Source organism: Rossellomorea aquimaris (genome assembly GCF_020172085.1).
Classification (GTDB): domain Bacteria; phylum Bacillota; class Bacilli; order Bacillales; family Bacillaceae_B; genus Rossellomorea; species Rossellomorea aquimaris_E.
This window is the reverse complement of the sequence record NZ_JAIVAT010000003.1, coordinates 286890-344560: the sequence shown is the minus strand read 5'-3', so window position 1 is coordinate 344560 and position 57671 is coordinate 286890. Positions and strand designations below refer to the sequence as shown.

Sequence of the window (57671 nt, the reverse complement as noted above, 5' to 3'; positions counted from 1 at the left end):
CGAGTGATTTTTTTTGAGGTAATGATGAAACTAGCCAAATGTAAAAGCGCATAGGGCACTGGAATCGAGAATCGTTTATCCTTAAGTTTCAGCTTAATTTTTAACATAAATTACTCAATTACCACGAACACTTTATCACCATTGGCCGAAGTAATGTCGACAATCTGACCATCCAATTCATTTTCGATCGCTTCGATAAGGAGATCAACGTTAATATCTTTCACGTATTTTTCCGCCTCAGGTATTTTTTCAGCAATATTTGTACCTACTTTTAAAACGGCCTTTACCAAATTAATCGGCACATTTACATTCACATTATCTCCTTCTTCGGAGTTCACGCGGATTTTCAACATTTTACTTCCATATGGAACTTCTTTTTTTGTCACGAGTTCCTGCTGATCTTTACCTTGTAGAACAGTGATCAGTTCACTTGCTTTTTCCTTATCAATCTTTCCTTCTTCTACAAGCGTCAAAACCCTTGAAATTTCATCCTTCATTATACTTCCCCCTCTTTTAGTAACTGAATGGCTTCCTCTGCAGTAATTTCGCCTTTCTCTAATAACGATACAATTTTCTTCTTATCCACATCCGGTTTCTTTTGACTGGAATACCCCATTGCAGAGATAATTTCATCTAATTTACCTCTGACAGTCGGATAAGAAATCCCAAGCTCCTTCTCAACCTCTTTAATATTTCCACGGCATTTAAGAAAAACCTCAATAAAATGCAGCTGCTCCTGGCGAAGGGCCGCGAGTCTTGATACTTCAAATTCATTTTCGACCGTAGTCTGGCAGTGGTTACAGTGCAGCTTGGTAATTTTAAGTGCGTTGCTGCAAACAGGACAATTCGTAAGTAATGGATATGCCATACTAAACTCCTTTCAATATTTTATTCATATCATACACTAATAAATTCTGATTTTGAATATAAATTTAAAAATAATTTATAAATTTATTTAATTTTATTAAATAGTTTAATATTTTTATTAAAAAAATCAATATAACTTTTATCCAATAAGAAACAGACTCACAAAAGAGCCTGTTGAATTTTGCCGTATTGAAGAATTGAAAAAACCGGCCTCCATTACGGAAGCCGGTTTCCTATGAAATAAATCAAGCCAATGAAGACATCACGTTTTTGACTGCATCTGCTGAATTGGAAAGTGCAGCTTTTTCATCATCCGTTAATTCAAGTTCGATGATTTGCTCCAAGCCGTTGCCACCAAGGATCGTCGGAACACCAAGGTATATACCATCGAAACCGTATTCCCCTTCCAGGTAGGCGATAGCCGGTATGACACGGCGCTGATCCTTCAGGATGGCTTCCACCATTTGTACGAGTGAAGCCGCCGGTGCGTAATAAGCACTTCCGTTACCCAGAAGGCCGACTATCTCACCCCCACCTTTACGGGTGCGCTCAACGATGGCATCTAAACGGTCTTTCGGGATTAGTGTCTCGAGCGGGATCCCTCCTGCGTATGAATAACGAATAAGAGGAACCATGTCATCGCCGTGACCACCAAGAACGAATCCAGTAATATCCTTTACAGACAGATTAAGTTCCTGGGCGACAAACGTACGGAATCGGGCCGTATCCAATACGCCGGATTGTCCGATTACGCGCTCCTTAGGGAAACCAGATTCTTTGAAAACCGTATAGGTCATGGCATCCACAGGGTTCGTCAATACGATGATATAGCAATCGGGTGAATGCTTGACGATTTGCTGCGTCACAGATTTCATGACCTTTTGATTGGTTTGAACCAGATCATCTCGGCTCATCCCCGGTTTACGGGCAATCCCCGCCGTAATGACAACGATATCCGAATCCTTCGTATCCTCGTAATTGGACGTCCCGATAATGTTTGCATCAAATCCCTGAACAGGACTCGCCTCAAGCATATCAAGCGCTTTCCCTTTCGTCGGATCCTCGTTTTGCGGAATATCGACCAATACCACATCTCCAAGCTCTTTCTGGGCGAGCATCAGTGCCGTTGTCGCCCCTGTGAAACCTCCACCGATAACAGATACTTTTCTACGTTTAATGGCCATCATGATTCCTCCTATTCTTCTCTTTATGTAAAGGAAGGAGTGCCCCGTTACGAAGCACCCCATCCTTTGTTTATATATTACTCCATGTTTTCGATTAATGCAGTACCGAATTCAGAGCATTTTACTTCTGTTGCTCCATCCATCAGACGGGCAAAGTCATACGTTACGACTTTAGAAGCGATTGTTTTTTCCATTGATTTTGTGATCAGGTTAGCAGCTTCTGTCCAACCAAGGTGCTCAAGCATAAGCACACCGGAAAGGATGACAGATGAAGGATTCACTTTATCCATACCAGCATATTTAGGAGCTGTTCCGTGAGTTGCTTCAAAGATTGCATGTCCTGATTCGTAGTTGATGTTTGCTCCAGGAGCAATACCGATTCCGCCAACTTGAGCTGCAAGTGCATCAGAGATGTAATCTCCGTTAAGGTTCATTGTAGCCACTACATCAAACTCAGCCGGACGAGTAAGGATTTGTTGTAAGAAGATGTCAGCGATAGAATCTTTTACGATGATCTTACCAGCAGCTTCAGCTTCTGATTGAGCTTTGTTCGCAGCATCCATTCCGTCCGCTTCTTTGATCTTGTCATATTGAGCCCATGTGAATACTTTATCGCCGAATTCTTTCTCAGCAATCTCGTAACCCCAGTTTTTGAAAGCTCCTTCAGTGAACTTCATGATGTTCCCTTTGTGAACAAGCGTTACTGATTTACGACCTTCAGTGATCGCGTAGTTGATCGCTGCACGTACAAGGCGGCTTGTCCCTTCTTCAGAAACAGGCTTGATTCCGATACCTGATGTTTCAGGGAAACGGATCTTGTTTACACCCATTTCATCTTGAAGGAAGCTGATTAACTTCTTCACTTCATCAGAACCTTTAGCATACTCGATACCAGCATAGATATCTTCAGTGTTTTCACGGAAGATAACCATGTCTGTATCTTCAGGACGCTTAACCGGTGAAGGAACACCTTCGAAGTAACGTACTGGACGCAGGCAAGTGAATAGATCCAATTCCTGGCGAAGCGCAACGTTCAATGAACGGATTCCGCCGCCGACAGGAGTCGTAAGTGGACCTTTGATGGCGATGAAGTATTCACGGATCGCATCAAGCGTATCGTTTGGCAGCCATTCGCCTGTTTTGTTGAATGCCTTTTCCCCTGCATATACTTCTTTCCATGAAATCTTGCGTTCACCTTTATATGCTTTCTCTACAGAAGCATCTAGGACGCGTTGAGCTGCTGCCCAAATATCTGGACCCGTACCGTCACCTTCAATGAATGGAACGATTGGATTGTTTGGCACATTAAGTTGGCCGTTCTGGTTTGTAATTTTTTCACCTTGTGTCATTATGTAACCTCCATTTTTTCATTATCAAAGGGGATGACCCATACCTTACCCATGTTGAGTCATTCCCCTTCTCTTATTATTACACCAATATTTTTACTATTTGTAAATATCGATGATCAACCTCTTTGATCAACCGGAACATATTCCTGCTTGCCAGGCCCTACATAATCAGCACGAGGACGGATCAGGCGATTGTTTGAATATTGTTCCAGGATGTGAGCCAACCAGCCGGATACACGACTTACAGCAAAGATCGGAGTGAATAGGTCATGATCGATGCCTAAGCTGTGGTATACAGATGCTGAATAGAAATCAACATTTGGCGGCAAGCCTTTGTTAGACGTAAATACGTCTTCTACTTTGACGGACATTTCGTAGTATTTGCTTTGTCCTGTTAATTCAGTTAATTTTTTAGACATTTCTTTCAGGTGCTTCGCACGTGGATCCCCTTGGCGGTAAACGCGGTGACCGAAGCCCATGATTTTTTCTTTCTTGTTTAACTTGTCCAGGATATATTCTTCTGCTTTATCCACAGAACCGATTTCAGTAAGCATCTTCATAACCTGCTCATTCGCACCACCGTGAAGAGGCCCTTTTAAAGCTCCGATTGCTGCAGTAACACCTGAATACACATCGGAAAGAGTCGCTACACAAACACGAGCTGTGAATGTGGAAGCGTTTAACTCGTGATCCGCATGAAGAACAAGTGCTTTATTGAACGCTTCAACTTCAACAGGCTCAGGATCTTTTCCAGTCAGCATGTACAAGAAGTTAGCGGCAAAGCCAAGATCCTTACGCGGTGCAATCGGTTCCTGACCGTTGCGGATACGTGCAAAGCTTGTAACGATCGTAGGGATCTTCGCTTGCAGGCGGACAGCTTTCAAATAGTTTTCCTTATCTTCCATCACATCTGCTTTGTCATCATATAATCCCAGTAAAGATACAGCAGAACGTAAAGCGGCCATCGGGTGAACCTTTTTGATGTCATACATTTTGAAATGTTCGATGACTTCTTTTGGAAGTTCAGCGTTTGCAGCCAATAGTTCTGTAAATTCTTGAAGTTCGGAGGCAGTAGGAAGCTTCAGGTGCCACAATAAGTAGATAACCTCTTCGAAGCTTGCATTGTTTGCTAAATCGTCAATGTTGTAGCCAACATATGTAAGAGTATCGTCAATGATGGAGCTGATGGACGATGTCGTTGCTACAACTCCTTCTAATCCGCGAGTTGCTGTCATAATAAACCTCTCCTTTTGTTAATCTTTTACCCATTTTCATATGAGCATAAAACCCTACAAAACGATCTATTAAATCTAGTAGGCTTGTTTAAATAGAACGTAAAGAAACACGTTGAGCGATTGCTCAATTCCTATACAAAAAATGATTCCCGGCTCTTCTATGATAACACGAGAGCTTGGGATGCGCTTACATTTCCTATTATAAACAATTATCTGACTTTTGTGAATGAAAACGCACCAATTTCTATAAAAATTATTTTTCTAGAAAAATAAACCAGCCGAAAAAAGAACTCCCCCGGGATGATCCCGAGCAACTCTTCAAAGAAAAAACTCATAGCATTTCATCGCAAGATAAGCAATGCCTGCCCCGATAAGCGGACCTACAGCAACGCCTTTAAAGACCGCCACGGCTAAGACGGTTCCAAGGACCAATGCCGTCGTAAGGTGGGGATCATCTTCCAATAAAATCAATCCGTTTTTCGCAATCAAAGCAACAGCCATCCCAGAGGCAAGGGCAATCCATGCATAGGGGGACTTCAACGAATCAAAGAGATCCTTAAATCCGATTTCTCCCGTTGCAATCGGTGCCAGTACCGCAATTGTAATGATAGTAACACCCCAATTGATCCCTTTCGACTGAATAGACGCAAATACTTTCTCGTCAAGGCCCAGCAATTTTAGTACGATCAAACATGCTACGGCTATAATAATCGATTGATTCTTTGCCATCAGACCGATTCCCAGTAAAAGCAGTAAAAATAGAAATGGCTGTGTCATATCCTTCACCCGTCTCCCTCATATGTAGTCCAATCATTATCCTACCATATCAACTATTTTAATCATTGATAAAATCATTGAACCTTCGCAAATAAATCTTCCTTTCATTTCCTGTCTCTTATAAAATAGAATTACTAGACTCGGTAGGAGGGAAGCTCTTGAATTTAGATTATGTTTATCGAACGATCCGCTTTCTGGTCGTTGTAGCGATCATCATTCTTTCATTGATTTCACTCTATTACATATGGAAACTTGCTTATCCATTTATCATTGCCGTCGCCATCGCATTACTCATCAATCCGATGGTGAATGGACTTGAAAAATGGCTGCCGCGGATTTGGGCCGTCACCCTATCTCTCATTATGATTGTTGCCATTTTTGCAGGTCTCATCACGTTATTGATCGCCGAAATCGTCTCCGGAGCCAATTATTTAGCAGAAGAACTGCCTAAGCACGTGCAAACACTCGTTACATACGCAGAAGATATCATTGTTGGACAGGTCATCCCGCTCTACAATCAGCTTGCCGGTATGTTCAAAAATCTTGAAGCCGGACAACAGGATACGATACTCGAGAATATCCAAACAGCCGGAACGAAAATTGCCACATCAGCAGGAGATTTTCTGCAGAACTTTTTCACGAAACTGCCACAGCTGATCTCGTGGATCCCGAATGCCGCATCCGTCCTGATATTCGCCGCGCTGGCTACGTTTTTCATCAGCAAGGACTGGTATACATTATCCGCTAAAGCGGAGAAAATCATTCCAGGGAAAGCGATGAGCAGCGGAAGAAAAGTGTTCATTGACTTAAAGCGCGCCCTGTTCGGATTCATCCGGGCTCAATTTACTCTCATCTCGATCACCGCCATTATCGTGCTGATTGGATTAATCATCCTCAGAGTAGATTACGCCATCACCATTGCACTCGTGACTGGCCTCGTTGATATCCTGCCTTATCTTGGGACGGGCGCTGTATTCGTTCCCTGGATTGCCTATGAGTTCATCACGGGCAATGTAGGCCTCGGAATCGGGCTGTCAGTCCTCTACATGGTCGTCGTCGTCCAACGGCAGATCATGGAGCCAAAGGTACTCTCTTCAAGCATCGGGCTCGATCCCCTTGCGACATTGATAGCCCTATTTGTCGGCTTCAAACTCATCGGATTTTTAGGACTGATCGTCGGTCCTGTAGTACTCGTAATTCTATCTACTTTGAAGCGGGCTGGTGTGTTCGAAGATACGTGGAAATTCATCATGGGGGTAAAATAGAAAAAAGCACTGCTCGCGAGCAGTGCTTTTTTTCTTTATCGGTAGATGATCACATTTCCATTGTTGATCCAGCGTTTGAATAATCGGTAGATGAATGGTTTGAACATTTTTCTCGTGGCCGGCAGCAACAGCAGGAAACCAATGGCATCTGTAATGAACCCCGGTGTCAATAGGACAACCCCACCGACAAGGATACATAAACCATCCATGATGGCATCACCCGGCAATTGACCGTACTGCATATCACGCTGCGCTTTTCTGATCGTCTCGATTCCCTGCTTCTTTGCCAGGTAGGCTCCCAGGATCCCTGTTGAAATGATCAGTAATACCGTCGGAATTAGACCAATGGCTTGTCCGGAAAGAACCAATAAGCCGATTTCTAGTGCGGGTATGATAATCAATAGTAAAAGCATATATCTCATGATGGATTCCTCCATTTGGTTTAGTACTTGCTTCCTTTTATTATAGCATATTAGATTGTTTGTGTATTATGAGAGGGATTTTGGGGTGTTTTAATGGTATTTGGGTGTTGTAGGGGATTTGGTTTTAGTTGTGGGAGTTTTGGCGTTTGTTGCGGCAGTTTCAAGGTTTGTTGCGGCACTTTCGGCGTTCGTTGCGGCAGTTTGAACGTTTGTTGCGGCACTCTCCCAAATCTATGCAGCTACTTTCCAACGGAATTGGGCCACTTTCACTGTTAATTGTGCCACTTCCCTCTCTAATTGGGCCAAAACCACTATTAATCGGGCCACTTCCAACAATAATTGTGCCAAATTGTGAACACCACGCCACATACCACACTCCAAACACAAACAAAAAAACCAGAGCCCATAAAGACTCTGGTTTCCCACATATATCTACTTACAATACACTGGCATACCCATTATAGATCACGCCATGTGTAGCATCCACTGTGATTTCCTGGCCATTCTTGAATAGTGAAGTGGCATGGTCAACACCAACCACAACAGGAATTCCCAAGTTAATTCCAACAACGGCTGCATGGCTTGTCAGTCCGCCTTCTTCAACGATCAAGGCAGAACATTTTTCTAATGCAGGCATCATTTCTTTATCTGTGCCGATGGTTACAAGGACTGAACCTTCAGTCGTGTTCTTCACAGCTTCTTCAGCAGTGGTTGCCACTACTGCTTTACCGTAAGCTGACTTGCGGCCAATTCCTTGACCTTTAGCCACGACGTCGCCCACTACGTGGATTTTCATCAGGTTAGTTGTTCCTGTTTCACCAATCGGAACACCTGCTGTGATGACGATGCGATCTCCGTGCTTCGTCATACCTGAGTTGACACTCTCTTCAACAGCCATATCAAGCATTTCATCTGTTGTTGTCACTTTACGTCCCAATGTAGGGTGTACGCCCCAGACAAGCGCCAGGCGGCGTGATACAGAATCCGTACCTGTCACCGCTACGATTGGTGCTTTCGGACGGTATTTCGAGATCATGCGTGCTGTGTGCCCACTCTCAGTCGGAGCCACAATTGCATTTACATCAAGATTAAGAGCCGTGTATGCGACGGATTGCCCGATGGCATTTGTCATATTGTGCTCGCTGTCTTTGCTGCGGGCAGCTAGGATTGTATCATAATCCAGCGCCGTTTCCGCTCTGGATGCGATGTTATGCATTGTTTGAACTGCTTCTACAGGGTATGAACCTGCAGCAGTTTCACCAGAAAGCATGATTGCGTCTGTACCATCAAAGATGGCGTTGGCAACGTCACTTGCTTCCGCTCTTGTCGGTCTTGGGTTGCGCTGCATGCTATCCAGCATTTGAGTCGCTGTGATGACAGGCTTACCTAAAGAGTTACATTTCTTGATCAATTGCTTTTGCACCAATGGTACTTCTTCCGCAGGGATTTCTACACCAAGATCTCCACGTGCAACCATCAAGCCATCAGAAACTTCAAGGATCTCATCGATATTGTCGACACCCTCTTGGTTTTCGATCTTAGGGATGATTTGGATATGAGACGCGTTGTGCTCTTCCAATAATTGACGGATTTCCAATACATCAGATGCACGACGGACGAATGATGCCGCGATGAAGTCAACGCCTTGTCCGATACCGAATACGATATCACTTGCATCTTTATCCGTGATTCCCGGAAGGTTCACAGATACGCCAGGTACGTTTACACCTTTTTTGTTTTTAAGTGTTCCACTGTTGGCAATATATGTGTGGATTTCACCGTTCGCTTTGTCGATTTCCGTAACTTCTAAACCGATTAAGCCGTCATCCAGAAGGATTTTAGAACCAACATGGACATCATCGATCAATCCTTCGTATGTAACGGAGAATTTTTCAGTTGTGCCCAGTACTTCTTTCATGGAAACGATGACGTTTGAACCTTGAGTTAATTCAATAGCTCCGCCTTCCATGTTGTTTGTACGGATTTCCGGACCTTTTGTATCAAGCAGGATACCGACTGTTTTGCCTGCTTTTTCAGCTGCTTCGCGGATATTGACGATACGTTGTCCGTGTTCTTCATGGTCACCGTGTGAAAAGTTCAAGCGGGAAACATTCATTCCTGCTTCGATCAGTTGTGATAACTTCTCTACGCTCTCACTGGCAGGACCGATCGTGCATACTATTTTCGTTTTTCTCATTTTCTTTACCTCCTGAAATCTTACAACAATTTAGATTGAAAGCTCTTTGGAAAGTCTGTACATGTTAAAGTCAATTTGATGTGGCTTGGCAAGTGCTTCAATAATATCGTAATCAACTAGTTGATTTTTCTCAATTCCTACTGCTCTTCCGCCTTTACCTTGAGAAAGCAGTTCAACGGCATGAGCACCTAAGCGGCTTGCAAGAACGCGGTCGGCAGCTGTCGGCGTTCCACCGCGCTGAATGTGACCAAGGACGGAGACACGTGTATCCATTCCCGTTGCTTCGGTAAAGCGGTTCGCGAATTCATTCCCGGACATGACGCCTTCCGCAACAATGATGACACTATGCTTCTTGCCGCGTTCCTGTCCTTTCTTCAAACGGTTCACGACGTCATCAAGATCGAACTTCTCTTCAGGGATCAGGATCGTTTCAGCTCCACCGGCAAGACCGGACCATAGAGCGATGTCCCCTGCATTTCGTCCCATTACTTCAATGATGAATGTTCTCTCATGTGAAGTCGCCGTATCACGGATTTTATCGATTGCATCGATAACCGTGTTAAGGGCTGTATCAAAGCCGATTGTATATTCAGTACCAGGGATGTCGTTATCGATTGTACCAGGTACACCGACACATGGGTAACCCCATTCCGTCAAGGCTTTTGCCCCTTGGTAAGATCCGTCTCCACCAATGACAACAAGTCCTTCGATGCCGTGTTTCTCTAACTGTTCAATCCCTTTTTTCTGACCTTCTTTTGTTTTGAATTCTTCACAGCGGGCTGTATAAAGCATCGTTCCCCCACGGTGAATGATATCACCGACAGAACCAAGCTCAAGCTTCCTGATGTTCCCGTTGATTAATCCATTATACCCTTGATAAATACCGTACACTTCCATGTCCATGAAGATTGCTTTACGCACAACTGCACGGACGGCTGCATTCATACCGGGTGAATCTCCACCACTCGTTAATACACCAATCTTTTTCATAGTATCACCTCATAAAGAAATATGCCTTTATATGTAAATGAATGGTACATCTTGTTAATCGTTTCACATAAATCAAAGAAAAGGAAATTTTCGTTCTACATTCATTACATTATTATGGACCAATAGACTTTGGATTATTTCTAAAATAACACGAAGGTTCAAGGTTCTCAACAAGTTACTAGATGGAAACTCAAAAGACGAAATAATCTATTAAATGGAAGCGTTTTAATTGTTAAAACCTTCAAAAAACCGACACAATCCTTCGAAATTGAATGAAAAAGACTGACAAAAGGTCATTCCTATTTGTCAGTCCATGGTTTGTTATGATTTTACCCCGATTAAATCATTTAAAACGGAATATTCGCCCATCGCTTTGAATTTTTCATAACGATGTTGAATCAATTCGTCCTTCTTCATTGGAACCAATTCTTTCAATGACTTCTTCAGAACGTCATTGATATAGTGAGCCTGTTCCTCAACATCTTTATGCGCTCCGCCTTTCACTTCCGTGATGATGTCATCGATGATACCAAGTTCCTTTAAGTCAGGGGCCGTAATCCTCATGGATTCAGCCGCCCGTTTCGCCTGGGTGGAATCCTTCCAAAGGATGGCTGCTGCCCCTTCAGGTGAAATAACGGAGTATGTGGAGTTTTCCAGCATATGAATATGGTTACCGACTCCAAGTGCCAGAGCACCGCCACTACCGCCTTCACCGATCACGATGCAGATGACGGGAACCGTCAGGGCAGCCATTTCAACAAGATTACGCGCAATGGCTTCACTCTGTCCGCGCTCTTCAGCTGCCTTACCTGGGTAAGCACCTTTCGTATCGATGAAGCAAATGATCGGACGGTTGAACTTGTCCGCCTGTTTCATCAAGCGCAAGGCTTTACGGTAGCCTTCAGGATGAGGCATCCCGAAGTTACGGCGAATGTTCTCCTTCGTATCTTTCCCTCGTTGGTGACCGATGATCGTGACAGGGACATCGTGAAACTTCCCGACTCCCGACACGATGGCTTCATCATCCCCATATAGTCGGTCTCCATGCATTTCAATGAAATCTGTAAAGAGGTACTTAATATAATCCAGCGTAGTAGGACGATTCGGATGGCGTGCCACCTGAACCCTTTCCCACGGCTTCATGTTTTCGTAGATATCATTTTCAAGCTTCGCGAGCCGGTTTTCAAGCTTCTCGATTTCCTTTGATAAATCGACATCTGAATTCTGAGTGAACTCCTTCAGCTCGGCAATTTTCTTCTTGAGCTCAAATACAGGCTTTTCAAATTCCATCTCATTTACCATGGCAGATCACCGTCCCACTGATGTATATCAAGTACTGTCCCGATTTTCTCTTTTAACTCGAGTCTCGAGATGACTCCGTCAAGTTGTCCATGTTTCAATAAAAATTCGGATGTCTGGAAGTCCTCCGGCAGATCTTCCCGGATCGTCTGCTCGATGATCCGTCTCCCTGCGAAGCCGATCAATGCTCCCGGTTCCGCGAAGTTATAATCCCCTACGGATGCGAAACTTGCGGAAACACCTCCCGTTGTCGGGTGAGTCATGATCGAAATGAAGAGCCCACCGTTTTCGCTCAAACGATTCAGTGCGACACTGGTCTTGGCCATCTGCATCAAGCTAAGGACACCTTCCTGCATTCTTGCCCCTCCTGAAGCAGTGAAGATAATGAACGGAACCTTCCGTTTATCGGCTTCTTCAATGGCTCTTGTGATTTTCTCTCCGACCACAGATCCCATGCTTCCCATACGGAAACGGGAATCCATAATGGCTGTCACCACTTCAATGCCGTTGACCTTTCCTGAACCGGTCAGGACGGCTTCATTCATACCCGTCTTCTTACGGTCCTTTTCCACTTTGCTCTCATAATCAGGGAAGTTCAGCGGGTTACCCGAAGTCAGGTCATGATCAAGCTCCTTGAACGTGCCTTCATCTATAAAACTATCTACTCTCTCAGGTGAACTCATACCATGATGGTATCCGCAATGAATGCACACCTTTAAGTTCTTTTGAAGTTCTTTCGTATACATGATTTTTTTGCAATCAGGACATTTTGTCATGATGCCTTCCGGAACGTCATGTTTGGCCGCTTCAGAAGGAATCGTTGCATATTTTTTCTTTTTCGATTTGTTAAAAAGTTCCTTTAGCAAGGTGAAACCTCCTTACCGAATGACAGGTTGCTACTTCAGTGGGAAGATATTCCCTTCCATGACAGCTGTCCATTCGCTTCTCTATAGTAAATGCATGATATAAAACTGCTTGACTATCAGTTTAATGGAAGTGTTTAAAAAAAGATGTTGGAAATTGTCGCGTCTTCATCGACAATTTTCCTAACCCTTTTATACGTCTCTTGCACAGTCTCTTTCTCTCCATGATCAATGCCATAAAGCATAGTGATCAACTCTTCCTTCATTGCTGCAGTGAGCTTTTTCTCACCACAGATCAACGTTTCGAAATCATTCAGTATATTCCAGATCCGTTGGGATAAGTAGTTTGAACTGATCATCACGATCTCCCTGAACGCGTCGTCCAGGTTCTCACATTCAGAAACCTTCTCCCGTAAGGAATCAGTCTTTTTTTCTTCTAAAAACATGGCTTTTAATGCTTCTTTTTCAATCATCATCTTTGTTTGAAGGATGTCTTCCTGGGCCATGTCGTCCTGCAGGATGAACATACCTAGAAGGTCGATCAAGTGATGATCCCTGAAATCCCTCAGAAAGGTACCTTCTCCCCTGCGTGTCTCGATCAGACCCAGTAATTCTAGTGCCCGGAGTGCTTCCCTGACAGAAGAGCGGCCGACATTCAATCGTTCGGACAGTTCCCTCTCGGATGGAATCTTATCTCCGGGCTTAAGGCAGTCCTTCGATATCATTTCTCTCAGCTGGTGAACAATTCCAATATATACCTTAGCGTGAGTATGGAGAGAGTTCACTTCTGTCATCATTCACTCTTCCCGATAACCGCTAAATCTTCTGTTTTCTTACGGATTTCTTCCGGGTCCACCTTTAAGCGGGCAACCCCTGTTTCCATAGCCGTCTTCGCTACGGCAGCCGCTACAGCTGGTGCTACACGCTTATCGAAAGGTGCAGGAATGACATAATCTGCGTTCAATTCGTCTTCTGTGATCAGCGCGGCGATCGCTTCAACGGCAGCCTGCTTCATTTTTTCATTGATGTGAGTGGCACGGACATCGAGTGCACCCCTGAAAATTCCCGGGAAGGCAAGGACATTATTTACCTGGTTAGGGAAATCGGAACGACCTGTTCCCACAACCTTGGCACCAGCTGCTTTCGCAAGCTCCGGCATGATTTCAGGAACCGGGTTTGCCATGGCAAAGATGATTGGATCCTGTTTCATCGAGGAAACCATTTCTTCCGTCAACGCACCTGCAACGGATACACCGATGAATACGTCGGCATCCTTCAATACTTCTGAAAGGCCGCCTTTGATATGGTCACGGTTCGTAAACTTCGCGACCTCGTCTTTCGTAGAGTTCATTCCCTCAGGACGACCTTCGTAAATCGCACCTTTGGAATCACACATGATGATGTCCCTTACACCGTAACGGTAAAGAAGCTTAATGATGGCCATACCGGCAGCACCTGCGCCGTTTGCCACGACTTTGATCTCGGACATCTTCTTCCCTACGATCTTGAGAGCATTCACAAGTCCCGCCACGGTAACGATCGCCGTACCATGCTGATCATCATGGAATATTGGGATATTGGTTTCTTTCTTTAAGCGTTCTTCAATTTCAAAACAGTTCGGTGCAGCGATATCTTCCAGGTTCACGCCACCAAATGTCGGTTCAAGAAGCTTGACCGTTTCAACGATCTTGTCCACTTCCGTTGTATTCAAGCAAATAGGGAATGCATCGACCCCTGCAAAGCTTTTGAATAGAACCGCTTTTCCTTCCATAACGGGAAGAGCCGCTTCCGGTCCAATATTTCCAAGGCCCAGTACAGCCGTACCATCGGACACGACAGCAACCATATTCCCTTTCATTGTGTAATCATAGACGGTTTCAGGCTTGTCATAAATCACCTTACAAGGTTCCGCCACACCAGGGGAGTAAGCTAGACTCAAGTCATCCGCGTTCCGGACTTCCACCTTGGATTTAGACTCTAATTTCCCTTTATTCACTCGATGCATATGCAGAGCTTCTTCACGTAATGACAAATTGACTCACTCCTTTTGATTCTTTTACATGCTATGGATCGAATCGCACTCACGCGAATCTTCTAAATGTAAAATGTATAAGTAAAATAATAAGTTCAGAGGTGGTCAGACCACCTTTTTCTATTAAACAATAATATAAATTATGGTTTTAGTAAAGTATGTTATTTTAATATGACATTTGTTCTGCCAAGAATACGGGATAATTCTTCAAGCGCCTCTTCTGACGGACGGATGCACTGATGGTCTGGTAACCTTACACTCTTTTTCTCCTGCTCATAGTAAACGATGACTGGATTCTTCCCTCTGAAATCTCTTATTACTTGTTGAATCCCTTCCATACATAACTCTTGATCCTGATCAACGGAAATTTTCAAGTAGAGCTTTTGACTGCTCTCCTTTACCCTTGCCTGCACATCCTCCAACGTTTCCAGCTGATTCACAATGAACTGGAGCTTGTCGTTCCGCTCTTCAACATTGCCGCCGAACAGGAGGATATTCCCTTCTTTCAGTTGAGGCATATGATTTCGATACACATTCGGAAACACCACTGCTTCCATTTCTCCGCTTTCATCACCGATCTCAAGGAAAGCCATCACTTCCCCTTTTTTTGTACGGATCGACTTTACCCCGGTAATATAGCCGCCAAGTCTGATTTTCGATGCTTTCTGAAGATCGGCTATCTGCTGCAATCCAAGCTCTTCAAAAAGAGCGCGATAAGAAGAAACGGGGTGATCCGACAAATACAGGCCAAGGACCTGCTTCTCAAACTGAAGCTTCGTATCAATCGTCATCTCTTCCACTTCCACATATTTAGGCTTCAGCATAAACGCCTCTTCTTCATCGAACAAGTCGGGATCGTCTTCGGGATTTACAAGCTCCGCGTGTTGAGCTGCAACGTCAAGACTCGCTAGCAAGGTTGCCCGGTCGATCCCAAATTCATCAAATGCCCCTGAGAGCACCAAATTCTCAAGAATCTTCCGATTGATCGTTTTCGAAGACACCCTCATGCAAAAATCAAACAGATCCTGAAACGGCTTTTCTTTTCTCGCACGGATGATCTCTTTCAAAGCAGCCGCCCCGATTCCTTTAATCGCACCTATGCTGTACCGGATCCGATTCTTCCCTTCAACGGTAAACACAAACTGACTGCTATTGATGGACGGAGGAAGGATCTCGATCCCATATTGTGTAGCTTCCCGAATGTACTGAGCCACCTTCGTTTCGTTCCCGACGACAGAGGTCAGTAGCGACGACAGGAAGAACGCCGGATAATGGGCTTTCAGATAAGCGAGCTGATAAGCGATCATACTATAGGCAACGGCATGGGAGCGGTTGAAACCATAATCGGCAAACCGGACAATCAAATCATAAATCGTATGGGCAACGTCCTCACGGTATCCTTTACGGATCGAGCCTGATACAAAATGCGCCCGCTCCTGATCAAGGACATCCTTTTTCTTCTTAGAAACGGCTCTACGAAGCAGATCCGCTTCCCCGAGGGAGAATCCCGCCATTTTCGAAGCGATCTGCATGATCTGCTCCTGATACACAATGACGCCATACGTCATTTCAAGAATAGGTTTCAAATCAGGATGGGGGTACTGCACCTGTTCTGCCCCATGCTTCCGCTTGATATACGTCGGGATATTCTCCATCGGACCCGGACGGTACAAGGCATTTACCGCCACGATGTCTTCAAAGGAATTCGGCTTCAGCCTTTTTAACACATTCCGCATCCCATCTGATTCAAGCTGAAAAATCCCGTTTGTCTGTCCCTTACTCAAAAGTTCGAAGGTTTTGGCATCATCCATGGGGATGGAATCGATGGAGAACGATTTACCCGTCCCCATCTGCACGTTCTTCACAATTCGTTCTAATATACTTAAATTTCGAAGTCCGAGGAAATCCATTTTTAATAGACCGATTTCCTCTAATATATCCATAGAGTATTGGGTCAAATGAATACCTGATGCACTGCCCTGGATCGGTACCCACTGCACGAGAGGCGCTTCACTCATTACTACTCCTGCAGCATGGGTGGACGTATGTCTTGGAAGTCCTTCAAGTTTAAGAGCCGTCTGAAACAACTTTTGATAATGATCAGAACTCGTCACAAAGTCGCGGAATCCCTTTGACTTTTCATAGGCTTCCTTCAAGGTGATTCCCAGCTGATTCGGCACAAGCTTCGAAACCTGCTCCTGCTCCTTCATATTCAGGCCGAAAACCCGACCCGTATCACGAAGTGCCGCTTTGGCTGCAAACGTCCCGAACGTAATGATTTGGGCAACATGGAGACTGCCGTACTTTCCTTCCACATATTCAATCACTTCGTCGCGCCGGTGATCAGGGAAATCGATATCGATATCGGGCATGGATACCCGTTCTGGATTCAGGAACCGCTCAAACAGCAAATGATGCTCGATTGGGTCCACATCCGTTATATTCAATGCGTAGGAGACGAGGGAACCTGCTGCCGATCCACGTCCCGGTCCTGTCAGGATCTTTCTTTCCTTTGCGTACTTCATAAAATCCCAGACAATCAGGAAGTAATCACTGAACCCCATCCGTCCAATGACCTCAAGCTCATAATCCAGTCGCTCGATGTACTCATCGGATACCGGTTGGACACGCTCACTTAATCCTTTTTCACAAAGATGTGTCAGTTCCTGGAGGGCAGACACTCCCTCAGGCAGAGGATATTTAGGAAGGAGCTGCTGATGGAACGGAATGGTCAGGTGGCAGCAGTCCGCAATCTTCATCGTATTCTCAAGAGCCGAAACATGGTCAGAGAATAACTCCACCATCTGCTCTTTACTTTTAAAGTAAAACTCCTGTGATTCCAGTACGTCCCGGTCATCTTCCGACAGCTTCACTCCATCGCGAATCGCCGCCATGCACTCATGGGCAAAATGATCCTCCTGGTCGAGGTACTGCACGTCATTGGTAGCGACGAGTTCTGCTCCCGTCTCATCCGATAACTGCTGGAGTAATGGAATAAGAGAATCCTCAGAAGACAAGCCATGGTTCTGCATACTCAAATAAAAAGAGTCCCGGCCGAACATCTGCTGATAAGTACGGATGCATTCTTTTGCTGTTTCTGTTTCACCATTTAACAACAGACTCTCAATCTCACCATTGATTCCCGGGGTGATCGCAATCAACCCTTCACTATAAGAAGAAAGCCACTTTAAGGGAAGGCCATCCTTCGACTTTGCCCCGATGGCACTCGAGATTTTCAATAGATTCTGATAGCCCGTTTGATTTTTCACAAGGAGAACAAGTGGATGGGAACGTTCCTCAGAGGCAATATCCGCGGTCAATCCGATGATCGGCTTGATGCCTTCTTTGACACACGCCTTATAAAAAGGGATGGCGGCATACATCATATTTTTATCGGTCAAGGCAAGCGCCTTAAACCCGTATTCTTTCGCTCTATGTACAAGTCCATTTATCGAAATCGTGCTAGACAAGAGACTATAGGCACTCGCTATTTGTAAATGAACAAATGACATGTTATGCACAACCTTTTTCTCAATATACTTTTATTATAGGAAAGAAACCTCAAAAAAGAAAATATGTTCTCCCTCATATCTTGTCCCCCAATCCCATATAGTTATCGTAAAGACACGTAATAGATGGAGATGATGAAATGGCAGAAGCTTTCTTTCCGGAATTATTCAAAAGCTTCTTTATTGCTATGGGGGTACTTCTAGGTGGATCACTGCTCGGCGGATTGGCCTCTTTCGCCATGGGGCAGCCCTTATTCATTGAAATGAGACGACTATCCGATTTCCTGCGCATCTGGGCCATCATCGCAGCAATCGGCGGCACATTCGATACGGTGTACAGCTTTGAAAAAGGCTTTCTGAACGGGGAGACAAAAGAACTCTTTAAACAATTCCTGTGGATCCTGTCTGCCCTCGGAGGAGCCAACACAGCCGCCATGATCATCACCTGGCTCACCCAGGAACATATGCCGTCATGAGGATCCCCCCATTCTACCGCCTTCCCTCCTGGCAGCGGTTCTTCGCCGGAATGGTCGTAGGAGGCATCATCAGCTGGATGATCTTCCTCTTCATGTTCGGCACCATGCATGAAAAACAGGCCCTAAAAATAGAAGAACAAAAAAATGAAATCAGCAAACTGAAAAACACCCTGTCCTATCTGCAGGAAGAATACAAACAATTAAACAAAGAAAATGAAAACGAACTGACCATTCAGGAAGTTAAAGTGAAGATCATCAATACGACCAAAACAAAAGTGGAACTGCTCAGTATTCATGAAACCGAAGATCGGCTGAGCGAAGATTTGCGGAGCCTTTTGACCAAAGATTTAGAAACAGTATATGGGAATAAAGAGCTTATCAAGAAGATTATTGAGAATAAAACCGTTAAGCTGAATGATAAAAACTTTCGGTTGAAAGTCAGGGAGATGTACTTCTATACGACGACTCAGATTACGCTGGAGTTGAAGTACGATGATGATTAGTTGGGTTGGGTGAACCTGTCGGTGGCAGGTTCTTTTTTCGTTTTTGAGAGAAGTAATGTGTTGAAATTTGAATGTAGAGGGAACCCTCGTCCGAATCCTTACTTGAGCGGGCATGATGGGTTACTTCTTCTGCCCTTTCATGGTATTTGCGTCATTTCCGAGCACATTTGCGTCAAAACTGAATTTTTTGCGTCATTATTTTGATATTTGCGTCAAATGGATCTGTAATTGCGCCAAATACCAAAATTAACCATATACGAATAACTCGATAATGCCCGGAACAACCTCAATTGTATAAAAAATACATATATACTAGTTTTAACCGACTTTCATGAGAATAACTTCTAAGTCCATTCGTTGTACTTTATGAAAAGGCCTTTCAACCATATAAGGAGCGAATTCAATGAAAAGTTCACCGACCAACTTCATCACCAGGTTAAAAAAGAAAAAAGAAGATGCATTGGAGTATATTATCGATGTCTATATGCCACTTGTAAAAACCATCGCCACAAAGGTTTTACACAATGGAAATCGTCTTGATATCGATGAATGTATCAATGATGTGTTCCTCACTGTCTGGCAAAATGATCATCAATTTCAAGGCGACGCAGAGGATTTCAAAAAGTGGATCGGGATGATCACCAAATATAAGGCCATCGACCGGTACCGTCAGGCTGAAAAACGGAACGCCCGTGAACAGTCCGACGAATCCCTTCAGCAAAAATCAAGTCCTCTCCAAACCGACACTTCCGTACTGCGACGGGAAGAGAAAAACGAATTATTAGCAGCGATCAGTCAGCTCGATGAAATGGACCGGGATATTTTCATGATGAAATATTATTTGGATTTGACCAATATCGAAATCGCGGAGCAATTAAACCTTTCTAAAGCAGCTGTGGATAACCGATTATACCGTGGGAAGAAAAAATTAGCCTCGAATGTGACATTAAAGGAGCGACTGGTATGAGCATGAAGGAATGGATAGATATAGATATCGATACACTTGAATTGGAAGAAGTGACGGACTTGGAAAAAAAGCGAGTTAAACAACACGTCCTAAAAAAACGTAAAAAGACACATGTATGGAGGAATATAGCGGTTGCATCTGTCATGCTGATCGGTGTCTCTACCGCAGCAGGCTTTGCCTATCCCTCTTTCGCTACTCAGATTCCGTTCATGGATGATGTTATAGACTATTTCAGTGTTGACGACACATACAAAGAGTTTGACGAGTATTCAACGGATATCGGACTTTCAGAGAGTAGCAACGGAGTGACCGTCCTGATTGATAATGCCGTGTACGACGGCACGAATATTACGGTCTCATATGCCATGGAAACGGATAAAGACTTTGGGGAAGGCCCGACTAGAGGGGCCAATTGGTTTGACATAAAAGGGGCCATCGGTAACGGTGGGAGCAGTAAAATCACGAAGATCAGCGATAACCGCTATGTCGGGTTATCCACCATCACCCCAAGCTTTAAAGGCGGCGACACTCCGGATAAGGTAGAGATTACTTGGGAACCACAGACGCTTTACAGTACTTCCAATGATGTAGAGGTGGATGGAGATTGGTCCTTCGCCTTTTCATTGAAACGGCTGGATGGAGACGTCAGGCTTGTAAACGAAACCGTTAAGACGAACGATATTCACTTCATGTTAAAATCCGTTGAGCTTACAGATGTATCAACGGTGATTGCATATGAGCAGGTGGTGACGGACTCACTTCTCGAGGAATGGCCAGAGGTAACGCCTACATTCACCGTGAAAGACGATCTTGGTCATGTCTACATCGATGGAACAGGTGGAGGCGGCTTTTCTGAGGACAACGGCAAAACACTTGAAGGTACCACTTCATTCGGAACCATTCAGGATGGTGCCAGTCAACTCATCATTGAGCCCGTTGAAATTGCCAGTCTCATGTTTGGAAAAGGCCATACCGAAATCAAGCTTGAACCCATTATCATTAACCTAAATAACTAAATTCGTCACCCCCTATATATGCCTTCAATAGGGGGGTATTTTTTATTCCAATCTCGGATTTCCTTCCCCACTAACTCAGGGCAATCCCAATGCACATTATGTTTCGAATTCTCGAACCCGACTACTTTCACTTCTTTCAACGCACTCTTCAGTTTTTCGATTCCATGCTGACGTGAACGGTCTGAGTCCGAAATAGTAGCATGAAAGAATAAAACAGGGCACTCAATGAATGGATACGTTGTCGAACATGGTTCAAGATAAAAGGCTTTAATCGTTGCCAAAAGACTGTCCCTGTCAGCTCTCAATTGATAATGGCCATCCTCTTTTACAAAGTTTGAAGAAATGATTCCCTCGAGCTGCTGATCCCAAGGCCGTGTCGTGTACTCCTTGTATGTGTTTACTATATCTTCCCAAGACCGATATCGGCTCGAATCAATATACTCTGCCCAATCGGAATGAGCCTTCTCCCTTGTATATCCCACAACCATTTCAGGGAAAACATACCCTCCATCAATTAATATTAGCCCCTTTATTTTATCAGGGAATTTCGCCGCGAGATGTAATGACAGGTCAGCTCCCCAGGAGTGCCCCAACACATATGCTGGTTCAGACGTCATCTTGTTGATGACTCCCATGATCCGATTCGCTAATGAGGAAAAAAGGTAGTCTTCTTCACCGTCAAGAGGGGCGGTTTCTCCGTGTCCGGGAAGGTCTAATAGGATGATATGAAAATCGTTACGGAGATGCCCGGCAAGTTCAATGAAGCTGTTGGAATCGGCTGTCATCCCGTGCAGGCATAAGAGAGGTGGAAGCTGTCGGTCTCCGATTTCATAGACAATAAAGGGATGGTTGTCCACCATTATGGTCCGTTGTTTCATGTTCATTCCTCCATACTTAATCGACATTTAAACCGCTTCACCCCCGGATACTTCTCACCCAAACTCCTAACCTCAAACCCTATTTTCTTATAAAACATCACTGCTTCTTCATCCGTCTCAGCAGTAATACCCGAGAAAGAACCATGTCTCCTGATAAAATCAATCATCTGTTTCCCAATCCCCTCACCACGGTGTTGTGGCATCACGGCTATATGCTTGACCTCGCACCAATCATGATCCAGTAACTCAATCCCGATACACCCAAGCAGAGCGTTGTTCTTCACAAACCCAAATAGCTTTCTCTGGGAGGAATGAATGTACAAATCATATTCCACTTTGACTTTCTCATGGGCCGTCGCAAAAGATAGTAATGTTCTGACATCAGGATCGATGGGTGTTGATTTCAATTCTTCCATAGAAGACTCCCTTCCATTTGCGAACGTAATCATCTATATCTCTTCATCCCATTCTCAAATGCTTCCCGGTCGTGGTTCTCAAAGCCGTGGAGCGCTTCCTGCAACGCGAATGTCCCTCTATAGAAAGCCATCCTGTCCAAAATGTGCTCCCCATTCGGATACATGTCCAGGCAGGTGCGGACGAAGTGTTCCCCGTAACTGGATAATAGCCCTGCAAAGTCGTAAGCAGGATCTCCCACTTCAGTTTCACCAAAATCGATTATTCCGGAGATCTCCTGGCTCTTCGCATCCCATAGAATATTCGAAGCCCCAAAGTCTCCATGAATGAGGACCGGTTGGAAATCCAGTAGTTCACTTTTGGATAAAAATGAATCGAAATGGTGGCTTACTTCGCATTTTGCGTTTTCATTCATATGTGGAAAAAGCTTCTCCTTGATCCGATTGTATAAATCGACGATTGAACTTCGTATATCATCAATGCTTTTCTTCTCGATTTCTAAATCATCGATAGACTGGGAGTGCAATTCAGTCAAAAACCCCGTCAATTGTGAAGCGATTTTTTGACTATGTTCTTCATGATCCTTAAAAACTCCTGGCCAGAATGGTTCACCATCAATCATCTTGTATCCCGTGAACACCTTCCCCACTTCCTCAGGTTCCATGGATTGATAAAGAGGGTATGGAACCGGTAATGAAATGGTACCCTTTACCGCTTCCAACACCTTCGTTTCTTTCTTTAATTTCCTGATTCCTTCCAGATACTTCGGAAACCTGAACACAAGTGAACCGTTGACGATGAGAACATCATTGTTCTGTCCGATTATGTTCATTTCGCTGTGAGTGATCGTGAACTCAGGGTACATTTCTCTTATTCGATTTTCATATTGTGACTCCACGTGTGTACCTCCTCTATTTCCTTTCCTCTAAAAACGCCTCATACTCCTCCGCAAATCGCTCTGCTTCTTCAAGGAACGGGTAATGGTTACTCCTCTCAAAGATGACCAATCTTGAATCTGATATACCCTCAGCCATTTCAATCGAATAGTTCAACGGACATTGCACATCATATCGGCCGCACATGATCAACGTCGGGACGTGAATCAATTCCAGTTTTCTCGTGACATCATAGACGTGTATTTCACGGATGAAAAAGTTCATCCGTGCAGCAGCCATTCCTTTATGAATATCCTTGGAAAAAAGATCACGATATTTCTCAGGTTTATGTAAGGATAATTTCGTCCTTTCAATTGACAATTCTTTTCTTTTTTTAAGTGATAAATCCGATTGCTTCAGTGTTTCAATCAGTTCCTGCATCCTTTCGTAATCAGGATGTGCCCGGTTGTAAATACAGTCTTCGGAAAAGGTCATATATTCTCTCGCTGCAGCTCCGACGATCACGGTAAAATCCAGACTTTTCGAGAAATGTATTCCGTAAAGAACTCCCAACATCCCGCCAGTGGAATGGCCGGCAAATCCCCAGCGTTGAAAACCTAATGTTTCCCTGACCGCTTCCAGATCAAATATCGTTTCCAACATACTGAGCTGATACGGTTCATATGCTTTGTCAGAACCCCCTGCTTCCCGTAAGTTAATCAAAAAGACTTGGTTCGTACGAGTGAAGGTCTCTGCGAAGTAGTCTCCTGTATGATTGAACTCGGAATAATGGTGGGTGACACATAACGGATCTCCCTGACCCTTCATGAATACTTCAAATACTCCGCGTGTTGTTTGGAGTAGCTTTCTTTCCCAACTGTTCATCCCTACACCCCACTTTATATGCTTGAAAAAAGGTCTCCCTAAAAAGGGAAACCTGTTGAATCACGATTCTTCAAAACGTACGCTTAACGGATTGTTTAGCTTTTTTAATTTTGGATGGAGCATGAAGTATACGGTAAAAACTAAATAACCGAGTGACGACAACTCCAATAGAAATTTTCCTGAAGTGAACTCCCCAATCACCCCGCCGAGCAGGTAGCCTAAAGGACTCAGGGATCCGAGAAGCGATGAAAGGAAGGCAAAGCCAATCCCTATATATCCCTTTGGAAGGTTGATCTGAATCAAGGTTTGCACATAAATCCCAATGATGCCGATCCCCATCCATGATAAAGCAAACAAGAGATAAGGCAGAAAGGGAACGTCAATCCATACAAATGCCAGCATCCAGCACACTCCGGACCATAATGACAGTAGTGGCAAAGTGCGATTAAGCGCAAACTTCTCAACCTGACTGGATAGGATGGTCCCTGATAAGGTGCCAAGAGATACGGCCGTCAGCCAGAATCCGTATTCCGAAGTTGATTCAGAAATAACCGGAAGCATGGACATCCCCATGGTTGCCATGACATTCATCCCGATAATGCCGAACACCAGGCTTAGAAGCGTATGACGTTTTTTCACGACTAGAAATCCTTCTTTGAAATCTTCCTTGTACTGCATGAGGAAGCGGCCGGTTCGTACGTCCGTTTCCTTTTTCGAGCGGGGGACGTTTAAATAAAATAGAAACAGGATGCCTGTCCCAACCAATAAAACACTATTCGTCACATAAATCAGCCCTATACCAATAAAGGCGATCAGTATTCCCGATACGGCATCACAAATGATATCGAGGGTTTGATAGGAAAAGGAAAAAATCGAATTCACCTTCGTCAACTGATCATGTGGAGTCAGACTTTCGATCAGGGCACTTTCAGTTGGATAGGTACATTCCGATAAGGAAAGAGCCAGAAACATCAATGTGAATAATAATGGCAGCCATAAGAGATGACCATAATACAAGACTGATATGACCCCAACAAGGACGCCCTGTCCAAGCATGGCTGTATAAAGAATCTTTCGTTTTGAAAAACGATCAATGATGGGACCATATAGAAATTGAATCGTAACGGGCAGGATGGCCACAGCACTGGTCAGTCCGATGAAAAAGGGTGAAGACGTAGCCGATTTCACGTACCAGATCGTGGCTATCATGTAGAAGCTGTCTGCAAAGTTCGTGATAATCCTGCCAGTCAACAAGATTAGTAGTTGTCTATTCATGTATCATAATCCTCCTTAAAATGAACAATTCACTCGTAGTAATTCGTTCATCTTAAGGCGGTTTCCACACGATGAATGAGGTCTAATGATCGAAGGGGTTTTGAAAAAGAATCGGGATCATAGCTCTATTCCTTTCTTATATTGGTACTGGTAATTATTTCATAAATATTTTGAATCTTCAACCTGGAAGTCAAGTAAGCCAATCACATTCAGTAGATCTGAAGTGTTAAGACTGACTATCATTACCGTAAAATTTATGTAAATAAGAAAATGAACGCACCTTTCTATGATAGGGTTTCTTTGTAGAGAATCGAAATAAAAAGGAGCTTAACATTTCATGAAACGTAGTGCTTTAGCATGCATAAGTATGGCCGGCATACTTATGACAGGACCCCTTAATGGACTAGCGATGACAAACAGTTCTACCCGCACGGATCATCTCCAACAGGAAATCTCGAACGCCAATGCGTACATATCAGATAACACAGTGAAAACGGAGAAATACCAGGCGATGGAAGATTCACCTTTTGCTTTTTACCGCGCAACGAACTTCCTTTATTACCAAGACCTCGATAATGGGACGATTCAGATTCCTAATGAATGGACCACAACCAACAATGTGGATACGTGGCTTTCTGGGGATTTCCATACTCAAAATGTAGGGTTCTTTGATAATGACGAAGGGGATATCGTATTTGACCTGAATGATTTCGATGATTCATACATAGGGCCTTTTTATTGGGATTTACTGCGTTATACGACCAGTATTTATCTATTGAAGGACCAATTAGATTGGAGTCTGTCTCAAGCAGAAGCCGATGACCTGGCTATGTCGTTTCTGACGGAGTATCAGGATACGCTAACAAGCGTGAACGGTAATGCAGGGGAAACGAGTGTGAAGATGGATAAAGCGACAGTGACAGGATTCATCGATGACGAAATGGATGATGTCATCAGCCGGGATGCATCACACGCTCTAGACAAATGGACGGTCATCAATAGCAGTGGGAATCGTCAATTCGATTGGTCCAATCCAGATTTATCTGTCGTTGACAGCAGTGATTTAGCAGATTTGGAAGGACATTGGTCTTCCTACCTTCAGGATATTTCAGATAAGGTTAGCAGCTGGGATACCCATTATTTTGATGTAAAGGATCGTGCCCGCCGCCTTCATTCAGGCTTGGGGAGCTTAGGAGTAGAGAAATATTATGTGTTAATTGAAGGACCAACAAGCGCAACAAACGATGATCAACTTCTGGAAGTCAAGGAACAGTTGAAACCGAATATGTTCGTCAATCCACTTACGGATGCTTCTACCTACAATAATCAACTAAATGGTACAGCAGATACTGCTCGGGTCGCTTATAAAGGACTTCAAGACCAGGTGGATGATCATATGGGCGTCTTAGCAGGAGGGAGTAAATCGTATCTTGTCCGCAGGATTTCCCCTTGGAAACATGGTTTAGATCCAGTTGATTTCAACAGCAAATCAGATCTCGACAGCTTTGTAAAATACTCGGCACAAGCCCTTGCCTATGCTCATGCACGTGCTGATCGGGATTATCAGGATCAATTCATTTCCTATAATTTTGAGGATGGTGCACTGCAAGCCATAGATGTATGGCCACAATTTAAGACAACAGTGGTGGATTTAGCAGGAGATTATGCGGATCAGGTAAATGCGGATTATCAATCTTTTCTTCAATTGATGCAGGAGAATCGGTTGCCGTAAACAGAAGAAGACCCCCTTCTAAAAGGGGGGGTTCTTCTATTACTCTATATACTTTCAAGACAATTTCCCTACGTTAATTCCCTCTTGATGTAGATTAGTCTATAGTGTTTTATGCTTTCTATAACAAATTAAGCTTTTCAGGTTAACTTGAGTCGACTTACTTTCCCCTTACCCATTTCATACGTTTTAATTAACAAAAAACTGAGACATCCAAGCAATATAATATGAGCCCGGGATGAAGATGAGTTGCGCGACCACTGTACCGAAAAGCCTTGACAGAACCATCATGATGGATAGCCCCTTTAACTCAGAATAATTCCCCTTCCCATTTGCCACATCATCAGCCATCACGGAAATCTTCGGATCAATGAACAAGGTTAATAGAATGGTTGCGATACCATTGATTAATCCAGAGGCCATGGTGGCAGCAAATCCTCGATCAGGCACGATAATTGCCGCATACAGCGCAGATAGAACACCAATTGTATAAACCGCTGTAATCATCATATTAATGAAAAATAACCTCTTTGGAATGCTTCTCAAGTTGATTCCCTTCAAATATCTCCGACCCGGCTTAGAAAAATGATTGATGCCTCTTTTATATAGGTCATTCTTAAATCCGAGCTTGATCAACCGAGGAACGGAACCGCCCTGCTCTGAAAGGTGGATAATTCCTCTGGAAAATAGAGCAACGAACGTTGGCAATAAAAAGATTCCTACCAATGTCCCTATAGTCGAGGCACCAATCAGCACCCTGAATTGGCCTTCTATCACTTCTAATTCATGACCTTCAGGCGCAGCATCAATGAGACCACCTGTAAAAGGCTGTTGCATCATATTCGACATCCTTGAAACAATTACCATCATATTGAACAACGAAAGACCAGAAGCAATAAGTTTTACCCTTGCACCTGATAACCTGACCGCATAAGCGAGTGTTTCAATGCTATGTATGATTAAAATAAATAGTGCAATCGAGATAACCGGTAACGATATTAAATCCACAGTGACAACTCCCTTTTTTATCCAAACATATTATAGCATTAAAAAAAGGAACATTTCGTATTTTTTAAATGTCGCTTTAATTCCTTTGCATTATTTTCTATACGCTTCATACCAGTGAAAAGGCTGAACTTCTTTTAACGTCTTAAATTGAAGATCACCTTCTGGATGGTAAATACCCTCCTTGATCTTTCATTAATAATCCTGAATCACGATTATTAATCCGTTTAACGAAAAACCTTCATCCATACACTCCCTTCATTTCACCAAAAAAGAAAAGCACTCAGGCATATTCAAATGCCTAAGTGCTTTTCAATAGTCTAACGAATCCGTAATGAGGATTTTATGACAATCCTTCTTCAATCACAAAACATGTCTTCCTTTAACCCGTTAGTTCTTTCTATCCTCCAACCAATTCTTATGCTGATTTCCGTTCAATTCCACGAAGCCAGGCTGTTAACAGAACCGCTCCTGCCACCATAATGGCACCAATCCAAGGTGTGTGAATCAAACCGATTCCATCTACAATGATCCCCCCTACAAAGGAACCGATGGCAATTCCGACGTTAAACGCGGCAATATTAAGAGCAGATGCTACATTGACTGCTGATGGAACGTATTTTTCAGCCAGGTTCACAACAAGAATCTGAAGTCCCGGCACGTTCATGAATGCGAATAATCCCATAAGGAAGATGGCGATAAGCCCTGCCACTTTGAATGGTGCTGCAAATGTAAGAGCTAATAGAATGATGGCTTGGAGAACAAACATCCAGAATAACGCTTTTAACGGATTTTTATCAGAAGCTTTCCCTCCGACAACATTTCCGATTGCTACGGCAATTCCGTATACAAGCAGGATAATGCTTACCCATTTGGCACTGAATCCTGTTACGTCCTCTAATAATGGTGTTAAATACGTGAATGCAACGAACGTTCCGCCATATCCAAGGGCTGTAATGGCAAAGGCTAGTAATAATCGACCATTCGTTAAAATTTTCAATTGTTCACTGAACTTGGCAGGTGGTGCTTCCTTTAAGTTTTTCGGCACAAGGATGGAACTTGCAATGATGCCTACGATACCGAGAAGGGCAACTCCCCAGAACGTGGCTCTCCATCCGAATGCCTGCCCGATAAAGGTTCCAAGTGGTACTCCTGTTACCGTTGCGACCGTCAATCCAGTGAACATAAAGGCAATCGCGCTGGCCCGCTTATGGGCAGGGACTAAATCGGCAGCGATCGTCGACCCGATCGAGAAGAAAATGCCGTGTGAAAAGGCTGTGATAAAACGGGCAACTAATAATAGTCCAAAGCTTGTGGACATGGCCGCAACCGAGTTTCCTACAATGAATAAGAGCATTAATGACATAAGCAGCGATTTCCGGCTCATCTTACTGGTCAATGCCGTCAAAACCGGTGCTCCGATGGCGACTCCAATGGCATAGCCTGAAATCAATAATCCTGCGAGTGTGATCGATATCGATAAATCATCGGCGATCGATGATAATAATCCAACAGGGACAAATTCTGTCGTTCCTATTCCAAAGGCACTGATGGCAAGGGCAAGTAACGCCGGTGTGCCGCCTTTCGTTTTTGACTGATCTATAGTAGCTGAAGTTGAACTCATAACGTAACTTCCTCCTTAAATGATTGAATGAAATGAGAAACGAAGGCGCCTTCCGTTTCCCTGTACACATTATGATAATGGGTACAAATATTTATGAGAAGTACGCACTTTAAAGTCATGTAGGTACTTATTTGTAACCTAAGGACCATTAAGTGCCTATATACCTTTCAAACCCCTTTGGCAAAATCCGATAGGTACTGTTTGAAAAGCTAAACTGAATTATGAGGGATAGCTAACTTTTTGGGAAGAACGCACTTTGAAGTGGCATAGGCACCTGGAAGTACCTATGAACAGTAAGCTCTTTCCTAGTCAAACGGCAGGGAAGTGGGTACACTAAAAAAGGAATGATTTAATAGAGGAGAGTCGATGATGAAAGCACTTGTATTTGAAAAATTCGGTGGACCGGATGTCCTGCATTACCAGGAGATCGATGCGCCCGAAATCGGACCGGATGACGTTTTAGTTGAAATGAAGGCAATCGGCCTGAATTTCGCGGATGTATATAGAAGAAAAGGAAATTATCACTTAGCAGGAAATCCTCCGTACATTTGTGGGTATGAAGGAGCGGGGATCGTTAAAAGCGTTGGAACGAACGTGACTGAAATAAAAGTCGGGGAGCGAATCGCTTTTGCCGATGTACCGTATGCCAACGCTGAACTTGTGTCAGTTCCAGTGGAAAAAGCGATTCCGCTTCCTGACGAAATTTCATTTGAAACCGCTGCATCCCTTTTATTACAAGGCCTTACTGCTCATTACTTAACAAAAGACAGCTATCGCGTTAAAAATGGGGATACCGTTTTAGTTCATGCGGCAGCAGGAGGAGTCGGACAGCTTCTTGTTCAAATCATTAAGATATTAGGCGGCACAGTCATCGGGTTAACGTCTTCAGAGGAAAAGAGGCAGGCGGCGCTTGCTGTTGGTGCAGACCATATGTTTTTATACAGTGAAGACTGGGAACAGCAAGTCCAGAAAGTGACCAATGGTAAAGGCGCTGACGTTGTCTATGAATCTGTGGGCTCGACGTTGATGAAAAGCTTTGAAGCAACTCGCATCGGAGGGACGGTCGTTTTCTTCGGTATGGCGGGAGGCGATCCTGTTTCAGTTGATCCGCGGATGCTGATGGACACCTCGAAAACGTTGACCGGTGGAGACCTTTGGAATGTCTTGACGTCTCACGAAGAACGGGTGATCCGCTCACATGAGTTGTTTGGATGGATTCAAGAAGGAAAGTTAAATGTTTCTGAACCAACGGTCTTTCCTTTAAGTGAGGGCGCGAAAGCTCATGAGTATTTGGAAAGCAGAAAGAGTACAGGAAAGATTTTATTAAAACCTTAAAAAAAGAGACCCAGTCCAATTCCGAGACTGGGTCTCTTTTCACTAACTGCCTTCTATAATTCCTGAGTCAACCGGATCATATCCCTGACTTGGATTCCATTTTCGAAAATGTCTTCAGCATAATGCCGGGTGAAAAAGTCTAAATCTACCCCAACGATCCGGAATCCACACTTTTGATAAAGAGCAAGCTGACCGACGCCAGAGTTTCCGGTACCCACTTCGATGGTCGTGTACCCTCTCTCCCTGGCCACCTTGACGGCATCCATTACCAGCTGCTTTCCTATACCTTTTCCGTGCAATTCTTCAGCAACAGCCACGTTCACTAGCTCAACGGTTTCGGGTCTAGTTGGGAGCAAGACGTACACTCCAACGATAGTATTCTCAAGCTCCGCTACAAAGCATTCTCCCCTGGCGACATATTCTTTGACGATTTCTTCTGAAGGGTCAGCTAATAGAAGTAATTCCATAGGAAGATCTTCATCTAACCTTCGTTTTCGGATATTCATATGTACCTCTCCTAAGAAAATAACATTTCTAACTATTATACTACTGAAAAATGAAAACCTTTAAAGTCAGTTCTTATAAACCGTCAGCTTCTCTTCTGCAGATGTGCGAGGTCTCACTTGCGGTGCTGTTTCAAAATAGCCCATATGCAAGAAGCCAACAATTTTCTCTCCTGGTTTTACATTCAGTAGATCACGCACTTTAGGGTCATAAATATGGGGATTTGTTTTCCATACGACTCCAAGTTTTTGTTCCCAGGCAAGCAATTGGAAGTTTTGAATAAGCGAGCTGACCGCACCAAAATTCTCTTCCCACTGTTTTTGTCTTGGATCTTCTTCCATGACCACAATAAGGAATGCGGTGGGTTGGCTAAAATAGTTTCTCCGGTTCTCCTGCATGTCTGGAGAGAAAGTTTTCACTAAACCTTCAACAAACCCTTCCTTCTCCTCAGTTGAGACAAAAATGAATCTCCATGGTTCCCTTAACCCGTGGTTCGGTGCCCAGATGGCATCATTCAATAACTCAAGTACCGTTTCCTCTGTCACGTCTTTATCTGTATATCCGCTTTTGATCGAGCGGCGTTCACGAATGATTTTGGCTAAATTCGATTTCTTTTTTTCCATTGTATGATCTCCTCATATAAAGATGCTTAGAGTAGGTTTTTCTGTTTCAAATGAAGATGTCTATACTTTAGATTTTATTCCTAACTCTACCTCCTTTAAATGATAACAATTATCATTCTCACTTGTAAAGTGATATTTCTGAATACTCCTTTTCACGAAAAGGAGTGTTGCTGGAAAAATTTCAAAATATTCATCTAGGCATATCCCCTTTACTCACGAGAATTCGATAGTATACTAAACATATCTTCTTCATCTTGAAGATAGTGGTTCAAGGTAAGACCCCTGATGTAAATCGAAAAATTCCTTATTTGTAGCAGCTTACCGAGTTTATTGGTAAGCTCTTTTTTTTGGAATGTGGCTTCATAGTACATGCACTATGAAGCCACATGAATGACCTGTCTCAATGAACAGTCTCATATTCTTGTTCACTCACCAGAAATTCCGATGTAACTTGTTGCGTCGTGTCCTCGACCTTATTCACAAGCCCCACCAACTTCAAACCAGAATACTCAACTTCTTTATAATGATAGTGAAATACACTCTCCTCATTCTCTACCTTCTTCAAATTCTTTCCCTTACTACCAAGCAATTTTTTAATAGTATCATTTTGTAAATGGGGATAGAGCATTACCTTGACAATATATTCTTTATCTCTTTCAAGACGGTTAGTCGTGTATTGAAAATAACCATCTGAAGTGGTTGTCACTTTTCCTTTGCTAATAAGCGTTTTTTCATCGCTTTCTAAATGCTCAATCGTGAGTATTGCTCCTTCTGGTAATTCAGTCTCTCCCTTAATGACGATTTGGTTAGGGAAGTTGTACACTTTTCCTGACAGATCATAATGACTCTTTGTATCGTTAGCCGTTGATTGAGCTGAATGCAAAACCTGTTCTGGATTAATGAGATAGTATCCTGCAAGAGGAGTGAGGATCAGAATGGCCAACAGGAAGGCTACATTAGGGACGGCTGATTGAAAAAGACGCCTCTTCCAATTCTTCCGATTCGCTTTTCTCCAAACGTTTTGAAATTCAATTGAAGATGTTTCGGTTTCATCCAAATGTTCAAATAACTTCTTCCACTCATCTTTCTTCATATAATCCCGCCTTGGTTAGATTCAATTCCACCTGTAATTCGAGACGCCTCAATTGCTTAAGTGCTGTATTCAACCTGGATTTTGCCGTCCCTATAGGAATCCCGAGAATCTCGGAACATTCCTTCAACGTGAACTCGGAGTAAAAATGCAAAACAACGATCTCTTTGCTTTTCCACGAAAGGGAATTGACGGCCATCCACAGTTCCCGCATTTCATCTGATTTCAAGAAACTCTTTTCAACCGAATCTATCTGATCATTGGCAATATCATCAGAAAAGAACGAGAAGCATTTTACTATCCTTTGTTTCTTCGTGACGGTCTTGGCGACATTCATGGTGATGGTATAAATCCAGGGTTTGATCGGCCTTGTGTCGTCATACCTGTCATATTTACTCAAGAGGCGAATGAATGTCTCTTGTGTGATATCATCTGCTAAACTACGTGATTTGGTTAATAGTAAAGCTGTTCTATATACATAATCCCTATATTCTCTGAAAATTTTTTCTGCTTTTGACTCTTCAATAAACAAAGGACTAATTCACTCCCCTCCACTACTGTTCTCGCTGAGGTTATTAAAGGTATCGAGCAGAAATGTTCTTTGCCCTACACTCCCTTTCTCAACTTTATAAATAAAATCGAACATTTGAATGCGTGCAAATTCTCCCTCTTTTACCAAGCCCGGAGATCCATCTCCAATATTTTCACCTTTGGGACCGTATATCTTCTGTATATCGGCAGGTTGTTCTTCCGGCTTAAAGGTGACGACTAACTTTTGTTCCTCATCTCTGTTTTCTCTTGAAAAATTTGCACTGTAAGTCCGGTCTGCGTTCACTTTTACAATGGCTTCCTCCAGGACGGCATCACTTTCAATATCTATAAGTTCAACCTTGATCTCTGAATTTTTTTCCAGTGTACTGGTACCGTTAACTGAAACTTTATTCCCGAAAGTCTTCACATTGCCTGCAATTTTCACCTCTTTTTTGGAGGCTGCACAACCACTGAACAGCAGAACTAGAAGTCCAATCATGATTAGTAGTTTATGATTTTCCAAACTTTTCTCCCCCTCTGTTGTTTTCATTTACTACTATTACTAGTAAACGATTGAAAGGGTTCGATGGCACATCCATTTTTTTCAAATAAATAAAAGAGCTCCACTCTCCAAAAAGAGTGAAGCTCTCAACATGTTATTTCGACTTCCCTACTCCCTGATCAGGTTTCTTAATATACCTAATAAGAAACACAGTCCCTGTACAATTTAAAACAATACTTACACTAAGAATAACAGCCCATAAAGGAGTAGGCAGCGAAAGGATCAAGGATACTAACAAGAATACAATTCCTCCTAATACGAAAAGGAGACCTTTTGATACATCGTTCATGATTTCTTCCTCCAGAAAATAGTCAATACGTTTATTTTAACATAAATATCCATAACTGGGCACCACTTTCTATTTGAGTTAATTCACAATACCCCAAATCCGTCCATCTTCCATGGGAATGATTTTCCCCAGAAAACCAAAGGTCCTAAAGGTAATTTGTTCTCCCGTATCATACTCGTAATCCCTTTCGTAGGAAGAAAAAAAACCGACGTTTCGATAATGCCCTGAACGTCCCCATATCACACGGTTGTTCTTCATGCATTTTTTAACTCCGCCATTTTCCGTACACTCGATGTCATTCTCCTTCAACATCCATTGTTCAAATTCATCACTGGTTGGGGACTTATAATCCAATATGGCGAATAATATGATGAATAAGATGAACCCTGAAGCTAGCATTCTTTTTTTTGAAAACACAAAAATCCACCTTTATTGAAATCTCTTTAAAGCTTACATCTGTTGCTCAATCAACCTAATACATTCTTTCAACGATGTCTTAGATGTATCGACGGTTACATCATAGTTCATGCCTTCATGCACCGCAACAGCCTGGGATATAGCCATTCCTTCAATACGGTCCCCTCTTTCTTTCTCACGGGCACCCGCGACGGCCGGATCACAGAAGACACCAACCCATATCACCTGCAATCCTTCCAAGGAAGTTTCCCATCTTTGACGGGCTTCCACTCCGCTCAGGAATACATCATCAATGATGATCCGGGCACCTCTTCGTGCCATCTCTCCAATACCGTGCATCCATGCCGATTCAAGCTCTCGAAATTCTGCACCCGGACTGACGGACCCGTCTTCATCGAGTTTGATTCCGCTGTCCTTATTGAGCATGGCATCAGGCATCGATTCGATTAGATCATCGATGCTGAATCTCATCCATGTCTCGGTCAATGAATTTTGGAGACATTTTGCAAGTGTTGTTTTTCCTGAGCTTGATCCTCCGTTTAGGATGATGATGTTTGTCATGGGTATGGCCTCTCTTTCAAATTATTTTACTTAAGATAGATACTATAGACGATTTTGGCAAGTACAAATATGCTTATAGATTGAATTAGGTAAAATAAGGTTCCCATAATCGGGATTTCCATATTATTAACTTTCCTAAATAAACTCTCATTTTTATTAAGGAATTGGGATTTCAAATTCAAGTCCATCTAAGAAATCACCTTTACCATCTGAATCTTTAATAATGGGTGTTACGGTTAGAGATTCTACATCCTCTATCGGTTCAAACAGGATTTGACTATTATATTGTCTCCGATCATCGGAATTCTCTATAAAAATCATATCCTTTTTTATCGTCGCAACTGTTTTCCCAGTATCCGTTATTAAACTAAAATCTAGAGCTTGTTCATTAAATTCCTCTTCACTTGAAGGAATTGAGAAGGAGTATTCCATTTTTGTACTACCTGGGGTTAATTCAATCGTATTAATAGAAAAGACATAATCTCCTTCACGAACGTCTTGATCTGGATGAATAATGATATCCTCTTCAGCTTTTTTTGCTGACAAATGAAACTCCCAGTGACCTTTTTTATTCAACACTTCAGTAATATCTAGTGTGATGTTTACCTTATCTTTAAATTTTGGTAAGTCATGATTATCTATCGTTATCGTTCCAATAATGTAATCATTCCTTAAAGTAGAATGGCCAGAATACCCAACGTCTTGAGAATCAACTTCAATATTGGCTTTTGCAACGCCTAAAATTTTGTACTTTTTCAATGTTTCAAGTCCCTCTTCTTCAAAAGGAATAGAGTATCCAATCTCTAATCTTGAATGATCATAGTAGACATCTGTGATAGTGATCATAATCCCCTCTTGATTAACTGTTTGTCCGATTGATTTCACTAGACCCTTTTCATTTGCTGCTTGTAAGCCTACATCAGTAGAAGGTAATACAGAACTGATGAATGGAATTTTACTCAATACATTGGCCATTGTCGGGGATACATAGCTACTTCCTAATAGTAAAATAAAAAATAGAATAGCCGTTGCTATAGCGAACAAAACCTTTTTCCTACTTCTATTATTTCTCGAATGACCGATGATTTCCTTTTTAATTACAGCATCTAACTCATCGAGTGGTATCTCTACATTCTCAACGTCTTCTTTGAATTTGTTTATAACCTTATTCATTTACACAATCCTCCCCTATCAAGTTTCTTAGTTCTTGGAGAGCACGATGAAGGTTTGATTTTACAGTACCTTCAGGAAGATCTAGTAATTCCGCTATTTGTTTCAGCGTCTTGTCTTGATAATATTTTAGGATAATGATGGTTTTGTACCGCTCCCTCAGACCGTCTAATGCTTCAAAGAGATCTAATTTATAGTCAGTCTTTGGTTTTCCAATCGGGAACTCATCAATAATTTCAAAATCCAATGTAACAACCTTTTTCTTCTTTTTAATAAAGTCTAATGAAGAATTAATCAATATTCTCATTAACCAACTGGAAAAATAATTAGGCTCTTTGAGATTCTTTATAGATATAAGTGCTTTATATATTGAATCTTGAACAATATCCAGTGAATCATCCTTATCTTTTGTATAAAGAAAAGCTGTTCTGTATAGCTTGACCTTCTCCTCTTCAATGAGTTGAGCAAAGGCTTTTTTATCTCCCTTTATTGCTTTTTCTACCAACTTGTATTTATTCATATTGCCCTCCTTTCCCTTATTAGACATTGTGAGATACAATTCAGTTCCAAAAAAAGCAAAAAAAGATAGCGAAACCTAAGAATCGCCATCTTGTAAGAATAAGAAATTTAGTCTAAAATCAAATACTCGGCACAAAAGACTGATCCCTCACAACCACCGTCTCGGGCACAAATTTTATAAGGACATTGCTATCGCCCAATCCTTGAAACCTGCGATCCCACTTCTCTTCATCCGGACCCAGATACCGCTCCAGTAATTTCGTTGCAATCTTCTTATCAAATGGCTCCACTGTGGCTTCCCCTCTGAACCCTGCATGAAGGACTTTTCCGGTAGTGTGATCCAGGTCGACGATACCTATGGCACACGCTGGGTTTTCTTCGATTCTTCGTTGGAAGGTGTCTGAGGATGGGGTTCCGATGATATAGATGTGCTCATTTTCCCAGTAAAACCATACTGGGGACTCCCTTGGTCCTTCTTTGGATAGTGTGGATAGATGGGCAAATAAAGGTTTTACAAGAAATTCATCTAGTTTAAAGCTTTTATTACCATATATGATTTTCAAGTTTTTCATCTCCTCATGATCGTTTGGATTCAAACAATCCAGTCGACTTCGTTATGTAAATCGCTCCATTATTCTCTTCTTTTTCCGATTTAAGGAATGAAAGAAAATCTGATAATGTGTCATTGACCAATATTTTATTCAGGTCTGTATTAGAGGAAAGCAGATAATCCACGATTGCTTTTTCATCTGTGATTTTCAGTCCTCCTGCAAAGTCTTTATACCCGATTTCATTGAAATACTCTTGAAGCTGGGCAGCCCCGTTTTCCACTCCGAAGTTCAAGGCGTGTTCTCTGGCAGATGGGAAGTCTAAATGTGGATCAAAACGTTTTAACAACTCACCAAATTCTTTCAAATGATTCTGTCCAATGGTTGAACAGTAAAATGTACCATCTGGTTTTAACACCCGTCTTACTTCTTCTAACGCTTTTTTCCGATTTGGGACATGATACAGCATGTGGCTGGCTATCACGATATCAAAATGGTTTTCTGCAAAAGGAATATCCTCAATGTTGAATGAACTGTACTGAATGTTAGGGTTCACCCCTACATTCTTATGAGCCGATTCAACCATCCCTTCTGAAAAATCAGAGAGAATCAAGTTCCAACTAGGATCAATCCGCTTTCTATTCTTCATCCAAAAAGTGCCGTCTCCACATCCCACCTCAAGAATCTTACTATTTGGGGAGATGTTCATCTGTTCAAATAGCCATAGATGCCAATCCTTTTTATTTTCACTGTATGTCTCATGAATATTGATCCGGGTATTCAGTTTCGTCGGATTACGATATTGTGATTCTAATGAATTCATGTTTTTTCCTCCACACTCTTTATTTTCATTCCTGCACCTGAAAGCACCAAAGACCTCGGAAAAATTGAAACTTTTACCATCCCTGTTCCGTAAATATAACCCAAGGGGGCGATATGGTTTATGAAAAAACGGATTAGTCCACTTTTAAAGCTGATAGTTACATCGACACTCTTGGTTCTTGTTGTTGGCTGTAATTCACAAAATGAACATGTAGAAACCATTGAAACGTTTTTGAAAAAGGAATTTACCGGACCCACTGATGAACTCACGGTTGCGTTTGAAGAAGACGGAGCCTTTCCACCTGAGTTGAAAGAATATGTAGAAGAGAACTATAAGCCTCTGGTTATGAGTTGGGAAGACATGCTGAATGCTAATCATTTGTTGTTGTATCAACGGATGGCTTATGAAAATGGGTATCAGTTGAAACCGGCCAATATTGAATTGAAAAAAGATCAAGATCTTGCTTATGATTATAAAGTCAAAGTGGAATATAGTAAGGATGGTAAGAGTAAAACCGCTACCGTCACTGGAAGAATCAATCTCAATGACGAAGGGAAGATTGTGACGATTCGGAATCTGGATGATGGCGGATTGTTGGACAGTTTGAAACAATGAAAAGGAGTCAAAGGGAACTTCACTATGCGGGAGTTCCCTTTCTGCTGGACCTTAAGAAGAAGGCCCTCCCCCTCCACCAGTTTGATTGTTAGCATTCATGGCTTGTTGAGAATGTTGGGCGGATTTTTGATATGCTTTTTCTCTTGGATCCGGCGAATTCTTTTTGATGCTATCTCCATAAAACTCCATTTTCCTCGAACCAATGAAAATCCGGATCGCAAAATACACAACGACAATCCCCAGAAAAATTAAGAAGTACATCGTTTCCCTCCTTCTTACTACATTTCCTATATTTTAACTGTAACATATCCTGCTGGTTCCACGAGTTGTCGTTTTATTTACTGTGTGTCGCATTTCTCAAATACTCGATTTTGCCCAAATCCTTATGATTATTCTGATCTGCCCGATAGCTGTCTTTAGAAGAAGCCTCGTAAACACGTAAATATTGCTCGGGATTCAGTAGATAGTAACTCACTTCTCCATCTCTATGAATCGTTAGATCTTCTAATCGCACTCCTGCGAAATCGGGCAGCGTGTCGATAATGCCGAACTCAACGGAAAGATCAGCTTTCGTAAATTCATGTTCATGGAGATCGATCAGGTTATAGCTCATCGTAGCCATGATGTTCTCAATCTCATTCCAGTTATGTATGGATGTTTCAGCCGGCACTTCCCATCCTCGTTTATCTCCTGGCACATGAATGTCCAGATCCTGTGCGTCCCAGCTTCTGCCCGTGACCACTTCTAAACCCACCGAGCCCATTAGCAATGGCGTGATTCCTATAGCATTCAGTTTGTTTGCTATTTTGATAAATTCATGAAACTTTTGATGGTCCACTTTCTTCATTGAAAAACTCCTCTCTTAGGATGCTCATTCTCAGTCGGTCTACAAATTCACCGTTCCTCAATCGGTCCTGTCGTAATATACCTTCTTCCACATATCCGATCAGTTTATAAGACTTGATCGCTTGCTCATTATCGACTTCAACCCTGAGCCAGATCTTGTTAAGTCCCAGTTCCTCGAATCCCCATTGAAGCATCTCTCGCATGGCAGCTAATCCGTACCCTTTGCCCCAATAGGTCTTATCCCCGATCGCGACTCCAAGTTCTGCATGTTTGTTCATACGGTCGATATTTTTCAAATCGATCCACCCGATGTGTTTGCCATCTTCCGTGATAATCGCTTTTTGCTCATATCCATTGGTCTTGTTGATGCACATGTCAATCCAGTTCTGGGTTTCTTCCCGGCTGAATGGAGGATATTTATCGGGCATGTTCAAGTGCTGGGTTACTTCTTTATCCTTGCACCACTGGTAACGGTCTTCTGCATCATCCAGTGTCAATTCTCTTAATGTTACGTTCGGCCATTGAGTTGTTTTCATTGTCGTTGTTCCTTTCATACTTGAATGCGTCTGTAATGTTCTAATATTTCGATTAGAACCGATTTGTCGTAGCTCGTTTTCCCATGGATTCGTTCAGCCCATTCTTCCACTGTTCCCAGCTTGGAATCCTTCATCAATCCTTCTGTCGTACTTAGAAAGCTCTCCCAATTGTAAAACTCCCAATGAGCGATTTCAGTTTTGTACGGGATTCTGCACTCCAGTAATGGATGGGGCTTGATCAAATGTTGAGAATGTTCCGCAGCCGATAAGAACACATCCCTATCAACCGGATCAGTTTGGAAAATTTGCTTCGATACTTTTCCATTCGGTCGATGATATCGGATTTCCGTACCTGACGGATGAGCCTGAACCTGCACCTTTGCAGCAGGAAAGAAACCACTTAATGTTTCGTTCGAATAATCAGGACTCTTTGTATCTATAAGAATGGGATTCAACCATTGATCACCCAGGTCACAAAGAAACCGTTCCCCTTTTTCATTTAATGCGATAACGGCCGCATGAGCATCTTTCGAATTCAAATTATGACCGACAGGATAGGCCTCGACGCCATCCCTTTTAAACTCATCAAGTAACCACAGTGCAAGATCGAAACAATTTCCCGACATGCCGAATTGTTCCCGATGCTCCCGCATAAGAGAAACATCACGCTGCTTCTTCGCAGTTCCCCCGTTATAAAACCAGACCTTTGTTAATGTCTCCATCGGAAAATCTTTAAATTTCTCCCAAGTCTTTAAGATGCTGTCTGAAGCGATCATTTCTGCACCTCGAATTCTTTCTTTAATTGATTTATGTATGGCGTGATGTAGCTTTTATATTCATCCGTTAACCCGTCCGGCAGTTCATTCAGTTTAAAAAATTGGATTTCAACCGATTCTGTTGCATCTACTTCCAGTTTTCCTCCCACGTCCTTTGTGGCATAAACGGCCGTGACGGAATACAATTCATCCCCATTCGATACTTTGAAAAAATAATCCGAACCAGAGAAGACGTTTACCAGGGTCAGCTCCCCTATATCCAATCCCGTTTCTTCCTTGACTTCTCTCCGTGCCGTCTCCTCTAAACTTTCGCCAAGCTCCATCAATCCTCCTGGAAGTCCCCAACCCCCATCCGTTCGGTGCTGAAGTAGTAATTCATTTTTTTCGTTTAGAATGAGGACGACAGACCCGGGCAGGATTAAGGGTCTGGTTCCGACTAATTTTCGTAGATCTTTGACGTAATTCATGGTTTTCCCTCCTTTATTGGTTCTGTTACTTGGTCAGGCTAGGATTCACTTGTAAAATAAGTAGGTAGATTAAAGCGTTGATCATCAATTAATCCATTTTGATCCATTATTTAAACCGATTTAAAATAATTAATCTTATTTCAGATTAATTCATCCTTAATTCCATTAATTAATCCTGATTGAAAATCATTCAACGTTCTTTTCGAATTTTATTTGTAGGAACTGCTATTCCTCGAACTCAAATCTCTGATTTTTGAGATAAGAACATTCATAAGGAATCCCACTATTAAATAAACCAGCAATAGTGCATCATTCACTTCTCTCCAAATGAATTTCGTCACACCAAACAAAAAAAGAGAGGCCAAAACGGCCATCAGCCACAACTTTATTTGAAACTTTTTCTCCCACATTTCATTCAAATCCTTTTTATTCTTTTACTAAAGTAAATGTTTCCTCCTGATCATCCCACTTCACCGTCACGTCAACCTCAGCATCTTCACTCATCTTAGCATTCGTGGGATCTGCTTCACTGCTGTCCCGGATGACTCCATTTCCCTCAAGGGTCACACCTGTTCTTCCAAATTCCCCGGTTCCCTCTTTGACTGTATAGGCAATGTCACCAACAGAATCCATGTCCTTCCCTTTGTACTTTAGAACGAAATCCTGCTTTTCAAAATCACTGGATTGGTTGACGGTTAGGTCAGCCTGCCAGTGATCGGATTCACCGGTGAAGGAGAAATCTTTGGTGTTGCAGGCGGTTAATAGAAGCACACTGCCAACGAACAAGATTTTCTTAAGCATATACTCACCCCTGAAAATGATTTTTCCACATTTTACACTTTCTTAATTTCATGGCCAGTTTCTCGATGTAACAAATCTCCTTCCATCACAATCTTACTTCCCTTTTCCAATAGCTCAATTACAGTAAGACTCGTATCATGAATAAATGGAGGATCCCATAATTTCTCTAAGGGACGTTTTTTGAAATGAGCTAATAATGCCTTTATGACAACAGAGTGAGTAACGATTAGGATATTTCCTGATTCATGTTTCTCTTGAATTGACCCCATACATGTTAAAATTCTGTTTAATAGTTCATTGAAGTTCTCTCCACCCAATGATTCATAAAGATGTGGAGTATTCCAAAATGAGTGAAACTCATCAGGATGGTTATCCTTAATGTATGAAAAAGTTTTCCCCTCCCAAATCCCCATGTTGATCTCTCTTAATCTCTCATCAAAGATCATGGGAATATCTTTGTCACCTTTTATTAAGGTCGCAGTCATTTCGGATCTTTTACTTGGGCTTGAATAAATAGCTTCGAATTGAACTTCTTTTAGTCTGTTCCCTAACAGTACTGCATGTTCCTTCCCTTTCTTTGTGAGGTTTGAATCACTCCAGCCTTGCATTCTTTTTTCGGTATTCCATTCCGTTTCTCCGTGTCTTGTTATATATAAGGTTAGCAATTTATTCACTCCTCGGATTCTTAAAACGAACTCGACTTACGAACAATCTCCCCTTCAGGATCCACACTATATTGTGCAATCGAATTCGAAACTTCATCTTCTTTCGAGAGTCCGTCCTTGTAATTGAATGTAATCTCCCAAGCCTTAGACGAACTGCTGAAATTGGTTTCTTTAGAAAGGAGTACAACTTCCTCCATCTTTATCTTTTCGACGGATGTCTCATTATGTTCTTTAACATCTTTTTTGAATTGTTCCATCGCAATGTTCTCTGCTTCCTTGCTGCCGATGCCATCATTCTTCCCGCAGCCGAACAGGGAAAGGACAACTAAGATGCTAACCATGATAATATTTATCTTTTTCATATGAAGTTCCCCCTTTGTCCGTAAGGTATATTACTGACAATTCCAATTATTCCAGTTTACTTACAGTAACTCAATGATTTGTTTATAAAAAAAGAAGCTTTTCCTTCGTTGGGGATAAGCTTCTTTCCTTATACTTTATGAATTTCACTACTAATAAAATTAAAAATCCTCACTAATCCTTGTACCTTGATGAAAATACATTTGCCATCTTCCATCTACCCATTTCCAAATCGAACTTCTTAGAGAGTGTTGTTGGGTTTCCTCATTGATAATCTTATATGTCGTCAATACGATTTCTTCAGATAATGGATGTATTTCAAAGTGATCCAGTTTCATCTTAACCAAACCTATCCCTTTATCACTTATCTCTTCATTTTTATAAAGAATTCTCCCTGAACTGCCTATTTCAAAAAATTCATCTGCAAGAATTTGAGCAAGCTCTGTTTTGGATGCCCGAATTTCTGGTTTTAATAAATTTTCTTCAAGGTGTTGCAGGTGTTCTTTTAATGCTTTATTCACCAGTTTCATTTCCTTCTTTCAAATGAATCTCGTACTTATTTAATTACTTTTTGAATTTTCATCGTCTACTACCTATATTACAAAAACTATTTTTCACTTCTGTTCCTAAGTAAAACATCTCTAATTTCACCAATAGAAGACACCATCGCAAATAGAGTGTGCTCCGTCGGTTTCTCTATTCCTCTAAAATTGACCCATATGGCATCCATTCCTACCTCCATGGGCCCAATTACATCATGTGTCCACGAATCACCTATGAATAAGGTCTCTTCAGGTTTTTTATTAAATGCTTCTAAAGCAATATGATAGATCCTGGAATCAGGTTTTCTAAAACCTAATGGTTCTGCATGAAAGATTTTATCTTGGCTGAATATATCTCCTAATCCCATGTTGATTACCTTTTGATGAGGATCATAAAGTCCATTGGTAACAATACCTACCTCATAATGCTTAGTCAGTTCATTCATGAGATTTAGTACATTTTCATTAATAGTTATGAATTTCAGACTTATGTTATGAAAGAGAGATTCGAGTTGTTCGATTGCTTCATTGTTCACCTTCACGTCAAAGTAATCAAACGCGCTTTTCCACCTCTCTATCTTAAATTCGTATGTATTTATTTCCCCGCTAATAAGTTTAGCTATTAAAGATTTTGGAGGTTGTTTTATTTTCTTCAAAAACAGCTGTCCATCCATGCCCCTTGTCACGGGATGTTCTGTAAGAGAGTGTACCAGTCCATCATCAAACCAAGACGAATTTTCTAGTAGAGTGTCATCCAGGTCAAATAATAGCAAACTATATTTATTCATTCATTTATCAACCCTTTTATTAGATTAGAGTGGGATTACACTGTATACTAAAGCTCCTTCTTCAACACAACTTCCCCCCACATCACTTCACCCGTCTTCTCAAACCCCAGACGCTCATATAACCCTATTGCACTCCCATTCTCAGGTTCAGCACTTGTGAATAATTCAATATTCCCGTATGAATGTGTCAGCTGTTCTAAAAGTAATTGGGTCGCTTTTTTTCCAAAGCCTCTTCCCTGATATTTCTGATCAATCATTAACCGGCACATTTCCATCCGGCTGGTTTCAGGGTCAATCCCGTACATGATGAACCCAACCATGTCCTCCCCATGATAAATGGCCAATGGATATTGCTCTTCTAAAAATTGGGACTGCAGCAATGAATAAGCGTTATCTGCCACAAACCCCTTTTGATGATCTGAAACCGATAGTGCTATACACTTCTCCCAATTATCAGCGTTGATCTCCTTTAAAGAGAGTTTCATAGTAACCACCCCTTTTTTCAAATTCCATTTATTCGTCCCATCACCACGGTATCGTAATAATGTCCATCCGATAATAATTTATCTTTCTTCAACATTCCTTCTACTTCAAAGCCATTGTCTTTGTATAGGGCTATGGCCTTTTCATTGGTTTCAAGGACATTCAAGGTGATTTTCTTAATGTCGTTGGCATCTGCCCATCGGATGGTTTCTTTTAATAGATTTTTCCCGATGCCGTGTCCCCAGAATTCTTTTAAAACACATACTCCAAACTCAACTTTATGAGAGAACCGCTTTAATAGTTTCCCTTCACATCTGGAGAAACCTACAATCCTATCACTCACTTCACACACTAAAAAGAGATTCTGGGCACTGTCCGAGTCTTCTTGGATGATTTGTTTGAAACCTTCCTCATCTATGTACGCCTCTCCTCGTTCCCTGTCCATGTATTCCGTTTCTCCATCGACCTGCAAACGGACTTCGGACAGTTTCTGAGCATCATCTGATCTTGCTAATCTTATGGTATAGGTTAGATGACGCTTGTGAAATTCATTCGGATGAATAATGATAGTAACACCTCCATAATAAACTGGTTAAACGGGTTTCCAAGTATTAAACATGGACCGTTCTTGCTTTTCAAACCATTGAAAGAATTCCTCAACATTCTGCACGTTCCATTGAAGTACGGATTGATAGATGTAAATAGAGGGAATATCTTTATTCGCCTTTCTCACAAACTCTTTAATCGTAAGAATAATCCCCCTGTCCCTTTCCGTCAGCACCGAATTCATCGGTTGAACCATATCTCTTGATAACGGTCCACAATAATTCTGATGGAACAGCCACATATCAATTGTCCAATCCTCACTATTTTCATATCGATAAACCAGCTTGAAGTAACAGCCCCCAAATGGTGTGTTGCGATAGTTGCGGTATTTTAATTCCAATACATCGGGATCGCTTGCCACTTCCGTTAACATTTCCAGAACCTGTTCAGGATTTAGTTCTGGAGAAAACGTTTCTATATCGATATCAGGGCTGACCATTAGACCATATGCTGCAGCTCCCACTAAATAGGGATCACCTAGCTTGGACCATCTCTCTATTAGTTTCAACTTTCGTAGAATACATTCTGCTGTTTCTCTTTTTTTTATTTGTCGTTCTAAGACTGTCATTTTCGCGCTCCTGTCTAAAATATTCTTGCACACTTAATTATCCATTAATTTCTAATTCCTAACAATAGTTAACTTCATGAAGTCGCACTCGAATACCTCCCCAGTCCTTTCTTCCACAAAAGTCCCGTAAATAGCGAGATCATAAAAGTCACTAACAACAATCCCACCAGCTGCACCAATGAAATTCCATGAAACAAAGCATACGTTGGAACAGCCGCCACAATACCAACAGGAACAAGGGTATAAAGGAGCCACTTAATCATCGGTGGATACAGATCAACCGGATACTTCCCCATCGTCCATATACTTGAAAACAGAATGAAACCGCCACCTGTTCTTCCGAGCCAAAATGACAAGATGCCGATCCACATTCTGAAGGAGTAGCTGATGATGAGGGAGCAGGATAACAAAAGGACAAACTGAATGAAATGAAGAAGCACGACCTCATCGAAATGAAAAAAGACTGCTCCCGTTATGACGGTGAACCCAAGTAGGATGTCAGTGATTGCCCACACATTGCAGCTGCCGAAGCTCGATAGGAACTGGGCATTTTCCGGTAGTAATAGCGTTTCGTCCAAGTGACCGTCGACGACCTTATCTGGTAAAGCTTCAATGTTCCCCATGACAAAAAGGGAAAAGACACCTGCCACTAATTGGTAGACTCCTAATAACGTGATGATTTCGACATATGTCCATCCTGCCAGTGAATCTGTAAATTGAAACACAATGCGGAGGCCGAATACTCCGCTTGCGAAATAGAAGAGTGTAGAAACTGCCTGTGTAAGAAAATTGATTCGGTAAGGCAGCTGGGTCATGAGCGACGTTCTAAAGAACAGGAATACTAAAGCCAACTTTTTTCTCATTTTTTTAACCTCCAAGAGCAGAATATCGTTTAATGCCTTTTTTATATACAAAGGTACTGAATAGGACCAGAATGCCGATCCAGCCATACTGCAGGGCAAGGCCGGGAATGATAGAGATGCCACTGGTGCCGGTCAGGACTTCAGCCGGGAAGCCCAACATCCCGTAAAAAGGAAGATAGTATAACCATTCACCGAAACCTCCCTGTATAAGAAAAAGTGGAGCTACTTCCCCTCCGATAAAAAAGATGGCCACTTCACCTGCGTTGACCAATGATTGAGTTTTTTCTGTCCAGAAGGCAGCGAGTGTCAACAAATAAAGCCACAGAAAGCGGAGGATGCATGCGTTGAAGACAGTCAGGATAAAAAGACATACCGTTGTGAAAGACGGTGTACTGTCAGGGCTTAGCCAAACCCAAAGAACGATTATCATAGGGATGGAAATCGTATAGGACACCATTTTCACAGCGAGGTTTTCCCCAATGACGACATAATGCAAATGATGGGGCTTCAAAAGCAGATTGGTCAATTCACCGTTGTAAATCTGCATGCCCAACATATGGTGTTCATATGAGACCGTCAGCTGTCGCACGATGACAATCGCTAAATAGTAAATCAGGAATTGACTGGATCCCCACCCTCCAACGACCTGCCCTTTTGCCGTGACCGTTTGCCAAACAAATAACGAAACCAACGGTGTGATCAAATGAGAAAATACGAGCAGGTAGATGAATGACCTCCAGCTAAACACATCCATCGTTTTCCATACCGTATAGCCCTTAAGCAGGCGATAGCCGTTAAAAACAGCGATTCTACTCATTCTTTACACCACCTCAGTTTTATATAGTTGTTGAATCGTATGATCAAAAGGAGGGTGTTCGACGGTCAAGTCAAGGATGGAATAGTCGGATAGTAAGCGGGCGGTCACGGAAGGAACGTTTCGATTCGAAACGCGCATGGTGTACTTCCCATCCTGTGCGTCTATTACCAACTCAGATAATTCGACAGGTAGCACGCTGAACCTTTCAAGGGTAAACACAATCAATTTATAGGGAGTCAATTGATCGACCATATGATTGATATCTCCATCAAAACGTAATATTCCTTTATCGATTACCATCACTCTCTTGCACAGCTGGGTCACATCCTCCATGTAATGAGAGGTCAAGAGGATTGTTGAATTGGTTTCCCGATTATAGTCTTTCAAGAAATGCCGGATGCGTTTTTGGGCATTGGAATCAAGACCGATCGTCGGTTCATCCAGAAATAGTACTTCAGGGTTGTACACCAGGGAAGAGGCTAAGCCACAACGCATTCTTTCTCCCAAAGAAAGAGTTCTAAGCGGCTTTTTATAATAAGGCTCTATCTGTAACCAATCGACGATTCTAGCTAAGTCCCTGGTGAATTCCTGATAATCGATATCATAGATTATCCTCTGCATGTGAAGTGCGTCCAGTGCCGTCAAGTCAGCCGGTGCAAAGAGAGGCTTACTCCCCCGGATCAAGGCAATCTTCTTTAGATAATCATGTTGGCGCTGATGAGGTTGGTATCCAAGAACCTTCACTTCTCCTATGGATGGATGCAGGATGCCGCTGAGCATCTTCAGGGTGGTGCTCTTTCCAGCCCCGTTCGGTCCGATAAAACCTACCATTTCCCCTTTTTGAATCTCGAATGAAAGATCCGTTACCGCACTTACTTCCTTCTTTTCACGTTTGATAAAGCTGGATATGGCCCCTTTAAGTCCGGATTCCCTCACAGGCACCTCATAAATCTTCCCTAAATTCTGGACCTGAAGCATAAGTATCTCTCCTTTTTAATGATTGAAAATTTCAAATATTCACCTTATACTTTAATCGTAGCACTCTGTTGCAAGGTTCGAGGGTTTGGTGAAATAAGCGGGCGTATATTATCGGATAATGGCCACAAAGCCGGAATGAGACTTCCGTGTTTTACATCAATGTTTGAAGGAAGGTAAATATGCGTATTTATAAAGGAATAGACATCACCAGGCCATTTAACTTAAGTGCAGACCTGCTGAGAAAATATGAAACATGGGGATTCATCCCTCATGCCCCAAGAGGCAAAAACAATTATCGCCAATACACGGAGATACATAAACGATTTTTCGAAGCATCTCGTCATATGATGGCTGGATACTCATGGACAGAGGTGGCGAAAATGATGAGGCTCATCGTGGATAAAGAACGTGAAGCCGCCATTATGTTAGCGGTGGAATTTCAGGCAGAACTGGTTAAGAACTATAAAGAAAGCACATTAGTCATACAACAATTGAAATTAACATTAAATGCAAACAATCAACAATTAGCAACAAATGTTCAATTGGAACGACCCGTCACTTATAAAGAAGTGTCCAAGCGAATAAGCCTGCCGATTTCCACATTAAGAGTTTGGGAACAACAAGAACTATTTGAAGCCCACAGAGGAGAAAATAATTACCGGTATTTTAATGGGGCATTACTAAACAGGTTGTTTATTATCAAACTTCTTCGATTATCCGGGATGGGATTCAATCAATGCAGAGAGGTTCTGAATGGCATTGAGACAAGAAACTATCGAGACATCCTTCCCATCCTTGAAAGCCGGATCATGGATATGAGAGAGCAGATGAACAAGGGATTAAAGTCATTGGGGACGCTGAATGAATTGGTGACTTATTTAGAGGAGATACATTATTTTAGTGAATCGTAGGAGTATGGCTTTCTCTGAAGACACAAAAAGCTGGAGATCAGCCTGCGATCCCCAGCTCCTATTTTCTATCCCAATTATCGCTGCGACGGCCACGAACCCTGCATCTTCCTCAACTGCATAATTTGCCCCGTATGATAAGCATCATGAAGCATGATGTCCAGAAGCTTTTCCTCAAGAGAATCTTCTTCAATCTTTGCCTCCGTTGTATGACTGAGCGCATTTCTTAAACCCCGGTGCGCGGTTTCAACACGTTCCACTACTGTTCGCCATGCCTGATCATTCTTTACTTGTTCAGTCAGGTAGAAGGTATCATTTCCGTCAAGAGGATTCGTCCATTCACGGTCTTCCAACTTCGCCGTCAGTCTTTCTTTATAGTAAATCAGGTGATTCACATTTTCCCAAATGGTTTTGGTCGCTTCTCCGTCCGGTTTCCAACAAGCTTGTTCTGCCGTTAGTCCTTCTATTGCAGGTTTGAATGGGGCGTACCAACTTTCCTTGTCGTATGTGGTGTCGAGCATTCTTAAGAGCAGGACTGTTCGGTTCATTTTCATCTTCCTCCCTGATTATGATGGTTTCTATTGATTGTACTTCATCATAAAGCGAAGAACTCCTTCTTTTACCTTTATATAGACCGTTATAAAAAACGCCGAAAATGCTGCACTCTTTATGACACATAAAGTATGCCCAACAGGAAAATAGTAAGAGCATGCGCCGAAAAGGAGAATCCAACATGAAAAAAGCCACCCTCATTACCATCATCCTTGCTCTCTTATTTCCAACAGCATCCTCCGCATCTGTAAAGAACCAGGTTAAAGCTGCCTTTATTAGAAACGGAAATGTGTGGCTCTTACAAAATAACCAAGAAACTCAAATAACAACTTCAGGCAACACCCAATCAAAACCTGAATGGTCGCAAGACGGCTCTTTCCTTGCCTATCAAGTCGATACATCAACTGAAAGGCAGTCTGAGCTGTGGACATACAATCTCAACACCCGTGAAAAGAAGAAAATCTCATATAACGGCCATATACCGAAATGGGCTCCACATAAAAACCATCTGGCCTATGTAAATAATGGAATCCTGGATATTTCAGACCTCAAGCGATTCTACAACATCGCAACCGGGGTCAGTGATTTCACATGGCTTCCGGACGGCAGTGGGTTCCTTCTTTCTTCATCGGGAACCCTTAACCCGGATGGATGGTCCAGCGCTTCTTTATTCATAAAAAAAGTCGGGAATAACTATGAGGATATCGTCCTTTTTGGAGGGGTTGAGCCTTTCTTTACACTCCCACGGGAGATAGGGACCAATGATCAAAACAAACTAATCGCTGTCGATGCCGAGCAGCTGACCTATTCACGGAGCGGCAAGTGGATTTCTTTTGTTGTGTCTCCTACCGCTTCCTGGTCCATGGACAGCAATATGGTGTGTGTGATTGATAAGGACGGAAAGAACTTCGAGGTATTAGACGAGATGATTTTGCAGGTAGGTAAACCGAAGTGGTCGCCATCAACGGATACACTTGCCTACATCGCAGGCGGCGGGAGAATCGTGTTCGGTTTCAAAAACAAGGATCTTAAGGTGAAGGAAATGCCGGTTTCAGGAACCTTTACTCCTCCCGATTTTGCTGACCTTGATTTCGATTGGATAACGGACAAGTCTCTGGTCGTCTCGAGAGTCAAAGAACAGGAGTGGACCAATGACTTTAGTAAGCACCCGCTACCTGTCCTCTACACCTTGAACATCGATTCCCACAAACAAATGAAGGTAACGAGTCCTCCCAAAGGATGGGGAGACTATGCCCCTCAATTCATTCCTTCCATTGACAAGCTCGTTTGGCTGAGGGGAACATCTCTTACTGATAGGAAAAGGGATCTTTGGATCGGGAATACGGATGGAACTGAAGCGGAGGAATGGCTTCGGGATATAGAGGAGATTATATTTTACGAAGGTATTTAATGGACCTTCAATATTTTTCGACAAATAGATCATATTGGGTCCATGTTGGATCATAAATGAAATATCAGGATCATAAGTTTGAATTTCAGATCATAAATCCTGAAAGCGGAGCATAATTAGTCCAAACCGGCTCATATATCAGCACTCTACTTAGGTCGAAATAGATTATTAGTTCCACATTGGACCATGCAACAGTATTTCTTCAAGATTCACACTAATATTTATTTAAACAGAATAGAAAACCAATAAAATCCGGGCACAAGCCCGGATATCTATTTAATTTTTTTAAAAACAATCTCCACTCAATAAAGTCACTCATCAATCTCCAACACAACCACATCGAACAACTCCCCATTCGTATAAAGCACAAACGCCCACTCCCCCCGCTCAGGGATCATAACAGAAGATGGAGCATGAACATCCGCGCCATTATTCTCCCCGCCGAGAGGAATCGTCCAACTCTCACCGTTATTTAATATTGGATGCACGGTCCCCGACTCTCTGTGATAACCAACCACTGTGAGATCTGAGGCTTCCGTGTCCCACAGATGCCACATCCACTTTTGTCCGGACAGGCTTGGCATGTCGGCACCAATGATACCTGACTTGTTTTCATTCCCAATCATGTTAGGTCCAAATGTGGTCGCCTTTCGATCCCAGTTGATCTGGTTAAAATCACTTTCTCGAACGTAGTCAGGGATATCTTCTGGTAACTTGACAAGCCCCCCTTCTTCTTTTTCAGCCACACTTACGACGACATTACCGTAAGCCTTATCGTCAAGGTAGACTTCATACCTCCATATTCCGCTGTAGGGAACCTGAAAATTTGCCGTGAAACGCTGCAGACTTGAATACCCTGGCGAAGGTTTCGTTATTCTTTGAGGGGACAGCACTTCAATGCGCTGACCTGTTTTCTTATGCACCGCTTTAATGGATAGGTCTTTTCCTTTGAATGTGTCAAAAGATTCTTTGAAACTAAAAATGTAGCCATATGGCTTACCGGCATGCAGTTCTGGATCAGGTATGATACTAAATAGGGCTTTATTATTCTCCTTATAATCGTGATGGACTCTCCATGTGTTCGGACTCCCGGTAATCGAACCATTCTGCTTTAGCAACAATTCTGTTGAAACAAAGAAGACTATTAAGCAGATGGCGACAGTCGTCATGCTGAATATGATGAATGGACTTGGGCGTTTTGTCTCCACCGGATTATGAACGGTATGCCGAATCTTATTTTTTTGTAACTCCGTAAAGTGGCGGCCTTCGTGAGTTGTAGAATTCATTGCTCTCTTCAATTCGTTAAGCTTATCCTCCATCTCCGTCCCACCTTTCCATCATATTTTTCAGCTTACTTCTGCCTCTGCTTAGCCTGGTTTTGATCGTATTCCGGTTCAACCCTAACAGCTCTCTTATCTCATCAATGTTGCATTCTTCATAATAATATAGAATAATAACTTCCCGATATTTTACGGGCAAGTCTAGAACGTTCCTTGAAAGAATCTCTTCCTCACTTCGCTTCAACACACTCATTTCAGGTAACGGTTCATTTGATGTAAAACGAGAAAACAGACTTGAATTCATCACCACTCTCTTAAACGCTGAACTCTTCAGAACATCCTTTGCTCGATTAATGACCAGTCGGTATATCCACGCTTTAAATGAAAGAATCTCATCTATTTTTTCATAATGCCTGTAGCAAGTAACAAAAACATCCTGCACGATGTCTTCCGCCAGATTCCAATCTTTCACATAGTTGTAAGCCAATTTCGTTAGCCGTTCCCCATATTCATCCATGATGATCTCTAGCCAGGCATCCCTGCCATCTGAATGGTCTTCATTCTTTACCTTTCTCACACGTTCCTCACCTCATTCCCCGTTTAATGCTAAGACGAATCAATTAGTAGTTGGTTTCATTTTTTTAGAAAAAACTACCTGTATGTGCATTCAACACGCGTAGAAGAGTATCCTTTGATTAATCCAAAAAATAACATATACTTTTTATAGATTACTAAGGAGGAGAAGGTACATGACTATTCACCATAAAATAATCGGAGAAGGCTTTCCCATCGTAATGGTCCATGGATGGACACTGGATCATCAGGCGATGATGAACGCGATGGAACCGAATTTTGAAAAACGTACTGGTTGGAAGAGAATATACATAGACCTCCCTGGAATGGGGCTTTCTGAACCACAACAATCCATCCAGAATTCAGACGATATGTTGGAAGCTGTTCTTGAACTGATGGATGAATTGATCCCAGATCAACCCTTCATCGTTTGCGGATATTCATATGGGGGATATATGGCGAGGGGGACCGTTCAGGCGAGACAAGATTATGCCCGTGGTTTAATGCTGCTCGCCCCCATGGTCATACCCGATTCTGACAAAAGAGAACTGCCGCAGCAGGTTGTATTAAAAAAAGACCCTCATTTACTATCAAACCTCTCTTCACTGGAAGCCGAAGCTTTTGCCTCCATGGGTGTCGTTCAGGGTAAGAAAGAATGGGAAAGGTTCCGGGATGACATACTTATTCCTTCCACTCAAACGAATGAAGAATTCGTGAACAGGATCAGAGAGAATGGATATGGTTTCACCTTCGACCTCTCACATCAACTTGACTACCCGACACTGATTGTTACAGGTCGGCAAGACCATGTAGTCGGATATCAGGATGCGTGGCAATTAATCGAGAACTACCCAAGGGCTACCTTTGCAGTGCTTGATATGGGTGGTCATAATGTGCAGATCGAGCAGGAGGAAGTCTTCAATGCTTTAGTGCATAATTGGTTGGACAAGCTTGAATCTGAAATTTTGTGATAGTCGTAATATCCTTGAATAGAATTATGCAGCGTGTAGAGGGAATCTTCAATTAACGGGCAGTTTAGTGAAAGAGTGCAAATTAATCTTTGTTTAGAAATCGTTTCATTGACGGAATAAAAGGGGGAAATTTTAATGGAATACTTCAAATATCTAAGACAGTATGTGGGTCACAAGCCAATTATTTTACCTGGATCTGTTGTTATTATTGTAAATGAGCAGAATGAGATATTATTACAAAAAAGACACAATGGGAATTGGGGATTGCCCGGTGGTTTAATGGATTTAGGAGAGAGTTTTGAGGAAGTGGCGCAAAGAGAGGTCTTTGAAGAAACAGGATTAGTAGTTGAAAATTTAAAATTACTTAATGTACTCTCTGGTTCGCAATATTACTTAAAAGTCCCAAATGGCGATGAATTATATTCGGCAACAGCCGTTTATTATACTAAAGATGTTACTGGAGATATAAAGATTGATTATAGTGAGTCAAAAGATATGAAGTATTTCGCAACGGATAATTTGCCATATGAATTAACTGAAAATGATAAAGGGTTTATTGAGGAGTATATAAATAGAAAATAAGTTATTGAAGTTTTGAACAAAATTCATTTAAAGGGGCTTTAATGAAATAAATCATCAAAATAAAACAGGTTCAGTGGAATCAGCCACTGAACCTATCTTTTTTGAATCACATTATTTTTATACTACGAATAATTAATACATACAACTAGAAGTTTCAATTCAACACAAGTACGTTTGGCCTTTGATTCCCTTTAAATCCATTCACCCCATCCAATCCCAATTCTCCCTATCCTCCAAATCCATATGCCGCGGAATTCTATCATGCGGCACCTCTCCCTCATCGTCCAAATAATAATGCCTGATAGGCTTCAAGTCATCATCCAATTCATACACAAGCGGGATGCTGTTTGGAATATTGAGGCTCACGATCCCATCATCCGGAATATCGTCAAGGTATTTAACGAGTGCCCGTAGCGTATTCCCATGTGCTGAGATGATGACACGCTGATTGTCCCGGATCGTCGGGACAATCTCTTCATGCCAATAGACGAGAGCCCTTTTTTCAGTATCGAGAAGGCTTTCCGCAAATGGCATATTCGCCTCACCTACAGAAGCGTATTTCGGATCGGAGAGGTTCCCTCGATGCCCTTTTTCTGAAATTTCCGGTGGCCGGATATCGGCAGACCGTCTCCATTCATGGACCTGCTCTTCACCAAACTTCTCTGTCACTTCATCTTTATCCAATCCCTGCAGCCCGCCATAATGCCGCTCGTTTAGTCTCCATGATTTAAGGACTGGGATCCAGACCAGGTCCATTTCGTGCAGCGTGATCCATAATGTTCGAACAGCCCGTTTTAAAACCGATGTATAGGCAACATCGAATCCAAACCCGTGTTTCTTCAGGACGGCTCCCGCTTCCCTTGCCTCGTTATAACCATCATCCGTCAAATCCACATCCGTCCAGCCGGTAAATCGATTCTCAAGATTATATTGGCTCTCGCCATGACGAATCAACACAAGCTTCTTCATCTTTATCACCCCAGGATATTTATTTTTTCAGTATGTGCATGTTGAGTTAGAAATATTGAGTAATTTAGGAAGTATTGTACCAAAATAGAAATAACCAATTTTCGAGAGGAGAATACGTGATGTTTAAACAGAACGCTGGTGAAAAATTAATTGATCTCTTAATCGAATGGGGCGTCGACCATATATACGGCATGCCAGGTGACTCCATCAATTCGATTATCGAGCCACTACGAAAAAGACAGGATAAAATTAAGTTCATTCAAGTCAGGCATGAGGAAGCAGGGGCTCTGGCTGCGGCGGCGTATGCGAAATTAACAGGGAAACTGGGCGTGTGCACGGCGATTGCCGGCCCGGGGGCAATTCATCTTCTGAATGGATTGTATGATGCCAAGCTGGATAGAGCCCCGGTTTTAGCGATTACTGGTCAAGTGGAAACGGACCTTCTCGGGACCGATTCCTTTCAAGAAGTGAACCTCGATAGGATGTTTGACGATGTTGCGGTTTATAATCAGCGCATCATGTCTGCTGAACAGTTACCTGCCGTTGTCAATCAGGCGATCCGGACTGCCTATGCAAAAAAAGGGGTATCCGTGCTGACCATTCCGGATGATATCCCCCGCTTTGAAGTGGGCAAAGAAGCTCGCGTAACGGCCCATTTTGCCGTAAAACAGGATATCTCCCCGCTCCCTGAAGATTTACACAGAGCAAAGGAAATCATCGAAGGGGCGGAACGACCAATTATCCTTGCAGGAAAAGGCGTCCACGGGCATCGGGAGACATTATTAGCTTTTGCTGAAAAGGTCGGGGCCCCCATCGTATTGACCTTGCCTGGAAAAGGCGTCATCCCTGATAAGCATCCATTTTGTTTAGGAGGTCTAGGTCTGATCGGGACAAAGCCTTCGTATGAAGCCATGCAGGAAGCAGATATGCTCATGATGATCGGAACCTCATTCCCGTTCACAGGATTTCTGCCGGACAAAGCGAAGACCATTCAGATTGACATCGATCCTACCCAAATTGGGAAACGTTACCCGGTTGATGTCGGTCTAGCAGGAGATGCAGCCACCTCCCTTAAATGGTTGACTGAGCATATCTCGCGAAATGAA

General features: G+C 42.4%; 67 protein-coding genes (2 of these 67 cut by a window edge). 13 read left to right on the top strand and 54 right to left on the bottom strand.

The features are described from left to right. The 7 genes from LCL96_RS02450 to LCL96_RS02420 form a co-directional block, all read right to left on the bottom strand. Positions 1–107, bottom strand: partial view of a hypothetical protein gene (locus tag LCL96_RS02450; protein WP_224939899.1) — the start only. 163 nt of this gene lie to the left of the window's left edge; only the first 107 of its 270 coding nucleotides appear in the window; it begins with the start codon at positions 105–107; the stop codon falls past the left edge of the window. Between the two features lie 3 nt (positions 108–110). Continuing rightward, on the bottom strand, positions 111–497 hold the full coding sequence (locus LCL96_RS02445) for an SHOCT-like domain-containing protein (protein ID WP_224939898.1): 387 nt from the start codon (positions 495–497) through the stop codon (positions 111–113). After that, positions 497–868 carry a DUF2089 domain-containing protein gene (locus LCL96_RS02440; RefSeq protein WP_224939897.1) on the bottom strand — a complete coding sequence of 124 codons (372 nt, stop codon included), beginning with the start codon at positions 866–868 and terminating at the stop codon, positions 497–499. Before LCL96_RS02440 ends, LCL96_RS02445 begins: the two co-directional genes overlap by 1 nt. Positions 869–1112: 244 nt before the next feature. Next, positions 1113–2051 carry a malate dehydrogenase gene (gene mdh, locus LCL96_RS02435; protein ID WP_224941265.1) on the bottom strand — a complete coding sequence of 313 codons (939 nt, stop codon included), beginning with the start codon at positions 2049–2051 and terminating at the stop codon, positions 1113–1115. Positions 2052–2128: 77 nt separating this feature from the next. Further along, the gene (icd, locus tag LCL96_RS02430; protein ID WP_224939896.1) at positions 2129–3400 is read right to left on the bottom strand and encodes an NADP-dependent isocitrate dehydrogenase; all 1272 of its coding nucleotides are present in this window, start codon (positions 3398–3400) and stop codon (positions 2129–2131) included. A gap of 116 nt (positions 3401–3516) precedes the next feature. Further along, on the bottom strand, positions 3517–4635 hold the full coding sequence (gene citZ, locus LCL96_RS02425) for a citrate synthase (RefSeq protein WP_224939895.1): 1119 nt from the start codon (positions 4633–4635) through the stop codon (positions 3517–3519). Between the two features lie 318 nt (positions 4636–4953). Continuing rightward, on the bottom strand, positions 4954–5412 hold the full coding sequence (locus tag LCL96_RS02420; protein ID WP_224941264.1) for a DUF441 domain-containing protein: 459 nt from the start codon (positions 5410–5412) through the stop codon (positions 4954–4956). 158 nt (positions 5413–5570) lie between these two features. Between LCL96_RS02420 and ytvI the strand changes: the two genes are divergently transcribed. Further along, positions 5571–6677, top strand: a complete 1107-nt coding sequence (gene ytvI, locus LCL96_RS02415) for a sporulation integral membrane protein YtvI (RefSeq protein WP_224939894.1) — start codon at positions 5571–5573, stop codon at positions 6675–6677. Between the two features lie 35 nt (positions 6678–6712). Here ytvI and LCL96_RS02410 read toward each other — a convergent pair whose 3' ends face one another. From LCL96_RS02410 to dnaE, 8 genes are all read right to left on the bottom strand, one after another. Next, positions 6713–7099, bottom strand: coding sequence for an FxsA family protein (locus LCL96_RS02410; protein ID WP_224939893.1), 387 nt, complete (start codon positions 7097–7099; stop codon positions 6713–6715). 436 nt (positions 7100–7535) lie between these two features. Next, positions 7536–9296: a pyruvate kinase gene (gene pyk / locus LCL96_RS02405; protein ID WP_224939892.1), complete on the bottom strand. Its 1761-nt coding sequence runs from the start codon at positions 9294–9296 to the stop codon at positions 7536–7538. 30 nt (positions 9297–9326) lie between these two features. Next, positions 9327–10286 (bottom strand): 6-phosphofructokinase, encoded by a 960-nt coding sequence (pfkA, locus tag LCL96_RS02400; RefSeq protein WP_224939891.1) that lies wholly within the window; start codon positions 10284–10286, stop codon positions 9327–9329. Positions 10287–10607: 321 nt separating this feature from the next. Then, entirely contained in the window at positions 10608–11588 is a 981-nt protein-coding gene (accA, locus tag LCL96_RS02395; protein ID WP_224939890.1) for an acetyl-CoA carboxylase carboxyl transferase subunit alpha, read from the bottom strand. Next, positions 11582–12451: an acetyl-CoA carboxylase, carboxyltransferase subunit beta gene (gene accD, locus LCL96_RS02390; RefSeq protein ID WP_224939889.1), complete on the bottom strand. Its 870-nt coding sequence runs from the start codon at positions 12449–12451 to the stop codon at positions 11582–11584. Before accD ends, accA begins: the two co-directional genes overlap by 7 nt. Positions 12452–12585: 134 nt before the next feature. Continuing rightward, entirely contained in the window at positions 12586–13245 is a 660-nt protein-coding gene (locus LCL96_RS23370) for a FadR/GntR family transcriptional regulator (RefSeq protein ID WP_263628041.1), read from the bottom strand. Beyond that, positions 13242–14480, bottom strand: a complete 1239-nt coding sequence (locus LCL96_RS02380) for an NADP-dependent malic enzyme (protein ID WP_224939888.1) — start codon at positions 14478–14480, stop codon at positions 13242–13244. The genes LCL96_RS23370 and LCL96_RS02380 overlap by 4 nt, the downstream gene beginning before the upstream one ends. 161 nt (positions 14481–14641) lie before the next feature. Then, the gene (gene dnaE / locus LCL96_RS02375; protein ID WP_224939887.1) at positions 14642–17992 is read right to left on the bottom strand and encodes a DNA polymerase III subunit alpha; all 3351 of its coding nucleotides are present in this window, start codon (positions 17990–17992) and stop codon (positions 14642–14644) included. Positions 17993–18129: 137 nt separating this feature from the next. Between dnaE and LCL96_RS02370 the strand changes: the two genes are divergently transcribed. The 4 genes from LCL96_RS02370 (at position 18130) to LCL96_RS02355 (ending at position 20951) form a co-directional block, all read left to right on the top strand. Further along, the gene (locus LCL96_RS02370; protein ID WP_034756917.1) at positions 18130–18465 is read left to right on the top strand and encodes a YtrH family sporulation protein; all 336 of its coding nucleotides are present in this window, start codon (positions 18130–18132) and stop codon (positions 18463–18465) included. Then, entirely contained in the window at positions 18462–18968 is a 507-nt protein-coding gene (gene ytrI / locus LCL96_RS02365) for a sporulation membrane protein YtrI (protein WP_224939886.1), read from the top strand. Before LCL96_RS02370 ends, ytrI begins: the two co-directional genes overlap by 4 nt. Before the next feature lie 403 nt (positions 18969–19371). Next, positions 19372–19935 carry a sigma-70 family RNA polymerase sigma factor gene (locus LCL96_RS02360; protein WP_224939885.1) on the top strand — a complete coding sequence of 188 codons (564 nt, stop codon included), beginning with the start codon at positions 19372–19374 and terminating at the stop codon, positions 19933–19935. Continuing rightward, on the top strand, positions 19932–20951 hold the full coding sequence (locus tag LCL96_RS02355; RefSeq protein ID WP_224939884.1) for a DUF4179 domain-containing protein: 1020 nt from the start codon (positions 19932–19934) through the stop codon (positions 20949–20951). Before LCL96_RS02360 ends, LCL96_RS02355 begins: the two co-directional genes overlap by 4 nt. 5 nt (positions 20952–20956) lie before the next feature. Here the strand turns inward: LCL96_RS02355 and LCL96_RS02350 are convergent, their stop codons facing one another. From LCL96_RS02350 to LCL96_RS02330, 5 genes are read right to left on the bottom strand one after another with little or no spacing between them, the layout of a single operon-like run. After that, positions 20957–21829 carry an alpha/beta fold hydrolase gene (locus LCL96_RS02350; RefSeq protein WP_224939883.1) on the bottom strand — a complete coding sequence of 291 codons (873 nt, stop codon included), beginning with the start codon at positions 21827–21829 and terminating at the stop codon, positions 20957–20959. Between the two features lie 2 nt (positions 21830–21831). After that, positions 21832–22245: a GNAT family N-acetyltransferase gene (locus tag LCL96_RS02345; protein WP_224939882.1), complete on the bottom strand. Its 414-nt coding sequence runs from the start codon at positions 22243–22245 to the stop codon at positions 21832–21834. 29 nt (positions 22246–22274) lie between these two features. Beyond that, entirely contained in the window at positions 22275–23141 is an 867-nt protein-coding gene (locus tag LCL96_RS02340) for a phosphotransferase family protein (protein WP_224939881.1), read from the bottom strand. 13 nt (positions 23142–23154) lie between these two features. Next, positions 23155–24003, bottom strand: a complete 849-nt coding sequence (locus LCL96_RS02335) for an alpha/beta fold hydrolase (protein ID WP_224939880.1) — start codon at positions 24001–24003, stop codon at positions 23155–23157. Between the two features lie 60 nt (positions 24004–24063). Beyond that, positions 24064–25278, bottom strand: coding sequence for an MFS transporter (locus LCL96_RS02330; protein ID WP_224939879.1), 1215 nt, complete (start codon positions 25276–25278; stop codon positions 24064–24066). Between the two features lie 337 nt (positions 25279–25615). On the opposite strand from LCL96_RS02330, the gene LCL96_RS02325 reads away from it, so the two are divergent. After that, the gene (locus LCL96_RS02325; RefSeq protein WP_224939878.1) at positions 25616–27010 is read left to right on the top strand and encodes a DUF2252 family protein; all 1395 of its coding nucleotides are present in this window, start codon (positions 25616–25618) and stop codon (positions 27008–27010) included. A 186-nt stretch (positions 27011–27196) separates the two neighbouring features. On the opposite strand, the gene LCL96_RS02320 is transcribed toward LCL96_RS02325, so the two are convergent. Beyond that, the gene (locus tag LCL96_RS02320; RefSeq protein ID WP_224939877.1) at positions 27197–28015 is read right to left on the bottom strand and encodes a lipid II flippase Amj family protein; all 819 of its coding nucleotides are present in this window, start codon (positions 28013–28015) and stop codon (positions 27197–27199) included. Positions 28016–28430: 415 nt separating this feature from the next. Next, entirely contained in the window at positions 28431–29636 is a 1206-nt protein-coding gene (locus LCL96_RS02315) for an MFS transporter (protein ID WP_224939876.1), read from the bottom strand. 369 nt (positions 29637–30005) lie between these two features. Here LCL96_RS02315 and LCL96_RS02310 point away from each other — a divergent pair, with 369 nt between their 5' ends. Further along, on the top strand, positions 30006–30971 hold the full coding sequence (locus tag LCL96_RS02310) for a quinone oxidoreductase family protein (RefSeq protein WP_224941263.1): 966 nt from the start codon (positions 30006–30008) through the stop codon (positions 30969–30971). 53 nt (positions 30972–31024) lie between these two features. Here the strand turns inward: LCL96_RS02310 and LCL96_RS02305 are convergent, their stop codons facing one another. The 12 genes from LCL96_RS02305 to LCL96_RS02250 form a co-directional block, all read right to left on the bottom strand. Continuing rightward, positions 31025–31477: a GNAT family N-acetyltransferase gene (locus LCL96_RS02305; protein ID WP_224939875.1), complete on the bottom strand. Its 453-nt coding sequence runs from the start codon at positions 31475–31477 to the stop codon at positions 31025–31027. A gap of 66 nt (positions 31478–31543) precedes the next feature. Continuing rightward, entirely contained in the window at positions 31544–32098 is a 555-nt protein-coding gene (locus tag LCL96_RS02300; protein WP_224939874.1) for a nitroreductase, read from the bottom strand. Between the two features lie 400 nt (positions 32099–32498). After that, positions 32499–33191: a hypothetical protein gene (locus LCL96_RS02295; protein WP_224939873.1), complete on the bottom strand. Its 693-nt coding sequence runs from the start codon at positions 33189–33191 to the stop codon at positions 32499–32501. Continuing rightward, a complete protein-coding gene (locus tag LCL96_RS02290; RefSeq protein ID WP_224939872.1) occupies positions 33178–33720 on the bottom strand; it encodes an RNA polymerase sigma factor in 543 nt (180 codons plus the stop codon). The genes LCL96_RS02295 and LCL96_RS02290 overlap by 14 nt, the downstream gene beginning before the upstream one ends. A gap of 9 nt (positions 33721–33729) precedes the next feature. Continuing rightward, complete coding sequence (locus LCL96_RS02285) at positions 33730–34242, bottom strand: hypothetical protein (RefSeq protein ID WP_224939871.1); 513 nt, start codon at positions 34240–34242, stop codon at positions 33730–33732. A 133-nt stretch (positions 34243–34375) separates the two neighbouring features. Further along, on the bottom strand, positions 34376–34570 hold the full coding sequence (locus tag LCL96_RS02280) for a hypothetical protein (RefSeq protein ID WP_224939870.1): 195 nt from the start codon (positions 34568–34570) through the stop codon (positions 34376–34378). 78 nt (positions 34571–34648) lie between these two features. Further along, positions 34649–34987, bottom strand: coding sequence for a hypothetical protein (locus LCL96_RS02275; RefSeq protein ID WP_224939869.1), 339 nt, complete (start codon positions 34985–34987; stop codon positions 34649–34651). A 33-nt stretch (positions 34988–35020) separates the two neighbouring features. After that, positions 35021–35548 (bottom strand): chloramphenicol phosphotransferase CPT family protein, encoded by a 528-nt coding sequence (locus LCL96_RS02270; RefSeq protein WP_224939868.1) that lies wholly within the window; start codon positions 35546–35548, stop codon positions 35021–35023. Positions 35549–35704: 156 nt separating this feature from the next. Further along, positions 35705–36721 (bottom strand): DUF4179 domain-containing protein, encoded by a 1017-nt coding sequence (locus LCL96_RS02265; RefSeq protein WP_224939867.1) that lies wholly within the window; start codon positions 36719–36721, stop codon positions 35705–35707. Continuing rightward, positions 36714–37238: a sigma-70 family RNA polymerase sigma factor gene (locus LCL96_RS02260; protein ID WP_224939866.1), complete on the bottom strand. Its 525-nt coding sequence runs from the start codon at positions 37236–37238 to the stop codon at positions 36714–36716. Before LCL96_RS02260 ends, LCL96_RS02265 begins: the two co-directional genes overlap by 8 nt. Before the next feature lie 118 nt (positions 37239–37356). Next, a complete protein-coding gene (locus LCL96_RS02255; RefSeq protein ID WP_224939865.1) occupies positions 37357–37800 on the bottom strand; it encodes a pyridoxamine 5'-phosphate oxidase family protein in 444 nt (147 codons plus the stop codon). Positions 37801–37813: 13 nt separating this feature from the next. After that, positions 37814–38608 (bottom strand): class I SAM-dependent methyltransferase, encoded by a 795-nt coding sequence (locus tag LCL96_RS02250; protein ID WP_224939864.1) that lies wholly within the window; start codon positions 38606–38608, stop codon positions 37814–37816. A 120-nt stretch (positions 38609–38728) separates the two neighbouring features. Here LCL96_RS02250 and LCL96_RS02245 point away from each other — a divergent pair, with 120 nt between their 5' ends. Then, positions 38729–39223, top strand: a complete 495-nt coding sequence (locus LCL96_RS02245) for a hypothetical protein (protein ID WP_224939863.1) — start codon at positions 38729–38731, stop codon at positions 39221–39223. Between the two features lie 51 nt (positions 39224–39274). On the opposite strand, the gene LCL96_RS02240 is transcribed toward LCL96_RS02245, so the two are convergent. The 16 genes from LCL96_RS02240 to LCL96_RS02165 form a co-directional block, all read right to left on the bottom strand. Continuing rightward, positions 39275–39484, bottom strand: a complete 210-nt coding sequence (locus LCL96_RS02240; protein WP_224939862.1) for a hypothetical protein — start codon at positions 39482–39484, stop codon at positions 39275–39277. Positions 39485–39557: 73 nt separating this feature from the next. Then, the gene (locus LCL96_RS02235; RefSeq protein WP_412103554.1) at positions 39558–40061 is read right to left on the bottom strand and encodes a phosphoribosylanthranilate isomerase; all 504 of its coding nucleotides are present in this window, start codon (positions 40059–40061) and stop codon (positions 39558–39560) included. Then, positions 40039–40605 carry a GNAT family N-acetyltransferase gene (locus LCL96_RS02230; protein WP_224939860.1) on the bottom strand — a complete coding sequence of 189 codons (567 nt, stop codon included), beginning with the start codon at positions 40603–40605 and terminating at the stop codon, positions 40039–40041. Before LCL96_RS02230 ends, LCL96_RS02235 begins: the two co-directional genes overlap by 23 nt. Positions 40606–40619: 14 nt before the next feature. Continuing rightward, complete coding sequence (locus LCL96_RS02225) at positions 40620–41381, bottom strand: hypothetical protein (protein ID WP_224939859.1); 762 nt, start codon at positions 41379–41381, stop codon at positions 40620–40622. Then, positions 41378–41848 (bottom strand): NUDIX hydrolase, encoded by a 471-nt coding sequence (locus tag LCL96_RS02220; protein ID WP_224939858.1) that lies wholly within the window; start codon positions 41846–41848, stop codon positions 41378–41380. The genes LCL96_RS02225 and LCL96_RS02220 overlap by 4 nt, the downstream gene beginning before the upstream one ends. A 426-nt stretch (positions 41849–42274) precedes the next feature. Further along, positions 42275–42649 carry a hypothetical protein gene (locus LCL96_RS02215; protein WP_224939857.1) on the bottom strand — a complete coding sequence of 125 codons (375 nt, stop codon included), beginning with the start codon at positions 42647–42649 and terminating at the stop codon, positions 42275–42277. Positions 42650–42681: 32 nt separating this feature from the next. Next, positions 42682–43314, bottom strand: coding sequence for a histidine phosphatase family protein (locus LCL96_RS02210; RefSeq protein ID WP_224939856.1), 633 nt, complete (start codon positions 43312–43314; stop codon positions 42682–42684). A 20-nt stretch (positions 43315–43334) separates the two neighbouring features. Beyond that, a complete protein-coding gene (locus tag LCL96_RS02205) occupies positions 43335–43676 on the bottom strand; it encodes a hypothetical protein (RefSeq protein ID WP_224939855.1) in 342 nt (113 codons plus the stop codon). A 159-nt stretch (positions 43677–43835) separates the two neighbouring features. Continuing rightward, a complete protein-coding gene (locus tag LCL96_RS02200; RefSeq protein ID WP_224939854.1) occupies positions 43836–44204 on the bottom strand; it encodes a DUF4440 domain-containing protein in 369 nt (122 codons plus the stop codon). A 77-nt stretch (positions 44205–44281) separates the two neighbouring features. After that, positions 44282–45004, bottom strand: a complete 723-nt coding sequence (locus tag LCL96_RS02195) for an HAD family hydrolase (RefSeq protein ID WP_224939853.1) — start codon at positions 45002–45004, stop codon at positions 44282–44284. Between the two features lie 47 nt (positions 45005–45051). Next, complete coding sequence (locus LCL96_RS02190) at positions 45052–45489, bottom strand: GNAT family N-acetyltransferase (protein WP_224939852.1); 438 nt, start codon at positions 45487–45489, stop codon at positions 45052–45054. 17 nt (positions 45490–45506) lie between these two features. Then, positions 45507–46055: a GNAT family N-acetyltransferase gene (locus LCL96_RS02185; RefSeq protein WP_224941262.1), complete on the bottom strand. Its 549-nt coding sequence runs from the start codon at positions 46053–46055 to the stop codon at positions 45507–45509. A 24-nt stretch (positions 46056–46079) separates the two neighbouring features. Beyond that, on the bottom strand, positions 46080–46661 hold the full coding sequence (locus tag LCL96_RS02180) for a hypothetical protein (RefSeq protein WP_224939851.1): 582 nt from the start codon (positions 46659–46661) through the stop codon (positions 46080–46082). A 74-nt stretch (positions 46662–46735) separates the two neighbouring features. Next, positions 46736–47524 (bottom strand): ABC transporter permease, encoded by a 789-nt coding sequence (locus LCL96_RS02175; protein WP_224939850.1) that lies wholly within the window; start codon positions 47522–47524, stop codon positions 46736–46738. 4 nt (positions 47525–47528) lie between these two features. Beyond that, entirely contained in the window at positions 47529–48341 is an 813-nt protein-coding gene (locus LCL96_RS02170; RefSeq protein ID WP_224939849.1) for an ABC transporter permease, read from the bottom strand. 3 nt (positions 48342–48344) lie between these two features. Further along, a complete protein-coding gene (locus LCL96_RS02165; RefSeq protein ID WP_224939848.1) occupies positions 48345–49319 on the bottom strand; it encodes an ATP-binding cassette domain-containing protein in 975 nt (324 codons plus the stop codon). 179 nt (positions 49320–49498) lie between these two features. Between LCL96_RS02165 and LCL96_RS02160 the strand changes: the two genes are divergently transcribed. Beyond that, entirely contained in the window at positions 49499–50230 is a 732-nt protein-coding gene (locus LCL96_RS02160) for a MerR family transcriptional regulator (protein ID WP_224939847.1), read from the top strand. Positions 50231–50304: 74 nt separating this feature from the next. Here LCL96_RS02160 and LCL96_RS02155 read toward each other — a convergent pair whose 3' ends face one another. Then, entirely contained in the window at positions 50305–50775 is a 471-nt protein-coding gene (locus LCL96_RS02155; protein WP_224939846.1) for a DinB family protein, read from the bottom strand. Positions 50776–50960: 185 nt separating this feature from the next. Here LCL96_RS02155 and LCL96_RS02150 point away from each other — a divergent pair, with 185 nt between their 5' ends. Further along, positions 50961–52190, top strand: a complete 1230-nt coding sequence (locus LCL96_RS02150) for a TolB family protein (protein ID WP_224939845.1) — start codon at positions 50961–50963, stop codon at positions 52188–52190. Between the two features lie 311 nt (positions 52191–52501). Here LCL96_RS02150 and LCL96_RS02145 read toward each other — a convergent pair whose 3' ends face one another. Together LCL96_RS02145 and LCL96_RS02140 are read right to left on the bottom strand one after the other, a co-directional pair. Next, the gene (locus LCL96_RS02145; RefSeq protein ID WP_224939844.1) at positions 52502–53509 is read right to left on the bottom strand and encodes a hypothetical protein; all 1008 of its coding nucleotides are present in this window, start codon (positions 53507–53509) and stop codon (positions 52502–52504) included. Beyond that, the gene (locus tag LCL96_RS02140; protein WP_224939843.1) at positions 53499–54047 is read right to left on the bottom strand and encodes a sigma-70 family RNA polymerase sigma factor; all 549 of its coding nucleotides are present in this window, start codon (positions 54045–54047) and stop codon (positions 53499–53501) included. The genes LCL96_RS02145 and LCL96_RS02140 overlap by 11 nt, the downstream gene beginning before the upstream one ends. Positions 54048–54219: 172 nt before the next feature. Here LCL96_RS02140 and LCL96_RS02135 point away from each other — a divergent pair, with 172 nt between their 5' ends. Both LCL96_RS02135 and LCL96_RS02130 read left to right on the top strand, forming a co-directional pair. Further along, on the top strand, positions 54220–55014 hold the full coding sequence (locus tag LCL96_RS02135; RefSeq protein WP_224939842.1) for an alpha/beta fold hydrolase: 795 nt from the start codon (positions 54220–54222) through the stop codon (positions 55012–55014). 135 nt (positions 55015–55149) lie between these two features. Next, positions 55150–55596 carry an NUDIX hydrolase gene (locus tag LCL96_RS02130; protein ID WP_224939841.1) on the top strand — a complete coding sequence of 149 codons (447 nt, stop codon included), beginning with the start codon at positions 55150–55152 and terminating at the stop codon, positions 55594–55596. 201 nt (positions 55597–55797) lie between these two features. On the opposite strand, the gene gpmA is transcribed toward LCL96_RS02130, so the two are convergent. Next, a complete protein-coding gene (gene gpmA, locus LCL96_RS02125) occupies positions 55798–56565 on the bottom strand; it encodes a 2,3-diphosphoglycerate-dependent phosphoglycerate mutase (RefSeq protein WP_224939840.1) in 768 nt (255 codons plus the stop codon). 119 nt (positions 56566–56684) lie between these two features. Between gpmA and LCL96_RS02120 the strand changes: the two genes are divergently transcribed. Beyond that, a protein-coding gene (locus tag LCL96_RS02120; protein ID WP_224939839.1) for a pyruvate oxidase crosses the window boundary here: on the top strand, positions 56685–57671 show its 5' portion. The gene runs 714 nt beyond the window's last position; only the first 987 of its 1701 coding nucleotides appear in the window; the start codon lies at positions 56685–56687; the stop codon falls past the right edge of the window.

Excerpts from the sequence above, each read along its gene's own strand:
- LCL96_RS02445 (WP_224939898.1), bottom strand. The coding sequence starts at position 497 with ATGAAGGATGAAATTTCAAGGGTTTTGACGCTTGTAGAAGAAGGAAAG.
- LCL96_RS02440 (WP_224939897.1), bottom strand. The coding sequence starts at position 868 with ATGGCATATCCATTACTTACGAATTGTCCTGTTTGCAGCAACGCACTT.
- mdh (WP_224941265.1), bottom strand. The coding sequence starts at position 2,051 with ATGGCCATTAAACGTAGAAAAGTATCTGTTATCGGTGGAGGTTTCACA.
- icd (WP_224939896.1), bottom strand. The coding sequence starts at position 3,400 with ATGACACAAGGTGAAAAAATTACAAACCAGAACGGCCAACTTAATGTG.
- citZ (WP_224939895.1), bottom strand. The coding sequence starts at position 4,635 with ATGACAGCAACTCGCGGATTAGAAGGAGTTGTAGCAACGACATCGTCC.
- LCL96_RS02420 (WP_224941264.1), bottom strand. The coding sequence starts at position 5,412 with ATGACACAGCCATTTCTATTTTTACTGCTTTTACTGGGAATCGGTCTG.
- LCL96_RS02410 (WP_224939893.1), bottom strand. The coding sequence starts at position 7,099 with ATGAGATATATGCTTTTACTATTGATTATCATACCCGCACTAGAAATC.
- pyk (WP_224939892.1), bottom strand. The coding sequence starts at position 9,296 with ATGAGAAAAACGAAAATAGTATGCACGATCGGTCCTGCCAGTGAGAGC.
- pfkA (WP_224939891.1), bottom strand. The coding sequence starts at position 10,286 with ATGAAAAAGATTGGTGTATTAACGAGTGGTGGAGATTCACCCGGTATG.
- accA (WP_224939890.1), bottom strand. The coding sequence starts at position 11,588 with ATGGTAAATGAGATGGAATTTGAAAAGCCTGTATTTGAGCTCAAGAAG.
- LCL96_RS23370 (WP_263628041.1), bottom strand. The coding sequence starts at position 13,245 with ATGATGACAGAAGTGAACTCTCTCCATACTCACGCTAAGGTATATATT.
- dnaE (WP_224939887.1), bottom strand. The coding sequence starts at position 17,992 with ATGTCATTTGTTCATTTACAAATAGCGAGTGCCTATAGTCTCTTGTCT.
- LCL96_RS02370 (WP_034756917.1), top strand. The coding sequence starts at position 18,130 with ATGGCAGAAGCTTTCTTTCCGGAATTATTCAAAAGCTTCTTTATTGCT.
- ytrI (WP_224939886.1), top strand. The coding sequence starts at position 18,462 with ATGAGGATCCCCCCATTCTACCGCCTTCCCTCCTGGCAGCGGTTCTTC.
- LCL96_RS02360 (WP_224939885.1), top strand. The coding sequence starts at position 19,372 with ATGAAAAGTTCACCGACCAACTTCATCACCAGGTTAAAAAAGAAAAAA.
- LCL96_RS02355 (WP_224939884.1), top strand. The coding sequence starts at position 19,932 with ATGAGCATGAAGGAATGGATAGATATAGATATCGATACACTTGAATTG.
- LCL96_RS02350 (WP_224939883.1), bottom strand. The coding sequence starts at position 21,829 with ATGAAACAACGGACCATAATGGTGGACAACCATCCCTTTATTGTCTAT.
- LCL96_RS02345 (WP_224939882.1), bottom strand. The coding sequence starts at position 22,245 with ATGGAAGAATTGAAATCAACACCCATCGATCCTGATGTCAGAACATTA.
- LCL96_RS02335 (WP_224939880.1), bottom strand. The coding sequence starts at position 24,003 with ATGAACAGTTGGGAAAGAAAGCTACTCCAAACAACACGCGGAGTATTT.
- LCL96_RS02330 (WP_224939879.1), bottom strand. The coding sequence starts at position 25,278 with ATGAATAGACAACTACTAATCTTGTTGACTGGCAGGATTATCACGAAC.
- LCL96_RS02325 (WP_224939878.1), top strand. The coding sequence starts at position 25,616 with ATGAAACGTAGTGCTTTAGCATGCATAAGTATGGCCGGCATACTTATG.
- LCL96_RS02315 (WP_224939876.1), bottom strand. The coding sequence starts at position 29,636 with ATGAGTTCAACTTCAGCTACTATAGATCAGTCAAAAACGAAAGGCGGC.
- LCL96_RS02310 (WP_224941263.1), top strand. The coding sequence starts at position 30,006 with ATGAAAGCACTTGTATTTGAAAAATTCGGTGGACCGGATGTCCTGCAT.
- LCL96_RS02305 (WP_224939875.1), bottom strand. The coding sequence starts at position 31,477 with ATGAATATCCGAAAACGAAGGTTAGATGAAGATCTTCCTATGGAATTA.
- LCL96_RS02300 (WP_224939874.1), bottom strand. The coding sequence starts at position 32,098 with ATGGAAAAAAAGAAATCGAATTTAGCCAAAATCATTCGTGAACGCCGC.
- LCL96_RS02295 (WP_224939873.1), bottom strand. The coding sequence starts at position 33,191 with ATGAAGAAAGATGAGTGGAAGAAGTTATTTGAACATTTGGATGAAACC.
- LCL96_RS02280 (WP_224939870.1), bottom strand. The coding sequence starts at position 34,570 with ATGAACGATGTATCAAAAGGTCTCCTTTTCGTATTAGGAGGAATTGTA.
- LCL96_RS02270 (WP_224939868.1), bottom strand. The coding sequence starts at position 35,548 with ATGACAAACATCATCATCCTAAACGGAGGATCAAGCTCAGGAAAAACA.
- LCL96_RS02265 (WP_224939867.1), bottom strand. The coding sequence starts at position 36,721 with ATGAATAAGGTTATAAACAAATTCAAAGAAGACGTTGAGAATGTAGAG.
- LCL96_RS02260 (WP_224939866.1), bottom strand. The coding sequence starts at position 37,238 with ATGAATAAATACAAGTTGGTAGAAAAAGCAATAAAGGGAGATAAAAAA.
- LCL96_RS02250 (WP_224939864.1), bottom strand. The coding sequence starts at position 38,608 with ATGAATTCATTAGAATCACAATATCGTAATCCGACGAAACTGAATACC.
- LCL96_RS02245 (WP_224939863.1), top strand. The coding sequence starts at position 38,729 with ATGAAAAAACGGATTAGTCCACTTTTAAAGCTGATAGTTACATCGACA.
- LCL96_RS02240 (WP_224939862.1), bottom strand. The coding sequence starts at position 39,484 with ATGTACTTCTTAATTTTTCTGGGGATTGTCGTTGTGTATTTTGCGATC.
- LCL96_RS02230 (WP_224939860.1), bottom strand. The coding sequence starts at position 40,605 with ATGAAAACAACTCAATGGCCGAACGTAACATTAAGAGAATTGACACTG.
- LCL96_RS02225 (WP_224939859.1), bottom strand. The coding sequence starts at position 41,381 with ATGATCGCTTCAGACAGCATCTTAAAGACTTGGGAGAAATTTAAAGAT.
- LCL96_RS02220 (WP_224939858.1), bottom strand. The coding sequence starts at position 41,848 with ATGAATTACGTCAAAGATCTACGAAAATTAGTCGGAACCAGACCCTTA.
- LCL96_RS02215 (WP_224939857.1), bottom strand. The coding sequence starts at position 42,649 with ATGCTTAAGAAAATCTTGTTCGTTGGCAGTGTGCTTCTATTAACCGCC.
- LCL96_RS02205 (WP_224939855.1), bottom strand. The coding sequence starts at position 43,676 with ATGAAAAAGATAAATATTATCATGGTTAGCATCTTAGTTGTCCTTTCC.
- LCL96_RS02200 (WP_224939854.1), bottom strand. The coding sequence starts at position 44,204 with ATGAAACTGGTGAATAAAGCATTAAAAGAACACCTGCAACACCTTGAA.
- LCL96_RS02195 (WP_224939853.1), bottom strand. The coding sequence starts at position 45,004 with ATGAATAAATATAGTTTGCTATTATTTGACCTGGATGACACTCTACTA.
- LCL96_RS02190 (WP_224939852.1), bottom strand. The coding sequence starts at position 45,489 with ATGAAACTCTCTTTAAAGGAGATCAACGCTGATAATTGGGAGAAGTGT.
- LCL96_RS02180 (WP_224939851.1), bottom strand. The coding sequence starts at position 46,661 with ATGACAGTCTTAGAACGACAAATAAAAAAAAGAGAAACAGCAGAATGT.
- LCL96_RS02175 (WP_224939850.1), bottom strand. The coding sequence starts at position 47,524 with ATGAGAAAAAAGTTGGCTTTAGTATTCCTGTTCTTTAGAACGTCGCTC.
- LCL96_RS02170 (WP_224939849.1), bottom strand. The coding sequence starts at position 48,341 with ATGAGTAGAATCGCTGTTTTTAACGGCTATCGCCTGCTTAAGGGCTAT.
- LCL96_RS02165 (WP_224939848.1), bottom strand. The coding sequence starts at position 49,319 with ATGCTTCAGGTCCAGAATTTAGGGAAGATTTATGAGGTGCCTGTGAGG.
- LCL96_RS02160 (WP_224939847.1), top strand. The coding sequence starts at position 49,499 with ATGCGTATTTATAAAGGAATAGACATCACCAGGCCATTTAACTTAAGT.
- LCL96_RS02155 (WP_224939846.1), bottom strand. The coding sequence starts at position 50,775 with ATGAACCGAACAGTCCTGCTCTTAAGAATGCTCGACACCACATACGAC.
- LCL96_RS02150 (WP_224939845.1), top strand. The coding sequence starts at position 50,961 with ATGAAAAAAGCCACCCTCATTACCATCATCCTTGCTCTCTTATTTCCA.
- LCL96_RS02145 (WP_224939844.1), bottom strand. The coding sequence starts at position 53,509 with ATGGAGGATAAGCTTAACGAATTGAAGAGAGCAATGAATTCTACAACT.
- LCL96_RS02135 (WP_224939842.1), top strand. The coding sequence starts at position 54,220 with ATGACTATTCACCATAAAATAATCGGAGAAGGCTTTCCCATCGTAATG.
- LCL96_RS02130 (WP_224939841.1), top strand. The coding sequence starts at position 55,150 with ATGGAATACTTCAAATATCTAAGACAGTATGTGGGTCACAAGCCAATT.
- gpmA (WP_224939840.1), bottom strand. The coding sequence starts at position 56,565 with ATGAAGAAGCTTGTGTTGATTCGTCATGGCGAGAGCCAATATAATCTT.